This is a genomic window from Plantactinospora mayteni, from assembly GCF_016862935.1.
Lineage (GTDB): Bacteria > Actinomycetota > Actinomycetes > Mycobacteriales > Micromonosporaceae > Plantactinospora > Plantactinospora mayteni.
This window is the reverse complement of record NZ_BONX01000062.1, coordinates 1-55,435: the sequence shown is the minus strand read 5'-3', so window position 1 is coordinate 55,435 and position 55,435 is coordinate 1. Positions and strand designations below refer to the sequence as shown.

The 55,435-nt window shown below is 71.8% G+C and carries 44 protein-coding genes; 26 read left to right on the top strand and 18 right to left on the bottom strand.

The window, feature by feature from the left end; translation table 11 throughout:
* Positions 1 to 82: 82 nt before the first annotated feature.
* The 9 genes from Pma05_RS37435 to Pma05_RS37395 all read right to left on the bottom strand — a co-directional run bounded on the left by Pma05_RS37435 (position 83) and on the right by Pma05_RS37395 (position 14,797).
* A complete protein-coding gene (locus tag Pma05_RS37435; RefSeq protein ID WP_203862268.1) occupies positions 83 to 838 on the bottom strand; it encodes an ABC transporter permease in 756 nt (251 codons plus the stop codon).
* Positions 835 to 1,767: an ABC transporter ATP-binding protein gene (locus Pma05_RS37430; RefSeq protein ID WP_203862267.1), complete on the bottom strand. Its 933-nt coding sequence runs from the start codon at positions 1,765 to 1,767 to the stop codon at positions 835 to 837. Before Pma05_RS37430 ends, Pma05_RS37435 begins: the two co-directional genes overlap by 4 nt.
* Entirely contained in the window at positions 1,767 to 3,053 is a 1,287-nt protein-coding gene (locus Pma05_RS37425) for a metalloprotease (RefSeq protein WP_203862266.1), read from the bottom strand. Before Pma05_RS37425 ends, Pma05_RS37430 begins: the two co-directional genes overlap by 1 nt.
* The gene (locus tag Pma05_RS37420; protein ID WP_203862265.1) at positions 3,050 to 4,114 is read right to left on the bottom strand and encodes a lantibiotic dehydratase C-terminal domain-containing protein; all 1,065 of its coding nucleotides are present in this window, start codon (positions 4,112 to 4,114) and stop codon (positions 3,050 to 3,052) included. Before Pma05_RS37420 ends, Pma05_RS37425 begins: the two co-directional genes overlap by 4 nt.
* The gene (locus Pma05_RS37415) at positions 4,111 to 6,873 is read right to left on the bottom strand and encodes a lantibiotic dehydratase (RefSeq protein ID WP_203862264.1); all 2,763 of its coding nucleotides are present in this window, start codon (positions 6,871 to 6,873) and stop codon (positions 4,111 to 4,113) included. The genes Pma05_RS37420 and Pma05_RS37415 overlap by 4 nt, the downstream gene beginning before the upstream one ends.
* Before the next feature lie 17 nt (positions 6,874 to 6,890).
* On the bottom strand, positions 6,891 to 8,678 hold the full coding sequence (locus Pma05_RS37410; protein ID WP_203862263.1) for a SagB family peptide dehydrogenase: 1,788 nt from the start codon (positions 8,676 to 8,678) through the stop codon (positions 6,891 to 6,893).
* A 53-nt stretch (positions 8,679 to 8,731) separates the two neighbouring features.
* Positions 8,732 to 10,669 carry a TOMM precursor leader peptide-binding protein gene (locus Pma05_RS37405; RefSeq protein ID WP_239313939.1) on the bottom strand — a complete coding sequence of 646 codons (1,938 nt, stop codon included), beginning with the start codon at positions 10,667 to 10,669 and terminating at the stop codon, positions 8,732 to 8,734.
* 92 nt (positions 10,670 to 10,761) lie between these two features.
* Entirely contained in the window at positions 10,762 to 13,068 is a 2,307-nt protein-coding gene (locus tag Pma05_RS37400) for a TOMM precursor leader peptide-binding protein (protein WP_239313937.1), read from the bottom strand.
* 25 nt (positions 13,069 to 13,093) lie between these two features.
* Entirely contained in the window at positions 13,094 to 14,797 is a 1,704-nt protein-coding gene (locus Pma05_RS37395; RefSeq protein WP_203862261.1) for an AfsR/SARP family transcriptional regulator, read from the bottom strand.
* Positions 14,798 to 15,693: 896 nt separating this feature from the next.
* Between Pma05_RS37395 and Pma05_RS37390 the strand changes: the two genes are divergently transcribed.
* Positions 15,694 to 15,876: a hypothetical protein gene (locus Pma05_RS37390; RefSeq protein WP_203862260.1), complete on the top strand. Its 183-nt coding sequence runs from the start codon at positions 15,694 to 15,696 to the stop codon at positions 15,874 to 15,876.
* 92 nt (positions 15,877 to 15,968) lie between these two features.
* Here Pma05_RS37390 and wrbA read toward each other — a convergent pair whose 3' ends face one another.
* Positions 15,969 to 16,577, bottom strand: a complete 609-nt coding sequence (gene wrbA / locus Pma05_RS37385; protein WP_203862259.1) for an NAD(P)H:quinone oxidoreductase — start codon at positions 16,575 to 16,577, stop codon at positions 15,969 to 15,971.
* Between the two features lie 249 nt (positions 16,578 to 16,826).
* On the opposite strand from wrbA, the gene sigJ reads away from it, so the two are divergent.
* The 4 genes from sigJ to Pma05_RS37365 all read left to right on the top strand — a co-directional run bounded on the left by sigJ (position 16,827) and on the right by Pma05_RS37365 (position 22,872).
* The gene (sigJ, locus tag Pma05_RS37380; protein ID WP_239313935.1) at positions 16,827 to 17,762 is read left to right on the top strand and encodes an RNA polymerase sigma factor SigJ; all 936 of its coding nucleotides are present in this window, start codon (positions 16,827 to 16,829) and stop codon (positions 17,760 to 17,762) included.
* A 510-nt stretch (positions 17,763 to 18,272) separates the two neighbouring features.
* A complete protein-coding gene (locus Pma05_RS37375; protein WP_203862258.1) occupies positions 18,273 to 19,295 on the top strand; it encodes a 3-oxoacyl-ACP synthase III in 1,023 nt (340 codons plus the stop codon).
* Positions 19,292 to 21,886 (top strand): alpha/beta fold hydrolase, encoded by a 2,595-nt coding sequence (locus Pma05_RS37370; protein ID WP_203862257.1) that lies wholly within the window; start codon positions 19,292 to 19,294, stop codon positions 21,884 to 21,886. The genes Pma05_RS37375 and Pma05_RS37370 overlap by 4 nt, the downstream gene beginning before the upstream one ends.
* Entirely contained in the window at positions 21,883 to 22,872 is a 990-nt protein-coding gene (locus tag Pma05_RS37365; protein ID WP_203862256.1) for an NAD-dependent epimerase/dehydratase family protein, read from the top strand. The genes Pma05_RS37370 and Pma05_RS37365 overlap by 4 nt, the downstream gene beginning before the upstream one ends.
* A gap of 47 nt (positions 22,873 to 22,919) precedes the next feature.
* On the opposite strand, the gene Pma05_RS37360 is transcribed toward Pma05_RS37365, so the two are convergent.
* From Pma05_RS37360 to Pma05_RS37345, 4 genes are all read right to left on the bottom strand, one after another.
* Positions 22,920 to 23,990: an ABC transporter ATP-binding protein gene (locus Pma05_RS37360; protein ID WP_203862255.1), complete on the bottom strand. Its 1,071-nt coding sequence runs from the start codon at positions 23,988 to 23,990 to the stop codon at positions 22,920 to 22,922.
* Entirely contained in the window at positions 23,987 to 25,540 is a 1,554-nt protein-coding gene (locus tag Pma05_RS37355; protein ID WP_203862254.1) for an ABC transporter permease, read from the bottom strand. Before Pma05_RS37355 ends, Pma05_RS37360 begins: the two co-directional genes overlap by 4 nt.
* 28 nt (positions 25,541 to 25,568) lie before the next feature.
* Positions 25,569 to 26,603: an iron ABC transporter substrate-binding protein gene (locus tag Pma05_RS37350; protein ID WP_203862253.1), complete on the bottom strand. Its 1,035-nt coding sequence runs from the start codon at positions 26,601 to 26,603 to the stop codon at positions 25,569 to 25,571.
* Positions 26,604 to 26,836: 233 nt separating this feature from the next.
* Complete coding sequence (locus Pma05_RS37345; protein ID WP_203862252.1) at positions 26,837 to 27,244, bottom strand: BlaI/MecI/CopY family transcriptional regulator; 408 nt, start codon at positions 27,242 to 27,244, stop codon at positions 26,837 to 26,839.
* A gap of 87 nt (positions 27,245 to 27,331) precedes the next feature.
* On the opposite strand from Pma05_RS37345, the gene Pma05_RS37340 reads away from it, so the two are divergent.
* Positions 27,332 to 28,240 (top strand): M56 family metallopeptidase, encoded by a 909-nt coding sequence (locus tag Pma05_RS37340; RefSeq protein ID WP_203862251.1) that lies wholly within the window; start codon positions 27,332 to 27,334, stop codon positions 28,238 to 28,240.
* A gap of 176 nt (positions 28,241 to 28,416) precedes the next feature.
* On the opposite strand, the gene Pma05_RS37335 is transcribed toward Pma05_RS37340, so the two are convergent.
* The gene (locus Pma05_RS37335) at positions 28,417 to 29,091 is read right to left on the bottom strand and encodes a winged helix-turn-helix transcriptional regulator (RefSeq protein WP_203862250.1); all 675 of its coding nucleotides are present in this window, start codon (positions 29,089 to 29,091) and stop codon (positions 28,417 to 28,419) included.
* 67 nt (positions 29,092 to 29,158) lie between these two features.
* Between Pma05_RS37335 and Pma05_RS37330 the strand changes: the two genes are divergently transcribed.
* The 4 genes from Pma05_RS37330 to Pma05_RS37315 all read left to right on the top strand — a co-directional run bounded on the left by Pma05_RS37330 (position 29,159) and on the right by Pma05_RS37315 (position 32,925).
* A complete protein-coding gene (locus Pma05_RS37330; protein WP_203862249.1) occupies positions 29,159 to 29,887 on the top strand; it encodes a DUF899 family protein in 729 nt (242 codons plus the stop codon).
* Positions 29,888 to 30,103: 216 nt separating this feature from the next.
* On the top strand, positions 30,104 to 30,637 hold the full coding sequence (locus Pma05_RS37325; RefSeq protein WP_203862248.1) for a SigE family RNA polymerase sigma factor: 534 nt from the start codon (positions 30,104 to 30,106) through the stop codon (positions 30,635 to 30,637).
* Positions 30,627 to 32,036 carry a hypothetical protein gene (locus Pma05_RS37320; RefSeq protein ID WP_203862247.1) on the top strand — a complete coding sequence of 470 codons (1,410 nt, stop codon included), beginning with the start codon at positions 30,627 to 30,629 and terminating at the stop codon, positions 32,034 to 32,036. The genes Pma05_RS37325 and Pma05_RS37320 overlap by 11 nt, the downstream gene beginning before the upstream one ends.
* Before the next feature lie 121 nt (positions 32,037 to 32,157).
* Positions 32,158 to 32,925 carry a class I SAM-dependent methyltransferase gene (locus tag Pma05_RS37315; protein WP_203862246.1) on the top strand — a complete coding sequence of 256 codons (768 nt, stop codon included), beginning with the start codon at positions 32,158 to 32,160 and terminating at the stop codon, positions 32,923 to 32,925.
* Positions 32,926 to 33,077: 152 nt separating this feature from the next.
* Here Pma05_RS37315 and Pma05_RS37310 read toward each other — a convergent pair whose 3' ends face one another.
* Positions 33,078 to 33,431 (bottom strand): histone-like nucleoid-structuring protein Lsr2, encoded by a 354-nt coding sequence (locus Pma05_RS37310; RefSeq protein WP_203862245.1) that lies wholly within the window; start codon positions 33,429 to 33,431, stop codon positions 33,078 to 33,080.
* A 658-nt stretch (positions 33,432 to 34,089) separates the two neighbouring features.
* On the opposite strand from Pma05_RS37310, the gene Pma05_RS37305 reads away from it, so the two are divergent.
* The 5 genes from Pma05_RS37305 (at position 34,090) to Pma05_RS37285 (ending at position 38,102) form a co-directional block, all read left to right on the top strand.
* Positions 34,090 to 34,635 (top strand): AAA family ATPase, encoded by a 546-nt coding sequence (locus Pma05_RS37305; protein WP_203862244.1) that lies wholly within the window; start codon positions 34,090 to 34,092, stop codon positions 34,633 to 34,635.
* Positions 34,636 to 35,007: 372 nt separating this feature from the next.
* Positions 35,008 to 35,265: a hypothetical protein gene (locus tag Pma05_RS37300; protein ID WP_203862243.1), complete on the top strand. Its 258-nt coding sequence runs from the start codon at positions 35,008 to 35,010 to the stop codon at positions 35,263 to 35,265.
* Between the two features lie 292 nt (positions 35,266 to 35,557).
* Entirely contained in the window at positions 35,558 to 36,262 is a 705-nt protein-coding gene (locus tag Pma05_RS37295; protein WP_203862242.1) for an MFS transporter, read from the top strand.
* A gap of 280 nt (positions 36,263 to 36,542) precedes the next feature.
* Positions 36,543 to 37,409 carry a sigma 54 modulation/S30EA ribosomal C-terminal domain-containing protein gene (locus Pma05_RS37290; RefSeq protein ID WP_203862241.1) on the top strand — a complete coding sequence of 289 codons (867 nt, stop codon included), beginning with the start codon at positions 36,543 to 36,545 and terminating at the stop codon, positions 37,407 to 37,409.
* 9 nt (positions 37,410 to 37,418) lie between these two features.
* Complete coding sequence (locus Pma05_RS37285) at positions 37,419 to 38,102, top strand: HAD family hydrolase (RefSeq protein ID WP_239313933.1); 684 nt, start codon at positions 37,419 to 37,421, stop codon at positions 38,100 to 38,102.
* Between the two features lie 74 nt (positions 38,103 to 38,176).
* On the opposite strand, the gene Pma05_RS37280 is transcribed toward Pma05_RS37285, so the two are convergent.
* The gene (locus Pma05_RS37280; protein ID WP_203862240.1) at positions 38,177 to 38,584 is read right to left on the bottom strand and encodes a hypothetical protein; all 408 of its coding nucleotides are present in this window, start codon (positions 38,582 to 38,584) and stop codon (positions 38,177 to 38,179) included.
* Entirely contained in the window at positions 38,581 to 38,931 is a 351-nt protein-coding gene (locus tag Pma05_RS37275) for a hypothetical protein (RefSeq protein ID WP_203862239.1), read from the bottom strand. The genes Pma05_RS37280 and Pma05_RS37275 overlap by 4 nt, the downstream gene beginning before the upstream one ends.
* Before the next feature lie 408 nt (positions 38,932 to 39,339).
* On the opposite strand from Pma05_RS37275, the gene bla reads away from it, so the two are divergent.
* The 11 genes from bla to Pma05_RS37220 all read left to right on the top strand — a co-directional run bounded on the left by bla (position 39,340) and on the right by Pma05_RS37220 (position 55,412).
* Positions 39,340 to 40,269 carry a class A beta-lactamase gene (bla, locus tag Pma05_RS37270; protein ID WP_203862238.1) on the top strand — a complete coding sequence of 310 codons (930 nt, stop codon included), beginning with the start codon at positions 39,340 to 39,342 and terminating at the stop codon, positions 40,267 to 40,269.
* A 107-nt stretch (positions 40,270 to 40,376) separates the two neighbouring features.
* Positions 40,377 to 40,649: a hypothetical protein gene (locus Pma05_RS37265; protein ID WP_203862237.1), complete on the top strand. Its 273-nt coding sequence runs from the start codon at positions 40,377 to 40,379 to the stop codon at positions 40,647 to 40,649.
* 159 nt (positions 40,650 to 40,808) lie between these two features.
* Positions 40,809 to 41,516, top strand: coding sequence for an MBL fold metallo-hydrolase (locus Pma05_RS37260; protein ID WP_203862236.1), 708 nt, complete (start codon positions 40,809 to 40,811; stop codon positions 41,514 to 41,516).
* Between the two features lie 399 nt (positions 41,517 to 41,915).
* On the top strand, positions 41,916 to 49,193 hold the full coding sequence (locus Pma05_RS37255) for a non-ribosomal peptide synthetase/MFS transporter (RefSeq protein ID WP_203862235.1): 7,278 nt from the start codon (positions 41,916 to 41,918) through the stop codon (positions 49,191 to 49,193).
* On the top strand, positions 49,186 to 50,109 hold the full coding sequence (locus tag Pma05_RS37250) for a pyridoxal-phosphate dependent enzyme (RefSeq protein ID WP_203862234.1): 924 nt from the start codon (positions 49,186 to 49,188) through the stop codon (positions 50,107 to 50,109). The genes Pma05_RS37255 and Pma05_RS37250 overlap by 8 nt, the downstream gene beginning before the upstream one ends.
* The gene (locus Pma05_RS37245) at positions 50,106 to 50,795 is read left to right on the top strand and encodes a class I SAM-dependent methyltransferase (RefSeq protein ID WP_203862233.1); all 690 of its coding nucleotides are present in this window, start codon (positions 50,106 to 50,108) and stop codon (positions 50,793 to 50,795) included. Before Pma05_RS37250 ends, Pma05_RS37245 begins: the two co-directional genes overlap by 4 nt.
* Positions 50,792 to 51,922, top strand: a complete 1,131-nt coding sequence (locus Pma05_RS37240; RefSeq protein ID WP_203862232.1) for a pyridoxal phosphate-dependent aminotransferase — start codon at positions 50,792 to 50,794, stop codon at positions 51,920 to 51,922. The genes Pma05_RS37245 and Pma05_RS37240 overlap by 4 nt, the downstream gene beginning before the upstream one ends.
* Positions 51,919 to 52,752, top strand: a complete 834-nt coding sequence (locus Pma05_RS37235; protein ID WP_203862231.1) for a 2,3,4,5-tetrahydropyridine-2,6-dicarboxylate N-succinyltransferase — start codon at positions 51,919 to 51,921, stop codon at positions 52,750 to 52,752. The genes Pma05_RS37240 and Pma05_RS37235 overlap by 4 nt, the downstream gene beginning before the upstream one ends.
* A 24-nt stretch (positions 52,753 to 52,776) precedes the next feature.
* Positions 52,777 to 54,075, top strand: coding sequence for a diaminopimelate decarboxylase (locus Pma05_RS37230; RefSeq protein WP_203862230.1), 1,299 nt, complete (start codon positions 52,777 to 52,779; stop codon positions 54,073 to 54,075).
* A 9-nt stretch (positions 54,076 to 54,084) separates the two neighbouring features.
* Complete coding sequence (locus Pma05_RS37225; protein ID WP_203862229.1) at positions 54,085 to 54,858, top strand: MBL fold metallo-hydrolase; 774 nt, start codon at positions 54,085 to 54,087, stop codon at positions 54,856 to 54,858.
* Positions 54,855 to 55,412, top strand: coding sequence for a DedA family protein (locus Pma05_RS37220; protein ID WP_203862228.1), 558 nt, complete (start codon positions 54,855 to 54,857; stop codon positions 55,410 to 55,412). The genes Pma05_RS37225 and Pma05_RS37220 overlap by 4 nt, the downstream gene beginning before the upstream one ends.
* Positions 55,413 to 55,435 lie beyond the last annotated feature (23 nt).

Here is a 55,435-nt window from a genome sequence, read left to right as displayed (position 1 = left end):
CCCTCCCTTCTGCGATCGGCGGAGAAACAGGAACCCCCTGGGGCGACCCAGGGAATCCCCGTCCTTTAGAGCGGGGCGGAAGTCAAGACTGGTTGCTCCACCGGAAGGTCCGGGCACCGATGGCACCGAAGAGGACGGTGTAGCCGACCAGTGCCGCGCAGGCGATGCCGTAGTCGGTCATGTCGCCCCGGCCGGCGATCGCCACCCCGATGCCGTCGTTGACATACCGCAGCGGCAGCGCCTGGGAGATCCCCTGCAACCAGCCCGGCATCATGTCGAGCGGGAAGAACGACCCCGAGATGAACGCCATCGGGACGATGATGCAGTTCGCGACGGCGGCCACCGCCTCCGGCGTGTTGGTCCGGGAGCCGACGACGAGTCCGAGGGCGAGGAAGGCGGTGACGCCGAGAATCAGGATCGGCAGGGCCAGCGGCCACGGTCCGGCCAGGTCGAGGTTGAACGGCGGCACCAGCGCCACCCCGATGAAGAGCACCGCCTGGAGTACGCCGACGAGCTGCGCCACGACGTACCGGGAGCCGATCACCGACCACAACGACGCCGGGGTCATCCGGATGAGCCGGAGGATGTCGTCGTTGCGCCACTGCATCAGGGTGAACGAGATGCCGAACAGGGCGGCGTTGGCGACGCCCCAGGAGAGCACCCCCGGCGCGATGTAGTCGATGTAGTTCCAGCCGGTGTCGTCGACCTCCCGGCCCTGGAAGATCAGGCCGAAGACGAGCAGGAACACGAGCGGGAAGGCGAAGGTGAAGAAGACGGTGGTGGCATCCCGTACCGATGCCTTGTAGGCCGCCTTGGTCAGTGCCCCGTACGCGCTCATCGCGCCGCCTCCGGTCCGGTCAGTTCCAGGTAGATGTCCTCCAGGGTGACCATCCGGGTCTGCACCCCGTCCAGTTCGCCCGTCGCGCCCAGCGCGGCGAGTACCCGGCCCGGTGTCCGGGTCTCCACCACGAGGTCACCGTCGTCGAGCACGACCTGATCGGCGCCGTCGAGTTCCTTCGCCTGTTCCAGCGAGATCCGGCCGGCGGGGATGGTGACCCGGGTGGGCAGCTCGGAGCCGCCGATGAGTTCGCGCGGGCTGCCCAGGGCCCGGACCGCCCCGCCGACCAGGATGGCGACCCGGTCGCAGAGCGCCTCCGCCTCGTCCAGGTGGTGCGTCGTGTAGACGATCGTCTTCCCGGCCGCCTTCAGGTCGCGCAGCAGCCGCCACAGGTCCCGGCGGGCCTTCGGGTCGAGCGCCGCGGTCGGCTCGTCCAGGAAGAGCAGCTCCGGGTCGTGCACCAGCGCCGAGGCGATGGCCAGCCGCTGCCGCTGCCCGCCGGAGACCTCGTTCACCCGGGTGTTGGCGGCGGCGGTCAGCCCGACCAGCTCGAGGGTCCGCTCGGCCGCCTCCGGCGGGACGCCGTACAGCGCCGCGACCGTCTCCAGGTGTTCCCGGGCGGTGAGCCGGACGAAGAACGCGGAGGTCTGGGTCTGCACTCCGATCCGGGGCAGCAGGGCCGGGTTGCGCGGGGTCGGGGGGAGCCCGAGCACCGAGACGCTGCCCGACGTCGGCTCCCGCAACCCTTCCACGATCTCGATCAGGGTGGTCTTACCCGCCCCGTTCGGGCCGATCAGGCCGAAGAACTCCCCGCGCTGGACCGTCAGGGACACCCCGGCGACGGCGTGGACGTCGCCGTACCTCTTGCGGACCTCGGTCAGCACGATGGCGGGGCCGGGTTCGACGTCCGTCTGCTCGACGGCATTCATCAGACGTTGCCTTCTTTCTGGGGGTCGGGCACATCGGTGGTATCGGGGACGGCCGGTCGGCGGCGGGGTCGGGCCAGCCACCCGGCAACGGTCATCGCCACCGCCGCGATGGTGACCACGACCGCGGCGGAGCCGAGCCGGCCGGCGCCGAGCTGGCGGCCGAGCAGGACGATCGCGGTACCCGCAGCCAGCGCGAGGACGAGCAGGATCAGGCCGTACCCGAGGTAGTAGACCCTGGCCCGGAGCGGGTAGGCGGCGATGCCGGGACCGCGTCCTGCCCCCGCGCGGGCCGCCTGCCAGAGGAACTGTCGGGTTCCGGTGTAGAGGTGGGTGACGCCGAACGCGTGGCTGACGACCTTGTAGCCGTCGAGCGGTGGCAGCGGGACGAAGTTGACCAGCGCCTGCACGCTGCCGATCAGCAGGATCCCGGCCAGCGCCGGCCGGGCCGGTGCGGTGGGCGGCAGGACCAGCCAGACCACCCCGAACGGCAGCATCAGTACGCCGTTGGCGAGCCCGCCCGCCGCCGCGATCACGATCTGGGCCCGCGCCGACGGCAGGTAGAGATAGCTGTCCACCCGGCAGCGCAGCGTCACCACGCTGATCCCGGTGACGGCGCAGCCGAAGTGGCGAGCCGCGACGCCGTGCGCCAGTTCGTGCAGCGCGGCGCTGCCCCAGGCCAGTACCGCGACCGGGAGGAGCCAGAGCGGGTGCTCGCCCAGCCAGCGCAGCCCGGCCAGCGCCTCGTCGAGGCGTACCGCCACGACGACCTGGAGCGCCAGCGCGAGCCCGAGCAGCGCCAGCACGGCCGGCCGGGACAGCAGCCACCTGACCCGCCGGTGGCTCCACTCGACCACCGTCGGCGACACCCGGGACGGCGGCGGTACGCCCGGCCCGCCGCCGACATCCGCGACCGCCTCTTGACCGGCCCTCGCCGGGGTCCCCGTGCCGCCCTCGGCGCTCGCCCCGGTTCCGGTGTCCGGTGTGCCGTCTGCCGGGCCGACGTCGAGCAGCCCACGCCGGCCCAGCAGGCCGAGCAGTTGCTGCCAGTGCGGGGCCGCCAGGCGTCGCCGGAAGGCGCGGGCGTACTCGTCGCCGATCTCGGCCAGGCTGAGCCGGCCGTCCAGCCGGGTCATGATGAAGTGCTCCCGGGCGGTCACCTCGAAGGCCCGCCCGCTGCGCAGGTCCTTGACCAGGTGGATCTCCGCCGCTCCCCGGAGCATGCGGCGGCTGAGCAGCACCTCCGGATGCAGCCTGATCCGCTTGGCGAGCAGGGGTTCCACCGTCATCGCACGTCCTGGGGCTCGGTCGCCTCGCCCAGCGCCCGGCCGAGCAGGTACGCCAGGTACGCCTCGTCCCGGATCGTCACGTGGAAGCGGTTGTTCGTCATGTGCAGGTACGGCGAGAGCAGCGTCTGGACCGCCGCGTCCGGATCGGTGACCCGCCCCGGCCCACTGCCGTCCCACGAGTCGAGCGACAACTCGCCCCTGGCGGCGAGATCGCACACCCGCGAGCGCAGCTCGGCACAGTGCTCCGCCCAGCCGCGCAGGAAGCCGGGCAGCCGCTGCACCTGGCCACTGTCGAGCGCGTCGAGAGTGGCGACGAAGCGCGCGCGTAGGGCCGGCGCCATCGAGGCGTACATCTTCTCGTATTCCGCCGCGCCGATGAAGTTGGTGCCGGCGAAGGAGCGGCGCCAGAAGGCGTGGTAGCGGTCCAGATAGCCGACCAGTTCGGCCCGGTCGGGGATGAAAGTCCCGGCCATCACCATCATCAACTGCGTCGCCACCCCGAACAGGATCGGCCGCATGTGCAGGTTCATGGTGCGGATCGCGTGCAGGACGACGTCACTCGACCGCTGGAAGTGCCACTCCGCCAGGGCCACCCCGGCCGGGCCGCCGTACTTGCCGTACTCCGGCTCGTACTGCCGGAAGCTGTACGAGTTGTTCGGCTGCAACCGCATCCGGCCGTCCGGTCCCACCAGGTCGGCCGGCGGCCCGTCCGGGAACTCCAGCGCGAAGAGCGTGTTGTACAGCTCGCCGAGGAACCCGTGCCCCATCGCGTAGAGCGCGGGGCGTTGCCGCAGGAACGCCTCGATCGCCGTCGCCGCCCGGTCCCGCACCGCCTCGGTCGCCGCCGGGCTCGACGGGCGCAGCCGCAGCCGCACGTGCGGGCCCTCCAGCCAGTAGTTGATGAAGAAGTAGCCGGCGAGCAGGCCGTCGGCGGTCAGCTCCCGGACGAGCGGGTCGACGCAGTCGACCAGCAGCGGCTGCGGGTTCGCCGCGTAGAAGACGTGCACCGCCTGCCACTGCCCGGGCGGCGCGGTCGTCGGGTCGCCGGTCGGCGCGGTCATCGGGCCCTCCCCGGTTGGGTCTGCACCGCCAACTCGGCCACGTGCACACCGGGTCCGGAGTGGACGTGGAGCTGGTCCTCGGCGGGCAGCATCTCGCGCAGCACGAGCCGGGCCTGCCCGGACTTGACCAGCCCTTCGAGAGCCAGCAGCGAGAGTGCGCTGTCGAAGTCGAGATACTGCGGCTTGGCCGGCGGCCCGGCCGAGTCACCCGGGTGGTAGACGGTGGCGAAGACCCGCCGGGGCAGATCGTGCGCCAGCCGCCAGCGCCGCCAGCCGAGAAACCATTCGTGCTGCGGCACGCCCGCGGCTGCCAACGGCAGGTCGGCGGCGTACGTGTGCCAGCTCCGCCGGCTCAGCACGACGCTGCCGTACCGGACCCGTGGCCGGGTGGTGACACCCGCCTCGGCGGCCCCGTACGGCACGCCCGCCCAGACGTCGAGCCGTCCGGTCGAGGTCGGCGAGAGCAGCAGCAGCGTACGCGCGATCTCCGGCAGCGCCACCGGGATCAGGTAGCCGAAGTAGAGCGGGATCACCTCCCGACCCAGCCGCCGGGAGACCAGGGCCAGCCGGTCGGTCCCGGCGTCGTGCACGACCGCGAGGTCGTCGAGCGGGATCTGCCGGTCCACCGGCGCGCAACTGGTCTCGCCCGGATTGACGATCTCGTAGTCGACCAGCCGGCCGTGCAGGTTGAGATTGGTGCTGGCGACCCCGCCGGTCACCTCCGCCAGGACCGCGTCCGGTGGCTGGACCAGTCGGGCGTTGTGCCGCAGCCGGTCGGCGAGATCGGTGCCGCCGGCCGCCGGGTCGTCGGCGCCGAAGCAGTGGGTGAAGCGGCTGAACGGGAACGACAGCCCGCCGTACGACTGGTTGAGCACCACCAGCGGGTCCGGCTCGCGGGCGACGAGTTGGACGAAGTGGCTCTGCGCGAGGTATTGCTCCCGCAGCGGGGCCAGCCGTTCGGCCAGCTCCGCGACGATTCCGTCGTCGAGCCGCAGCTCGGTGCCGGCCGGATGCGCGGCGAGCCGGGTACGCATGTGCGCGGCGAAGAGCTGCCGGGCCTCGTCCAGCACCGTGATCCCGGGCAGCCCGAGCCAGTTCTCCTCGGGCAGATATCCGCCGTACTCGTCGAAGGGCCGCCGGTCGGCGGTGAACGAGACGTACTGCCGGTAGAGGTCCTCGTGGAAGTCCTCGACGAGTTTCAGCACGTCGTCGCTTCGTCCACCGGCACCGAACCGGGCCACGAAGAAGCCCTTGAAGAGGATCTTGTGGGCCAGTGTCGGGTCGAACGCCGGCAGGATCTTCTCCACCGCCCGCAGCCCGGGGCCGACCAGCCGCTGCCACCGGTCCAGGTCCAGCCGTGCCGGCTCGCCGTCGACCCGTACGTCCTCGTAGAGCAGCGCCTGCGGCAGCGGGGCCTCCGCCGTGCCGAGGTCCTTGGCGGTCGCGGCCAGTTCCGCGCGCAGCTCGGCGAGCAGCCGGCGGCGGGTCTCGGCGTCCCCGGCGGGATAGCGGTGCACCGTGTCGACCAGCCCGTCCAGCCGGCCGGCCAGCTCGGTCGCCCAGGGGCGCCGCAGCTCCCGCAGCGCGTCCCGGAGCGCGGCGAGCGGGTCCGGGCTGTGCACGTCGACCCGCAGGCAGCGCACCTGCAACATGCCGAGGTCGAGCAGCGCGGAGAGGTACCGCTCGCACTCGGCCCGCGTCGCGTCCTGGTCGTCGGCCAACCACCGCACCAGGTCACCGCAGCGCAGCGCCGGCTCTTCGGCGAACAACCCGATCAGCCGGTCCAGCAGGCCGCTGCGGCGCAGGAAGAAGAGCCGGTCCCGGATCGAGTCGAAACTGACCGGAGCGTCGTCGTCGCCGGAGGTGACCCAGTGCCGGACGTAGCGGATCCGCTCGTCGTCGTGCCGCCAACCGGCGGTCAGGTGGACCGGCAGGTCGGCTCGGCGTACCGGATCGGAGACGATCAGGTCGACCAGCCGGCTGACGACCACCACGTTGAGCCGGACCCGGCTCGACCAGGTCTCCGCCAGGTCGATCCGGCCCGCCCGGCCGCCGCCAGCGATGTCGGCGGTGTCGTCGTTGGTACTTGCGGTGTCGGCGCTGGCGATGTCGGCGGCGGTGGTGAACCGGCCCACGGCGACGCCGGTGAAGGTGCTGAACGGGCTGGTCTTGCAGGCGGTCCGGTACAGGTAGGACAGCAGCGTCCGTTCCAGTCGCCGCGCCCGCTTGTCCGGTACGGCGCCGCCGGGCGGCAGCTCCGGCACCTGACGGGCCAGCACGGGTGAGGCGACCAGCAGGCCGAGCCGCAGCCGTGGCTCGTCGGCCAGCCGCCGCAACTCGTCGCGGCTCCCGGCGAGTTCGGTGGCGAGCAACCCGGCACCGGAGTCGGTCAGTTCCGAGAGCCGTTGCCGGTCGCGTAGCCAGTCGGACAACTCGGCCGCCACCTGCTCGTCCAGCTTCCGGACCAGCTCGACCGCGCCCGCCGGATCGCCCGGCGGGACGTTGCGGAACACCTGCCGGCGCAGCGCCAGCAGGCGACGCCGGGACCGGTCGTCCTCGTTCGCCTTGACCAGGCCGTGCAGCAGGTCGCTCAGCCCGGCACCCCGGCCGGCGAGCTGGTCGGAGCGGCCCACCACCTCGTCGGCCCAGTCGCTGGACGCGGTGCAGCGCAACCCGTCCAGCGCGGCGACGGGCAGCCCGGCGACCCGCAGCATGAACAGCGGGCCGAGCGTCGGATCGGGCGGTGCGGTCACGGTCACTACGGTGTCCTTCCTGCTCAGACCAGCTCGTAGCGGAAGTCGGCCGGGTTCGGGCGTTCGTGACCGACCAGCATGATGAGCAGCGGATACTCCCCGGTGTCGGTCAACCCCAGTTCCTCGATGTAGGAGATGTTGTCGAAGCCGAGCGCGACCCCGCAGCCGAGCCCCAGCGCCGAGGCGGCCGTGTAGCAGTTCTGCGCCACCGCGCCGATGGTCGCGTTGACCAGGTGGTAGCCACGGTCACCGACCGCCGAGAGCACCGCCGACGTGCGTACGGTCGGCACGAGTACCACCGCCGCCTGTTCCAGGTTGTAGTTGGCCAGGAAGTAGTTGCGTTGCAGGAACTCCCCGGGCGGACCGGACCGGATCGGCCGGAGCGAGTTCGTGGCCGGCTCGAACTCGTACTCGCCGGGGGGCACGTCGCGGACGTGGTTGACGAAGGCGTACACCTTGACCAGCGGTGGTGTGCCCGGGCCGACCGCGTCGGTGTCGAACCGGGTGTCGGCGCTGGCCGCGAGCAGTGCCGCCAGCGGCCCCGGGTCGAGCGGCACCCGCGCCTCGAAGCGCCCGAAACTGCTGCGGCGGGCGCGTAGGGCGGTCCGCACGTCCACGGTCAGCGGTCGCGGATCGGGCAGCGCCAGCCGGGGGACGGGTTCGGCCGTGGGTGTCGCGGCGGCGTGCAGCGCGGCCGGGGCGGGGCGGTGCGCCGCGTACCCGAGAGTCGCCCGCCGCATCCGGCGCAGCGCGTCGAAGGTCAATACCTGGCGGGACCGCTCCCGGTCCCGGTACCGGACCGCCGGCCCGGGCCGACCGGGCAGACCGGGCAGGTCGATCGGCCCGGCGCGGCCCGCCGAGGTCTCCGGCCGGTCACCCACCTCCGGGGTACCCGCCGCCGCGTCGGCGGCCCCGGTCCGCGCCACCGCGTCGCCGCCGTCGGTATCCGCCACCACGTCGGCGCCGTCGCCACCCGGCGGTGGGTCGGCGCCGTCCCAGTGCAGCGGGACCACCGCGAAGACTCCCTCGGCCTCGGCCTCGATCCCGAGCAGCCGGTTGAGCGGCTCCTCGTCGAACCACAGCACCGGATCGACCCGCATGCCCTGGGCCTGGGCCCAGATCCGCCAGGTCTGCACCACCGTGCCGACGTCCATAGTCACGGCGTGGTACGAGAAACTGTTGTACTTGAACGCGTTCTGCCACAGCTTCACGCTGAGCAGCAGGAACTGGTCGGTCCGGCTGGCCGCCGGCAGGTCCCCGAGCGCCGCGCGGACCACGCCGGTGACATCCCCGGCCAGCAACGGCGCGAGGGCGTGGTGCGGGGTCGAGTAGTGGTAGACGCCCGGCGTCAACGGGCCGCTCGGCCCACACGCCCAGTAGACCGCGCACGGATAGAGCCCGCCGCCGGACGCCGTACCCCGGAACCAGTTGGCGGTGCGATACGACGGCAGCGCCGCCAGGTCGGTGTTGGCCTGCACGGCGAGCCGGCGCCCGATGGTGGCGCAGGAGTCGAGCAGCATGCCGGCGAGGGCCGGCAGGGTGAACCCACTGCCGGGCTCGCCGGACGGCGGGTGCATCCCGGCCTGCACGCTGGCGGTGGCCGCGACCTCGCCGGTGGGCAGCGGCAGCAGGTCCGCCCCGGGATAGCACCTGCCCTTGCGCGGCGCGTCGCCCCAGTCGGGTGTGAAGTCGACCGGCTCCATCGGGACCCGGCCGCGCCACATCACCGCGGAGCCGTATTCCTGGGCGTAGCCCACCGGTACGCCTTCCTGGGCACTGCCCACCGGTACGTCGTCCTTCCGCTCGGCCATCTGTCGACCCCTGCCGGAACCTGGCTGCGACGCGGTCATCGCCAAACCTCCGGTCACGGGAACGGGTGTGGGGCGTTGTTGAGTTCCTCCGGGCGGAGGTCGCGGTCACGCAGACCGGCCGCCCGCAGCGCGGTACGCGTCCGCGGCAGCAACGGCGCCCGTTGCCGCTGCCACCCGAAGTCGATCGGGACCAGCCCCGGCACGATCACCTTGACCGTGTGCAGGCCGAGATCGCGCTCCTCCGGCATCGTCTGGTCGACCACGATGACGTCGAAGCCGGCGGCGCCGATCTCGTCGACGCACCGTCGCAGGTCGTCGAGGAGGTCGGCGGCGGGCGGCGAGACCGTCGCGAAACGCTCCCGCAGCGGCGCCGGCCCGTCCGGGCGCGGGTCGAGCAGGAACGCGGCGTGCCGCGCCATCGGTGGGAGGCCGTAGAGCAACGGATGGTCGTGCAGGCCACGGACGAGGTCGTAGTCGTCCAGCATCGGGCGCAGCCGCGCCTCGTCCGCGCCGGCCCGGAGCCGGACCTTCACCGCGTCGGTGGCGATCTCGCAGAGGGCCGCCGCCAACGCCGCCTCCGGGTCGAGGCTCGCGCCGCCGCCGAAGCAGAGTGTGCCGAGACCGCCGTCGCGACGTACCGCCACGCCGGTGACGATCGGGATGGTGAAGGAGATCCGGGTGTCGAAGAACCGGGCCTGGTAGCCGTACATCGCCAGCCGGTCGACCATCTGGCGGGTCCCGGGACGGGTGCTGGTCGTCGGGTCGATCTCCGGCAACGCCGCCCGGCCGTACCAGGCGAGGAGGAAGGCGTCCCGCTCCACCACCTCCATCAGTCCGAAGTAGACCGCCTCGGCCAGGCTGCCGCCCGACGCGCAGCCGTTCGAGGTCTCCTGCACGAACCGGGACTCCACCGGTGGCGTGTGGTAATACGCGAGTACCTCGGGTACCAGGATCGGGCGCTCGTCCCGCAGCGAGTAGCCCCACACCCAGCTCACCTCGGTATCCGGGGTGAACCTGACCAGGTAGGGGTTCCGCTGGTAGAAGTCGTCGGCGTAGACACCACAGGTGCGCGGGTCCAGCGCCGCGTCGCCGAGGTCGTCCAGGGACGCGACCACCGACGCGGCCTTGCCCCGGGCCCGCAGCCCGGCGGCCCGCTCCAGACCCTCCAGCACCGCCACCCGGGCGCTGGCGGCGTAGCTGTCGGCGTGCCCGCCGTAGAGGGTCTCCCGAAGGTACTGCCCGGAGCGCAGGGTGAACGCGCCGATCACGGCGGCGGTGGAGGTCGAGGAGAGATCGTGGATCGCCGACGCGCTCAGCGCGCCACAGACCGGATTGACGAACGCGTCGAGATCGAGCGGGTACGCCTCGACCGGTCGGAGCCGGAACGAGTCAGGGGAGCGTTTCGGCGCCGGCCCCAGCGCCGGGGTCGCCTGCTCCCGGCTGTCCGGCACCCGCCGGCCGCAGCGCGGGCACTCCGGGTCGGGCGCCAGCGGCCATCGGCGTACCCGAAAGGTCACCAGGTCGACGTGGTGCACCGCCGGCCCGGCCGTCCCGCCGCCCGACTCGCTGTCAGGCCGGACACTGCTGGGCTCGGCGCCGGACTGGACGCCGCCGGGCTCGGCGCCGGGCCGGGCGTGGCCCGTCTCGGCCCGGATGACCGCTGCCAGCAGGTCGGCGGCGAACCGGGTCAGGTACGGGGAGGCGCCGACCGGCCGCGTCCCGCCACCGAGTTCCAGTGCGTCGCGCAGGGTGGCCGGCCGGACGGACTGCCACCGGCGGGCCAGGCAGCGGGCGCAGCCCGGCCGGTCCGGTGTGGTCCCCGGCACCGGGCCGATCACGGCGTGGTGCCCGTAGAGGAAGACCGGAACCGGCCGGCCGCCTTCCGCCGGCCCCTCCTCGACTTCCACCGTCAGCTCGTCCCGAAAGCCGAGTTCGTGCACCTCGACGTCGGGTCCCGGCCCTCCGGACGCCCGCAGCGCCTCCCGGAGCAACTCCGCGAGGACGTGGCCGGACGACTCCACCGGCCGGCCGGGCGGCGACGGGACCGCGTCGGGCTGGCGCTGCCGGGCCGGTGCCGGGGCGGTCACCGTTCGTCCCGGCGGGCGAGCAGCACCCGGGCCGTGACGATGCCACCGATCCGCAGGTCGACCGGGGTGGTCGGGACGACGAGCGGGTCGTATCCGGAGGCCCGCAGAGCGGTGGACAGCTCCGGCCAACCGTGCCGGACGTCGACTCGGGCGGCGACGACCTCGGTCGCCTCCAGGGTGTCCGGGTCGAAGTCGGCGACGAGCGGGTCACCGGCGTCGACCGGCGTACCGTCCGGAAGCTGCCGGCCGAGCTGCACCGCTCCCAGCAGGTCGCGTACGACGGCGACAGCGGCCCGGTTCCACGAGGTGTGCGCGGCGGCCCGCCACCCGCTGACCCCGCTGTACCGGTCGACGTGCCGGGCGAGCAGGACCTGCGTCCCGGCCGGACCGGTCGGGGTGAGGTCCAGCAGTTCCAGCCCGACCCCGAGGTTGTCCGCGGACTTGACCAGGAACTCCAGTTCCGGGCTGCCGCACACCGTCTCCGGCGCGACCCGCCGTGCCGGGGTCAGTCCGCGGATCGCCGCCAGCAGGGCGAGGTGGCACAGGGCGGAGCGCAGTCCCCGCCACGTCGCCGCCGCGAGTGACCCGCCGGCACCGTTCCCGCCTGATCCGGTCAGGAACGTCCGATCCCGGTTGTCCGGTCCGAGCGGCTGCACCGCGCCGGCCGGTACCTGCCAGCGCTCGCCGGTGAGCAGCGAGGTGGCCGGCCGGTACCGGACCGACCCCTCGGCAACGACCCCGCTGGCGATACTCAACGCCGCCGGCAGCACCCGAGGCAGGTCCGCCGGGACGGGGCCGTCGGGCCGGGGCGGCGCCCACGCCGCGTACGCCTCGGCCGCGACGTGCAACGCGCGACGGCGGGCTCCGGCGACGTGGTGTACGTCGAAGGCCGCGATCCGCCGCCGTGGCCCGTGGCCCAGCGAGAACTCCACCGTGCTCACCTTGAGCGGAGTCTGCGTCCATCCGTCGTCGTCGAACCCGGTGAACACGCCGGCATGCCGGCCGACCAGCACCATCCGCGCATCGAGTTCGGCGAGGATCGCGTCCGCCTCGGCCTGCGGGTCGGCCGCCTCGGCCGGGTCGCCGCCGGCCACCTCAGCGTCGAGGTCCACGAGCCCGTTCGGCACGCCCGGCACTGTGTCGCCGCCGGTCACCTGCGCTGTGTCGCCGCCGGCCACTTCTGTTCCGAGGGTCGCCGAGCCGCTCGCGGCCCGAGCCGGCCGGCGCTCGCCCGGCTCCGGGCCGAGCGCGGAGCATCGCGCGCAGCCCGGGTGCGGCAGCAACTCCTCGGCGAGCACGTCCACCGACTCCAGGTTCTGAATGATGATCTTCCCGTCGGTCTCCGCCGGCAGTACGCCGGTGGTGATCCGGAAGATCTCGTAGCCGACCAGGTTGCCCAGCATCGCCGCCACCGGTCCCACGGGCCGGCGCGGAGGGACCGGCGTGACCACCGGCAGACCGGATCCGCTCCAGAGGTCGGCCGCTGCCGCGCGGTCCCCGTTGGCGCCCAGCCGCAGCGCCGCGCAGACCCAGCACCCACGGCTGTCGGTGGTGCTCGTCGGCCCCACGATGGCTCGTTCGCCGAACGACCAGACCGGAACCAGGGTCCGGCCGACGGGTACCCCGGCGGCGAGCAGCCCCAGCGTCTGCCCGGGTGGCCCCTCGTCCGCGACCACGGCGACGACGTCGTACGGCGCCAGGTCGGACCAGGAGAGCAGGGTCGACTCGATCGGGACGATCTCGGCCGGGCAGCCGTCCCCGGTCAGCTCCCGCGCCTCCGCGACGATCTCGTCGAGCCGTGGCTCGCCCCGGTCGTCCGCCGGCTGTGCCGCGACCCGGGCGGCACCGTTGCGGAGCAGGCTGCGTACGCAGGAGCGGGCGACCGGCCCCGATCCGAGTACGGCCACCGTGGTGTCGCGGAATCGCCGGAACCGGGCTGCCGGGGTGTCCTGGTAGTGCTCGATGTAGGCGAGTTGGGCGGCGAACCGGCGGGCCACCTCGGCCGGCAGGTCGTGCCCAGGACCGGTCTCGACTGGGACGTCCCGGGCGAGATTCCGTTCGTAGAGCGCGTTCACCAGCTCGACCACCATGGTCCGCTGGTTCGGACCGAGCGGGGCGCAGATCTCCGCGACCTGATGCCGCCCGTCCAGGTACGGCACCAGCAGACTGGCGAAACGATAGGCCGACTTGGAGGTCAGGGTGAACCCGCCCTCGGCATTGTGGAACAGCACTCCCTCCGGCGTGCCGGTGAAGAGCACGTCCCGGCGGATCCGCGGCCTGGTCTGGGCGATTCGCTCGTACATTGCGGACAACTGGGCCACACCTTTCTCATGACACCGGGCGGGCGAAGCCGCGCGCGAAGATCCGGAGCAGTTCGTGCATCGTGTAGTGGCCGGATCCCTCTTCGAGAAGATGGGCGTCGACCAGCCGGTCAAGCAGCGCCTCCGCCACCACCTGGGTGACCCCGAGCGCCGCCGCGCCGTCCGTGGCGGCGAAGACCGGCGGGGCGGTGCTGCCGATCCGGGTGAAGGCGTCCACGAGTGGCGGGGCGAGCTGGTCGAGCCACCCCCGGAACCGGTGCGCCACCGACATCTGCGGGTCGTCGGGGAGCGTCAGCCGGTCGATCCGGTCGGGCGCCAGCCAGGCGACCACGTCGTCGATCCGCATCCTGGGTCGGGTCAGCAGTCGGGCCCCGGCGACCCGCAGGGCGAGCGGAAAGTGGCCGCAGGCCGTGGCGAGGGCCCGCAGCGCCGCCGGTTCGGCGTCGGCACGGGCGGCGCCGAGCAGTACCCGCAGGAGTTCGGTGGACTCGTCCGGGCTGAGTACGTCCAGCCGGTGCACTCGGGCGCCGTGCCGGGCCACCAGGCCAGCCAGGCTCATCCGACTGGTCACGATCACCGAGCGGTCCGGGTTCCACCGCAGCAGGTCCGCCGGGATCTGCTGCACGGCGCTGACGTCGTCCAGCACCACCAGCATCCGGCCGGCCGTCCCGGTGCCGGACCGCTCGTACGCGGCCCGCAGATCAGCGGCGATCTCCTCGGCGGGCCGGGGAGAGCCGTCCGGGCCGGCCGCCCGGAGCAGGCTCGGCACTCCCGCACCGCGAGGCGCGGCCAGCCGGGCGGTATGCAGGGCCAGCGCGGTCTTGCCGATCCCGGGCGGGCCGGTTACCACGACGGTGCCGCAACCGGCCCGGTCCGGGCCGAGTTCCCGGAGGATCGCCGCGCTGACCTCCGCCCGGCCGGTGAACTGGGGTACCGCCGGGAAGGGATCGCCGGTCTCGACGGCCCGGGGGCGGGTCGGGTTCTCGGCCGGCGGCTGCCCCGACCGGTCGCCGCGCAGGATGGCTATCTCGAGTTGCCCGAGCGCACGGCCCGGATCCACCCCCAACTCGTCGCGGAGATAGTCCCGGATCCGCCGGATCTCGGCCAGCGCCTCCGCCGTCCGACCGGTCCGGTACAGCGACTCGGCGAGCCGCTCGGAGATCCCTTCATGTCCCGGGTGGGCCCGGGACGCGCTCCACAGTGCGGGCAGCGCGGCGCCGGCCTGGCCGAGCGCGATCCGGAGGTCACTGGCCCGCTCGACGACCCGCAGCCGCTCCTCGACGAGCCGGGGGAGGACATCGGCCCGTAGCGACGGGGAGGGCACGTTCGCCAGCGGCGAGTCGTGCCAGAGTGCGAGCGCCTCGTCCAGCAGGCCCAGCCGCTCGGTCGGCTCCTCGACGTCAGCGGCGCGACGGACCAGCTCGCGAAAGTGTACGAGGTCGAGCCGCTCGGCGTCGGCGACCATCCGGTAGCCGCCCGGCACCGTCTCGATGACGTCGTTGGCGATTCCGTACTTGGTGAAGAGCTGGCGCAGCCGCAGTACGCAGGTCTGTAGCGCGGCGCGGGCCGCCGTGGGCTGCTCGTCACTCCAGATCGCCTTCCACAGCGCTTCCACCGTGACGATGTTGTTGGCGTAGAGTAACAGCGTGGCCAACAGGATGGTCGGCTTCGACGGTGGCAGCACCACGGAGTCGTTGCCGTACACAATCATCAGCGGACCGAGGACCTGAAACCTGGGCTGTCGGACCGCCGGTTCGCCAGGGGTCACGGCGAACACCGTGCGGACCGGCGCCCGAGCGTAGGCATGGAAGCGAACGCCGGGTGGTCAACCCACAGGCTGTCTCGAACGCACATGACTTCCCCTGACGATGACGCATTCTCCACAGCAGCCGGCCGATCCGCCGGCGGGCTGACCACCATTTCCGGTCGTCGGCAGCTGGCGGCCGGCCCGAGACCGGAGATCATGTTACGGAGACCGAAACGATCGTTCAATAGCGAGATCTAAATATTGGAGATCACGGACCGGGCCGGAAGTGCACCCGCATACCGCCCACCGTGCATCGAGTTACCGCTCAGTCGCGCATCGGTCGCTAATCAAACAAACGGTACTTATCGGGGTGATGTGGTGCTGCCGGGTAGCGCCGCGTTATCAGGGCGCGATGCCGAACCGTTGGCTGGGAGTCGTCGGCTGCTCGACCGTCCGAGCACATCGGAGTGAACGCCGAGGGTGGGCCACAGCCACCGTGATCTGCCCCTCAATTGCGCGCCGGAGGTCTTCGTCGCCTCGCCACGGCTCCTCCGCGTCCATGTCCGGCCGCGCCGGCACGACCTGTCGCCGCATCGTGTGTAGACGGCGGAATATCGGTGGCTAATTCGATTATCGCCGGCGTGCTCGCGATAAGACTTCTGACGAATCCGGCGAGGAAGCGCTCGGGCGGACTCGCCATCCCGGTGATGTCGATGGAATTAGCCGTCCTTCTCGGCGGGCGGGCGGCATTCCGCAATTCCCGTCCAGGCGGTGGCTCCGGCGTCTCTCGTTCGGACACCCGCTGCCAAGTGCGATCTTGGTACGGTGGGCGCCCTTGTGCGGAAGGTTGGCCATGGCCGATGCTGCTGTCAGAACGCCCGGCCGCGCCTCTGCGGCAGGTGTCGCAGCCGCGCCTGGTGTGGCTGGCCACTGTGCATCGTCTCCGGCGCGGGTGGCCGGCACTCCTCGTCGCCGCGATCTCCGGCGGCGTCCTCAGCGCGCTGCTGTGGCAGCTGATCCACCTTGTCGCGAACACTCTTTGAGCACCTGACGGGTAGGGGTACCGCAGCGGCGGTCCCGGCCACACGCGCCGGGGCCGCCGCTGCGAGAGTGACCCTGCTGTGGCTGGGCCGGGTCAGCCAGCGCGGCCGGTCTTGAGTGCCGCCGCGGTGTCGACGACGCGGCGGGCCTGGTAACGGGCCGCTTCGAGCACCACGTCCCCGGGCGGGCCATCGGCGGTCACGTGGGAGGTGCCGTAGGGATTTCCCGTCTGGAACTGGACAGGGTCGGTGTAGCCAGGGGGCACGATGACGCCGCCCCAGTGGTAGAACACGTTTCCCATTGCCAGGATGGTGGACTCCTGGCCTCCGTGGGCGGTGTTGGACGCGGTGAAGGCCGAGTACACCTTGTCGGCCAGTTTGCCCTGGAACCACAGCGGTCCGGTGGTGTCGATGAACGCCTTGAGCTGGCCGGCCACATTGCCGAACCGGGTTGGGGTGCCGAACAGCACCGCGTCGGCCCAGGCCAGGTCGTCGGGGCTGGCCTCGATGACGTCGGCGGTGTCCTGGATATGCTGGGCCCACTCCGGCCTGGCGTTGATCGCTTCCGGTGGGGCCAGTTCGGCGACCTTGCGCAACCGCACGTCCGCGCCGGTCTTCCCGGCGCCGTCGGCGGCGGCTCGCGCCAGGGCGTGCACGGTGCCGGTGGCGCTGTAGTAGATGATCGCGAGCTTCACGGGTTCCATGGGTCGGTTTCCTTCCTTCGCGGGTTCCGTCCGGTGCCCCCGGTGGGTGCTGCCGCAACCCGGGGCTGCGGGGCGGAGTTGGTGCGCCGCCTACCCGCGAGCGCCAGCGGGGGCGCCGGACGGGGGTTCGGCTGAGGAGTACGACGACCCAACCGCCCCGAATGTGAGGCGACGCGCCGACCTCACAGTTCGGTGCGATGTTTCGTCGGACTGGTGAGGCAGTTGTGACCAAGGGGAGTCGGCGACACCATGAGCACCCGATCAGGGCCCGGAGCGGACCGGTCCGATCCGCGGCTGGGCGCGATCATGCGCGAGCGGCGCCTGCTGATCAATCTCGCGTACCGGCTCCTCGGCTCGCTGGCCGATGCCGAGGATGTCGTCCAGGAGACGTACGCCCGCTGGTACGCCATGTCCCGGCAACAGCAGGAAGCCATCGAAGTCCCCGGCGCCTGGCTGACGAAGGTCGCCAGCCGCATCTGCCTCGATCTGCTCGGTTCGGCACGGGTTCGACGGGAGCGCTACGTGGGCGAATGGATCCCGGAGCCGCTGCCCGAACGCGCGGAGTGGATCAACGGGCGGACGGACGGCAGCTCGGTCGACCCGGCCGACCGGGTCACCCTCGACGAGTCGATCAACATGGCCTTCCTCGTCGTACTCGAATCGATGACCCCGGCCGAGCGCGTCGCGTTCATCCTGCACGATGTCTTCCGCTACTCCTTCGCCGAAGTCGCCGAGATCGTCGGCCGTACCCCGACGGCATGTCGCCAGCTCGCCTCCTCGGCCCGTCGCCGCATTCGCGCGCCGCAGGCTCCGGCGACTCCGGCGGTGCGCCGTGCCAGCATCATCAGGGACTTCAAACAGGCATGGGAGGCCAAGGACATCGACGCCCTCATCGGCCTCCTCGACCCCGACGTCACGGCGATCGGCGACAGCGGTGGCCTCGTCAGCGCCGAACTCCGCCCGGTCGAGGGCGGTGAGCAGGTCGCACGCGTGTTCGTCGAGGTCGCCGGCAGGGTACCCGAGTTGACGATCCTGGAGCGTTCGGTCAACGGTCAGCCCGGCCTGGTGGCCCAGTTGGATGGCGTCACCGTGACGGTGATCGCGTTCGATGTGGCAGGCGACCGGATCACGCGCATCTGGTCGGTCCGCAACCCCGAGAAGCTCCGGTCCTGGACGACGGGCTGACGGCCGAAGAGGGACCCGAGTCGGCGAGCACATCCGGTGACGGGCGCCGATCGCGCGGCCCGGGTCCCTCGCGGATCCGCTGAGTACGGGAGTCGGGTAGGTCGTCGAGTCGCGGACCTCGTCGTGGGCGAAGACGTGGACCGTCGCCCCGCCGGGGGTGTCGGTGGAGTACTGGCCCGGCCGGTCGTCGGCCGCGAAACCTCGTGATGGGCGATACCGTCACTCCAATGAGGACAGCGGTGGCCCGGCGGGTCCGGCGTGCTCGAGGGGTGGGGCGCCGGGGACGTCGCCGATCCGGAAATAGCCGGGAGCACGCTGAATTGTCCGAGTTCGACGGCGAGATGGAGTGCGGCTACCCATAGTTGTCGAAGTCTCACTCGGGGTCCATGGTGCGTGGTTGTGAGCCCCGGACAGCCGGTGATGCGCGCCCCTGATTCAGTGGGCCATTGGTGGCGGACGGCTGGAGTGGATAACTTCGACCCTCAGGGCGGGCCGACGGACGGGGGCTGGATGACGGACAGTAATGCTGGCTATCGCTACACCAACACGGCGATGCTGTCGGTGACGGCGCTGGAGGCGCCGGTGATCGTGACCTCCGAACAGATCGACGAGGAGTTGAGCGACACCTTCCGGCGGCTGCGGCTGCGCCGGGGGATGCTCCAGCGAATCGCCGGCATCCGGGAGCGGCGCTGGTGGCCGGAGGGCTTCAGCTTCGCCGACGCGGCGGCGATGGCCGGGGCGAAGGCGCTGTCGGAGGCGGGTGTCGACGCGCGCGATGTTGGCCTGCTGGTGAACACGTCCGTGTCCCGGGCGCACCTGGAGCCGTCGACGGCGGTGGCCATCCACCACTCGCTGGGCCTGCCGCAGTCGGCATTGAACTTCGACATCGCCAACGCCTGCCTCGGGTTCGTCAACGGGATCCAGGTCGCCGCCAACATGATCGACGCCGGGCAGATCCGGTACGCGCTGGTCGTGGCGGGGGAGAGTTCCCGACAGGCGCAACAGGCGACCATCGACCGGCTGCGCCGCCCGGAGACCACCCGGGAGGACGTTCGGGACCAGTTCGCCACGTTGACGCTCGGCTCGGGCGCGGCGGCGATGGTGCTGGCCGCCGCGGACGAGCACACGGATGGGCACCGGTTGGTCGGCGGGGTGAGTCGGGCCGCGACCCAACACCACCAGTTGTGTGTCGGGGACGACACGACGATGCGTACCGACGCGAAGGGTCTGCTCGACGCGGGTCTGGAGTTGGCCGAGGCGACCTGGGCGCACGTCGGCCCGTGGGACTGGCAGAACATGGACCTGTACGTGATGCACCAGGTCTCGGTGGCACACACGCAGGGCGTCGTCGACCGACTCGGCCTCGACCCGGCCCGGGTCCCGGTGACGTTTCCGCTGCTCGGCAACATCGGACCGGCGTCGCTGCCGCTGACCCTGGCGCATCACGCCGATTCGCTGAACTCCGGTGACCGGGTGCTGTGCATGGGCGTCGGTTCCGGCCTGAACACGTGCGCGCTGGAGATCGTGTGGTGAGCGGTCGGCAGGAGTTGCTCCCGGCGGTACTGCCCGGGGTGGATCGCGCCTGGTCCCGGTCGGTCAGCGCGGTGGACAGCCAGGGCGTGCGGCGTACCTGGCACGTGCTGGACAGCGGTGGGGCGGAGACCGCCGGTGAGCGGCGTTACGTCGGCACGTTGCTGTGCGTGCACGGCAACCCCACCTGGTCGTACCTGTGGCGGCACCTGCTGGCCCGGTTCAGTCAGCCCGACGCGCCGAGGTGGCGGGTGGTCGCCGTCGACCATCTGGACATGGGATTCTCGGAACGCACCGGTACGACACGTGGCCTGGCGCAGCGGATCGCCGACCTCGGTACGGTCACCGACGCGCTGGGCCTGACCGGTCCGGTCGTCACCGTTGGGCACGACTGGGGCGGCGCCATCTCGTTGGGCTGGGCGCTGCGCCACCGTGCCCAGTTGCGCGGCGTGGTGCTGACGAACACGGCGGTACACCAGCCGAACGGATCGCCGGCACCCGCGCTGATCCGACTGGCCCGGCTGCCCGGCATCCTGCCGGCGGTGACCGTGTCGACCCCGACCTTCCTGCGGGCCACCCTCGCGTTGGCGAACCCGTCGCTACCGGCGCCGGTACGCGACGGCTACCTCGCCCCGTACCTGACGCCGGACCGGCGGGCGGCGATCGGCGGGTTCGTGGCGGACATCCCGCTCACCCCGGAGCACCCGAGCTGGTCCGCCCTGGCCGACGTCGCACAGCACCTGGAGACGCTGGCCGAGGTGCCGGCACTGCTGCTGTGGGGGCCGCGTGACCCGGTCTTCGGCGACGCACACCTACGCGACCTGCGGACCCGACTGCCGCACGCCCAGTTGCACCGGTTCGAGGGGGCGGGACACCTGCTCGCCGAGGACGCCGACGTCGCCGATGCGGTCGTACGCTGGCTGACCGACCTGGACCGGCCGACCCCGGCGGACCGGCCGACCCCGGCTCCGGAGCCGAGCCGGGAACCCGCCGTGAGCTGGCGTCCACTGTGGGCGGCGCTGGAGGAGCGTGCCGACGACCGGCGCGTCGCGTTGGTCGAGCTGGCCCAGGGCGGCCGACAGGTGAGCTGGTCGCTGCTGTGGCGGCGGATCCGGGAGATCGCCGCCGGGCTCTCCACCTCCGGGGTGCGCCGCGGTGACCGGGTGGCCCTGCTGGTACCGCCCGGCGCCGACCTGACCGCCGCCGTCTACGCCTGCCTGCGTATCGGCGCGGTGATCGTGGTCGCCGATCCGGGGCTGGGACTGGCCGGCATGAACCGGGCACTGCGGAGCGCGGCTCCGGCGTACATCATCGCGATCGGCCCCGGGCTCGCTGCCGCCCGGGTGCTGCGCTGGCCGGGGCGGAGGCTGGGGGCCGGACGCGGCGCCGCCGTCCTCGGGTCGTTGACCCTGGGCAAGCTCGCCCGGCTCGGCGCGGGTGATCAGGAGCTGCCTCCCGCGCCGGAGCCGGACGATGACGCGGCAGTGCTGTTCACCTCCGGCTCCACGGGTCCGGCGAAGGGCGCGGTCTACACCCACCGCCAGCTCGCCGCGATGCGTGACGTGCTCTCCGACCTCGGCCTCGACCCCGGGGCCGGGATCGTGGCGGCGTTCGCGCCGTTCGCGCTCTTCGGGCCGGCCCTCGGCGCCCCCTCGGCGATCCCGGACATGAGGGTGACCGCACCCCGGACACTGACCGCCGCCGCCCTTGCCGAAGCGGCGGCTGCGGTCGACGCCTCGGCGGTGTTCGCCTCACCGGCCGCGTTGCGCAACGTGGTGGACACCGGCGGGGCGCTGGACAGCCGGCAGCGCGCCGCGCTGGAGAAGGTCGGGTTGCTGTTCAGCGCCGGAGCACCGGTACCCGCCACGCTGCTCGCGCAGGCCCGGGCGCTGATGCCCGGTGCGCAGCCGCACACCCCGTACGGGATGACCGAGGTGCTGCCGGTCACCGACATCACCCTGGACGAGATCGTCGACGTCGGAGCGGGGGACGGGGTCTGCGTCGGCCGGCCACTGCCCGGCGTGCAGGTGGCGATCGCCGCGCTGGATCCGAGCGGCGAGCCCGCCGGCCAGCCGGGCTGCGCCCCGGGGCTGACCGGCGAGATCATGGTCAGGGCCGCACATACCAAGGACCGCTACGACGCTCTCTGGCTCACCGAGCGGGTCAGCTCCCGCAACCCGGGCTGGCACCGCACCGGCGACGTCGGCCACCTCGACCCGGACGGGCGGCTCTGGGTGCAGGGTCGGTTGGCGCACGTCCTGGTCACCTCGGACGGCGTGCTCACGCCGGTCGGGATCGAACAGCAGGTGGAGTCGTTGGCCCAGATCGCCCGGGCCGCGGTGGTCGGGGTGGGGCCGCGTGGGCTGGCGCAGGTCGTGGTCGTCGCCGAGACCCGGCCACCGGTACCCCGGCCCCGGCCGGCGGACCGGGAACTCGCCGACGCGGTACGCGCGGTGGTCGCACCGCCGGTCGTGGCCGTACTGCTCGTTCCGGCGCTACCCACCGACATCCGGCACAACTCCAAGATCGACCGTTCCCGGCTGAGTCGATGGGCCGAACGGGTGCTAGCCGGCGGGAGGCTCAACGGATTGTGAAGGTCCTGGTCACCGGCGCCAGCGGCATGCTCGGCCGCGCCGTCGCCACTGCCCTGATCCTCCGGGGCGACAACGTCCGAGTCCTGCAACGCCGGTCCGCAGCCCTGCCCGGGGCGGACGAGCGGCGTGGCGACATCACCGACCCGGACGCCGTACGCCCGGCCGTCAGCGGAGTCGACGCGGTCATCCACCTGGCCGCGAAGGTGTCGATGGCCGGACCCTGGTCACAGTTCGCACGCGCCAACATCGGTGGCACGGCCGCCATGCTCGACGCTGCCCGGGCGGCCGGCGTTACGCGGTTCGTGCAGGTTTCCTCGCCGTCGGTCGCCCACCACGGCGCCGGCCTGGTCGGGGTGGGCGCCGACCAGGCCGATCCCCGAGGGGCCCGGGGCAACTACGCCCGCAGCAAGGCCGCGGCCGAGCTGCTCGCGTTGGCCGCCGACTCGCCCGACCTCGCCGTCGTGGCCGTCCGACCACACCTGGTCTGGGGACCCGGCGACACCCAGTTGGTCGCCCGGATCGTCGCACGAGCCCGGTCCGGCCGGCTGGCCCTGGTCGGCCGGGGTACCGCCCTGATCGACACGACGTACGTCGACAACGCCGCCGACGCCATCGTCGCCGCGCTCGACCGGGCACCCGACGACATCGTGCACGGGCAGGCGTTCGTCGTCTCCAACGGCGAGCCTCGAATGGTGGCCGAGCTGATCGACCGGATCTGCGCCGCCGCCGGGGCGCCGTCGCCGCGGCTTCGGGTGCCGGTGGTCGCGGCCAAGACCGGCGGCGCCGTACTCGAGCGTCTCTGGTCGGTGCTGCCGCGCACCGAAGAGCCGCCGATGACCCGGTTCCTGGCCGAGCAGTTGTCCACCGCGCACTGGTTCGACCAACGGCGGACCCGGGAGGCGCTGTGCTGGTCACCGCAGGTCACCCTGCGGGAGGGATTCGCCCGGCTGGCCGCCGCCCACCGGCACGACGCCGGCACCTCCTGAGCCGGGGTCGGAAAGCGGCAGCGCGGGGACCGCTCGGCGTCCGAAGATCAGGTCGAGTGCGCGCCGGCCGGCCGGAGGTGTTCGACCCGTGACGGGTAGGCGGTGGCGGTGCCGTGCACGGTCACGCCGGTTTCGGTGCCGACCTCCGGGGCCTGGTGGCTCGGTACCCGGGCGGTGATGGTGGTGGTTCCGGGGAGTTTGAGGTCGACGACGGCGTCGGGTCCGTAGAAGGTGACCGCGGTGACGTGCGCCGCCGGGGCGCCGGGCTCCGGCGGGGCCAGCGCGAGCTGTTCGGGCCGGATCATGACGCTGTCGCTGCCGCCCGGGCACGGTCGGCGGACCGGGACGGCACCCAGCACGGTCTGCGCGATCGTGTCGGTGATGGTGGCGGGCAGGATCACGGTGCTGCCGAGGAATCCGGCGAGTTCGAGGTCTGCGGGTCGACGGTAGAGGTCGGTGGGCGTACCCGTCTGGATGAGCTGTCCGTGGCGCATCACGGCGACCTGGTTGGCGAGGGAGAGCGCCTCGGCCTGGTCGTGGGTGACCAGGATGGTGGTGGTGCCGGTCGCGGTCAGCGCCGCGACCACGGCCCGGCGGGTCCCTTCGCGTAGCGCGGTGTCGAGGGCGGAGAACGGCTCGTCGAGCAGGACCACCCGGGGCTTCGGCGCCAGCGCGCGGGCGAGGGCGACCCGCTGTTGCTGCCCGCCGGAGAGTTGGTGCGGGTAGCGGGTCCGGAGCGCCGGGTCGAGTCCGACGAGGTCGAGGAGTTCGGCGAGACGGATTTGGTTGCGGCGCTCGCGCCGGGGCAGCCCGAAGCTGATGTTGGCGGCGACGGTCAGGTGTGGGAAGAGCGAGCCCTCCTGCGCGACGTAGCCGATCTGCCGCCGGTGCGCCGGGATCCAGCTGCCGTCGCCGGTCACAGTGCTGGGCCCGATGGTGATGGTGCCGGAGTCCGGGCGGTCGAAGCCGGCGACGAGGCGGAGCAGGGTGGTCTTGCCGCAGCCGGACGGCCCGAGGACGGCGGTGAGGGTGCTGGCCGGTACCTCCAGGTCGACGCCGTCGAGCACGTTCTGGTCTGGGTACGACTTGGCAAGTGCGGTGATGGTGAGGTCGGTCATCGGATCCTGCCTGTGGTCTGGGTGAGGAGGTAGGCCATCGGGGCCGAGAGGATCACCATGAGCGCGGCGTAGGGTGCGGCGCCGCCGTAGGCGACCGCGTCGCTGTTGGCCCAGAACTGGGTGGCCAGCGTCGCGGTGCCGATCGGGGCGAGCAGCAGTGTGCTGGTGAGTTCGGTGGTGATGGCCAGGAAGACCAGGGCCGCGCCGGCGCCGATCCCGGGGGCGATCAGTGGCAGGGTCACCCGGACCGCGACCGTGAGTGGTCCGCTGCCGAGCGCGCGGGCGGCGTCGTCGAGGTGCGGGGGCGCGTGCGCGAGAGCCGCCCGGAGACTGACGACGGCGCGGGGCATGAACAGGATCGCGTACGCGGCCAGCAGCATCGCCGTGGTCTGGTAGAGCGCGGGGACGTGCCGGATGCAGACGGTGATCAGGGCGAGGGCGACGATGATGCCGGGCAGCGCGCTGCCGAAGTAGCTGGCCCGCTCGATCGCGGTGCTGGTCCGTCCGGGGCGGCGGGCGGTCAACCAGGCGACCGGGAGCGCGAGCGTGACGGTGACCGCTGCCCCGGCGACACCGAGCCCGAGCGTCGTCACCGTGGCGGCGGTCAGGTCGGCGACCGGGAACCGGGTGGAGGTACCCGTGACGAGCCAGTACGCCAGGCTGGCGAGCGGTACCCCGAGCGCCAGTACGACGATGCCGGCGACGGCCGTCAGCGCGACCGGTGCCCGCCGGCCGAGGCGTACCGGTGTCGCGCGGCGGGCGGAGCCCGGTCCGAGTCGGGCGTGCCGGACCCGCCCACGCAGCCGTAGCTCCGCCACGAGCAACAGCAGGCAGGCGACGACCAGGACGCTGCCGAGCATCGTGGCGGTGGGACCGTTGAAGGTGGCCTGGTACTGGTCGTAGATGGCGGTGGTGAAGGTGGGGAACCGCAGCATCTGGAGGGCCCCGAACTCGGCCAGCAGGTGCAGCCCGACCAGGAGGGTGCCGCCGAGGATGGCCGGACGCAGTTGGGGCACGACAACCCGCAGGAACACGCGCGTCGGCGAGAGGCCGAGGGCGCGGGCGGTGTCCTCGAGGGCCGGGTCGAGACCACGCAGGGTCGCGGCGGCGGGCAGGTAGACCAGCGGATAGTAGGACAGGGTGACGACGAGAACGGCACCCCCGTAGCCCTCGACCGCCGGGCTCAGCGAGACCCAGCCGAAACTGTTGACGAATGCCGGTACGGCCAGCGGCACCGCGAGCAGGACGTGCCAGACCCGACGGCCGGGCAGGTCGGTGCGTTCGGTCAGCCAGGCGGCGGCGGTACCGAGAACCGCGCTGGCGGTCATCGCGGCGACCGCCAGCCGGGCGGTGTTCCACAGCAGCTCACCGACGCGTGGTCGCACCAACTGCTGGTACGCGGCGTGCCAGCCCTCGCCGACGGCGAACCAGGCGACATAGCCGAGCGGGATCAACGTCAGGGCGGCCACGGCGGCGGCGGTCACGGCAACGGCGACGGGGTACCCGGACGTCCGGGCACCCCACCGCCGCGCCAGCGATGTCACCGTCACCGGCGGCACCACCTCGGCCGGGTACGGGTCACAGCAGGCCCGCCTTCTGCATCAGGGCGATCACCTCGGGACCGTTGAGCCTGGACAGGTCCACGTCCGGCGGGCTCAACTCCGACAGCGGCTTGAGCTTGGCGTTCGCCGGCACGTCGCTGGCGATGGAGTATTCCAGGGCGGTGCTGTCGGAGAGGATCTGCTGCCCCTTGGCCCCGGTCAGGTACGCGACGAGCTGCTGGGCTTCCTTCGGGTGTTTGCTGGACTTGAGGACGCCTGCGCCGGAGACGCTCAGGAACGCGCCCGGGTCCTTGGCGTCGAACAGGTGCAGTTCCGTCTTGCTGCTGTTCGCGCCGGACTCGGCCCGGTCCTTGTACCAGTAGTAGTGGTAGATGACTCCGGCCGGGATCTCGCCGGCGTTGACCGCCTTGAGGATCGCTCCGTTGCCGGGGTAGATCTTCGCGTTGGTCTTCAGCCCGGTCAGCCAGGCGGAGGTCTGCTCGGGGCCCTGGAGGGCGAGGACGGCGCTGACGATGGCCTGGAAGTCGGCGCCGGCGGCGGCGATGCCGTACCGGCCCTTCCACTCGGGCTTCGCCAGGTCGAGTAGGGACGTGGGCAGTTGCGCCGCGGGCAGCAGCGACGGGTTGTAGACGAAGACGGTCTGCCGGGCGGCGAATCCGACCCAGGACTTGTCTGGCGGGGTGAACCGGGCCGGTACCTGCCGCTGGGTGTCCGGGTCGACGGTGGCGAAGCCGCTCTTGGCCGCGACCAGGCTCATCGCCGGAGAGTTCTCGGTGATGAACACGTCGGCCGGGGACGCGGCGCCCTCGGCGACGATCTGGTTGGCCAGCTCGAAGTCCTTGCCGTTGCGTAGCTGGACCTTGATCCCGGTCTGCGCCGTGAAGTCCTTGACCATCGCCTCGGCCAGGTCGACGTGCTGGGCGTTGTAGAGGGTCAGGGTCACGTCCGACGGGTCGGTGCCGGCCTCCGTCGTCGGTTCCGACGTCGAACAACCGGTGGTGGCGAGCAGCGTGATGGCTGCGATGCCGGCCAGGGCGCGGGCGCCGCGCATCTAGGTCCTCCGAGGGGTACGGGTCAGCCGGACCCTGTGGCCGGGCGGTCTGGTCGACACGACCGCCATCGATGGCAACAGGGAAGGCTAACCTCAATTAGGTTTGCCTTACCTGAGCGATCCTGCATCTACAGACTGTAGAAGTCAACTCCCGATGGGCATGCCGGACGAGTGAGGTGTACCGGGCCGGGGCTGATCCGCTCGGCGCGACCTGCGCGGATCGTCGGGTGACGTCAGGTGTCCGGGTGCTCGCCCAGCAGGGTGCGGAGGATCTGCTCGTCCCGCTCGTCGAGGGTGCCGACGAACCGGCGCAGCACCGAGGTGTGATCGGCCTCCGCGGCCAGTAGCCGGCTCATCCGCTCCGCGACCAGCGCGGCGGCGTCGCGTACCGCGCCGTACCGATAGGCCCGACCGTCCCGTTGGCGGCTGACGGCGCCCTTGTCGAACAGCCGGGTCAGGGTGGTCACCACCGTGCTGTAGGAGAGCCCGCCGGTGGGATCGAGCCGGTCGCGGACCTCGCCCGGGGTCAGCGGGCCGGCGGCCTCGACCAGGATGGTCACCACCTGGGTCTCCAACTGGCCGGGGCGCCGACGCTTGGGATCGGATGAATCGGCCTCGGATGCGGGCTGCGTCGTGCTCATCACCGCCGACTGTATCGGCTGCCCGGGTCGCCACGGTCCGGCCCGGCGCCCGCCCGTGGCAGACTCGACTGGCCTGGACGGAGGGGTATGTTCGATCATTTCGTGTGGTCCGTGGTCGTGGTACCGCCGCTGATGGTGGTGGCGACCCGGCTGCTGGTCGACCGTCTCGCGCCGTCGCTCGCGGCGGTCATCCTGGTGTGGTCGGCCGTGACGGCCGCGGTGGCGAGCGTGGTCAACCTCGTGGTGTTCGCGCTGAAGGCGGTCGCCGAGCTGCCGGCGGTCGGCCGGGCGCTCGGCTGGTCGTCCCGGCTGGTCGCCGACGACACCGCACACGTGCCATGGGTGTCCTGGCTCAGCGTGGGGCTGCTGCTGGTCGTCACGGTCGCGGTCGCCCGCCGGTGGCGTCGCCACCGACGGGCGCTGGACCTGGCCCACGCCGTGCCGCCGGACACCGGCCGGCTCGTGATGCTGCCCGACCAGGCGGCCCAGGCGTACGCCGTGCCGGGCCGGCCCGGTCACGTCGTGGTGACCACCGGCATGCGTGAACTGCTCACCAGCCCCCAGTTCGACGCGTTGCTCGCCCACGAGCACGCGCACCTGACCTCGGGACACCACCGGCTCGTCCGGCTGGCCGAACTCGCCGCCGCGACCCACCCGGCGCTCTGGTGGGTCGCCCGGCACGTCGACTACCTGGTGGAACGAGCCGCCGATGAGCAGGCCGCCGCAGCGGTGGGCAGCCGCCGTACGGTCGCGCACGCGATCGGGGTGGCCGCGCTGGCCGCCCGTGACGGGCGAAACGACCCACCCGGTCTGTACGCGGCATCCCCCGGCGGAGTCGTACCCCGCAGGGTGGCCCAACTCCTGCGGCCCCGTGCCACCCTCCGGTCACCCGCACTGCGCGTGCTGCCGGTCTCGCTGGCACTGGCGTCGCTGGTCTGGACCGGCGAGGCGGTCTACGACCTCGTCGAACTGCTCGGCTCGGCTCGACCGGGCTGACGGCTGACGGCTGACGGCGTCGTCCCGGAACCCCGGCTTTCCGCGCGCTCGACGGATCTCCATCCCACCGAGCGGCTGCCCGGCCCGGACAACTCGGGAAGCGACGTCGCGGGAACGGGGTGCGCGAGCACTCGCCGGCGGCGAAGGTCGATCGACCGGCGTGCCTCCGTTGCGCGTCAGGGCCGGGCGTAGAGACGCACGACCCGGAGGACGGCGCTTCGGTCGCCCTCGACCCGCACGGTTCCGTCGCGCTCGGCATGCGAGAGCGGCAGGTCGTCGAAGAGAACCCTGCCCCAGACCGTCGACTCGGCGGTCACGGTCGCCGCCGGCTCCGGGGCGACACCGCTCCGGACGTCCAGACTCCCGTCGATCGCGGCCACGCGGTAGTCGCGTACCGGTGGGTCGGGGGGTGGGCCGTCGTGCAGGCGGAGGGCGATGGGCGGCACCTCGCCGGAGGAGGCCGGCGCCATCGTCCGCATCGCGAGGACGGTCGCGTCGGGAGTCATCCGGCCCGATGTGCCGGGGTCGGGTCCGGCCGAATACCAGAGCCCCAGCGACCGCAGGACCGACTCCAACCCGCGACCCCACTCCGTCGCGACGTACGCGCGGGTCCGGGCGAGGTCCGGCAGCACGACCTGGTCGATGATCCCGGATTCCCGCAACGATCGTAGTCGCGCGGTGAGGACGGCCGCGGTGATGCCGCGAACCGACTCCTGTAGGTCGGTGAACCGCTTGGGCCCGAGGATCAACTCACGCATCACGATCAGGGTCCACCGGTCACCCACGAGGTCGAGCGCGTTCGCGGCGCGGCAGGCGTCACCGAAGTCGCCATAGGTCCGTTTGGTCGGCAACGGTCGCCTCACTAACCCGGGCCAGAGCTATGGTCAAGAAAGTACTAGCTATGCTTAGGATAGCCGCATGGCAACCATCTATACCAGTACCCCTGCCCCGCAGGTCGTCGACCGCGAGACCTGGCTCCGCGAGCGGGCGGCGCTGCTTGGCCGCGAGAAGGCGCACACGCGCGAGGGCGACGCGATAGCCGCGGCCCGGCGCCGCCTGCCGATGACCGAGGTCACCCCGATCTCGCTCGTCGGAGCGCACGGTTCGACGCCGCTGTCGGAGATCTTCGACGGACGTGACCAGCTCGTCGTCTACAAGCACATGTGGCACCCCGGGAAGCCGTTCGAGGACCAGTGCGAAGGCTGCACCGCCTCCGTCTGGGACTTCCAGAACGCGGCCTACCTCGAAGAACGCGGCATCTCCTTCGCTGTCTTCGGCGAGGGGCCGTACGAGGAGATGGCGCCGTTCCGGGAGTTCATGGGCTACACCCACCCGTGGTTCTCCAGCCATGGCGTCGAGGATCCCGCCTACGCCGGCGGCGGCATCATCGCGTGCTTCCTGCGCCAGGGCGACCGATTCTTCCTCACGTACGAGACGACCGGCCGAGGCGTCGAGGCGATCATGTCGTCGCACAAGCTGCTCGACATGACCGCCTACGGCCGGCAGGAGGCGTGGGAGGACTCGCCCGAGGGCTGGCCGCAGGACCCCACCTACACGAGATGGCGCAGGGACGGCCGCCCCGTACCGCAGTGGACCCGGCCGGGGGTCGGGCCGGTCGGCGCAGAGCACGAACAGCACTGCCACTGACAACGGTAGGACCGCTCTCGCCGGGACGTTCAAACCAGAAAGGAATCGCGTAACCCGGCTCTCCGGACGGCTCGGCCGCCGGTCGAGCCCACCGCGCTGCCCGGCTGACTCCACCGCCGCCGGTCGCCGCAGGCAAGCCGGAAAATCCGCCGTCGGCCATCAACGTTTCTGCCCCGCTCAGGGTCGTGTTGGGTAGCGGACAGAAGTGGAGAGCAGATGGCATCGGACGACGACGGCGGCTTCAAGGAGTTCGTCGACGCGCGCTACCCGGACCTGTTGCGGGTGGCCTATCACCTGACCGGGTCGGCGGGCGATGCGGAGGACCTCGTCCAGGGCGCCCTGGTGAAGGCGATGCGCCGGTGGCGGCGGGTCGACGAGCCGATGGCGTACCTGCGGCGGGTCATGGTCAACCATCACATCACCATGTGGCGCCGGTACCGGGCCCGGGAGGTGGTGACCGCCCTGTTGCCGGACCGGCCGGTCCGCGACGTGGCGGACCGGGTCACCGAGCGGCAGGCGCTCTGGCAGGCGATGCGGGCGCTGGCGCCGCGAACCAGGGCGGTGATCGTACTCCGGTACGTCGCCGACCTGCCGGAGACGGAGGTCGCCGAGACGCTGGGCTGCTCGGTCGGCTCGGTGAAGAGCCGCGCCTCCCGGGGACTGGCCCGACTGCGGGCGGCCCTGGAACCACAACCACGAACGGCCACGTCCGGCATGGCGGCACCGGCAAGGGAGAATCATGGGTTCTGACGAGCGAATCGGCCTTATCCTGACCGAGCTGACCGAGGACCTGCGACCGCAGCCGGACCCATACGGCCGGGTGCTCGCCCGGCACCGGCGGGGCCGGCGGCGGGCACTCACCGCGACCCTCTGCGCGGTCGCCCTGCTGGCCACCGTCGGGATCGTCGTCACCACCCTCCGGCCGGGCGGCGGGGCCGCTCCGGAACCGGCGGCCAGCCAGTCGGCGGGCGCACGGATGCTGGCCTGGGCTGACCGGCTGGCCCGGTCCGAGCCGCGCGGCCGGATCGGCACTGATCAGGGGTACCGGACGTCCCTGGCCGAGACCCTGCTGGCCGACGCGCGGGCCGGCCGGCTGCCGAGGCTGACCACGCCGGTCCGGGAGGTGCGGGTGTTGTTCGTCGACGACGTGGGCCCGCACCGGGTCGCGTTCGCCGCTTTCGTGTTCACCGGACCCGACTCCCGGGGCTGGCCGAATGCCATGGCCTGGATGGTGGCGGACCAGGGGGCCGGCCCTCAGGAACTGGCCCGTACCGCCGCCGAGCGGTTCGGCGACGGGTTGGAGCCGTACGAGAGCCTGACCCTCGGGAGCCTCGACGAGCCGGACCAGGTCGGCTATGTCGGCATCGCCCCGGAAGGCTGCGACTTCGCCACGGCTGGGATGCCCGCCCCGCAGAACTGGACGCCGGAGCCGACCGGTTCCTACCTGGTCCGCCCGCCAGGCAGCCTCCGGCCGGAATGGTTCCAGGTAAGCTGCGCGGGCGAGGTACGGAAACGGCTGCCCGGCCCCGGTTCGTGGGCACCTGAGGGCGTCACGGAAGACCAGTTCGCCGCCGCGGTGTCGCAGGTCCGGGGGCGGCTGCACCCGACCGAGTCCCGTGCCGCGATGAGCACCGCGACCGGCGGCTGGGGATACACCGTGACCGAGCTGCCGACCGTGGTCTGGAGCGGCGAGACGACCGGTACCGGCATCGGATTCGACGGACTGGCCACGGTGGTCAGCGCACCGGCGGTCGACGGCGGATGGCTGGGCGAGGTGGCGATAACCTACCGCCAGGAACACGCCGACGAAACCATCGGAACGGGCAGCCAGTTCGCGACCCGGACCGACCCGGCGGCACCCGACCGGCTGCTGGCGATCCCGCTCGGCCCGGACGACGGCGCATCCGGCCCACCGGACCGTACCCTGCTGGTGATCGCACCCACCGGCGCCACCGAGGTACGCGCGCTGCTCGGTGACCGGGCGGTGGCCCAGGGACAGGTGGAGAACTCCGCTCTCGTGCTGAGGGTGCCGAGTACCGAGAATCTGCGCCTGCAAGCCCTCGACGGGACCGGCGCGGTGCTCGGGACCGAGCGGGTCGTCGAGAGTTTCGGACCCGGTTATCAGCTCGACGCCTGGGACGCGGACTGACGAGCGGTGTCCCGGTCCGGCCGGCGCGGCTCAGCCTCGCCGGCCGGATCCAGCCGGCACGCACGGCGGGGGAGCGGAAAGACCGCGCATGGCCGGCGTAGATCGTGTCAGGATCCTCGGCATGGCTGGTCGCGCACTGAGCTTCGGACAGGTGGCCGAAGTGTACGAACGGTTCCGGCCGGGGTATCCCGGGGAGCTTGTCGACCGGGTGCTGACGTACGCGGGCGGACCTGTGCGGACTGCCCTCGAGATCGGGGCTGGGACGGGCAAGGCAACCCGGCTCTTCGCTCGACAGGGGATCCGGGTCACCGCGACCGAGCCGGACGGAGCCATGCTGGCCGAGCTGCGCAAGCACGTGCCAGCACACGTCCGGACAGTGCAAGCCTCCTTCGAGGACCTGCGACCGGGTGAGAGATATGAGCTGGTCTATGCGGCAGCCGCGCTGCACTGGACGGACTCGGTGGACCGGTGGTCGCGGATGGCCGCGTTACTGGAGCCGGGTGGCGTGTTCGCCTCGTGCGGTGGACCAATCCAGCCGGCCGACCCTGCCGTACGGGAGGCTGTTCGCGCGGCTCGGGCAGCGTATCTGGAGAGCGACGAGATCCCGTCTCCCGATGGGACGCCACCGGAACATGACATGCAGTGGCCGGGTACGGAACTTCAACGGTCCGAGTGGTTCGTGGACGTACGGCAGTCAGTGCTCAAGCGTCGCCTGACGATGAGCGCTGACCACTACGTCGGTTATCTCGCGACCGTCTCGGCCTACCTCGAACTGTCGACCGCGCAGCAGGCACAGGTGTTCCGCCGGATCAGGCAGGTCCTGCCGGAGACAGTCGAGATCGCCGCCGACATCACCGTCCACCTCGCGCGCAGGTGCCGCGAGCGGTAGTGCGTCGATTGCCGGACGGTGCCGTGGCGGCCGGCCCGGCGGTTCGGGTTTGTTCGGTAGGGATGGCGCTCTCGTGCCGTGCCGGCGGCGGTGCGCCGACGCTGGGTCGAGGGGATTGCTCGACGGCGTTCAGCGCACCGTGGCTGGTGCGGCTATGACTTGCCGGCCTTGGCGTGGTATTCGTCGGTGATCTCTTGGGGGATGCGGCCACGGTCGGAAATCTCCCGACCTTCCTTCTTGGCCCATGCGCGTATCGCCTTGTTCTGCTCTCGGTCGGCCGTGGCGCTGCCCCGGCTTCGTGCGACGCGGCCACCGACGACCACGGCGCTGCGGCCGATCTTCTGACCCGACGCGGTGTAGGGGGCGAACGCGTTCCGGAGCTTGTCGGCGTTTGAACTGGACAGGTCGATTTCGTACTGGACGCCGTCGAGGGCGAACTTGACCGTCTCGTCGGCCTCGCCGCCGTCCAGGTCGTCGACCAACTTGTGAATGATTTGCCTGGCCACGGAGGAGTCTCCTTCGAGAGTTGTCTTGGTATCCGTTGCACATTAGCGTGTCGACGCTCAGAACGCTAAGGCGATGCGATTGCGGGCTTGGGTCCGGGCATAGTCCGCGCCATGGAGTGCACCATGGTTTCGGGCTGCTGCCTGATCCGCAGCGGTGAACAACCGGTCCGCCCATCGCTTCGCGTCATCGGCCCGCGACTGCTTGTGTCCACTGCGGTATTGCGCGTGTTAGCCGGTGGCTCGCGCCAATTCCGGCGAGGGAGGCGGAGACGAGGGCGAGACCGAGCCACCGGATGCCGGGGCTGGGCGAACCGGCCGCCGTACCCGATTGGGTGTGGTGGTGTGCGTGATCCGGCGTCGGCGGCTCCGGGGGCCGATGCGGGCGGAGGCGGCGCCTCCTCTTGCGGTCCGTCGTCCCGCAGGTGAAAGACGGGGCGAACGCGCCGCGCTGCCCCGGTTGAATAGGTTCAGTGGTAGATCAGGTTTACGGTCGGTCCGGTGGGACGTGACGTGCTGGGCTGTGACCTGAAGCACAAACCTGCGGTTTCCCGGATCGGCACCGCCTTACCGGCGCGCAGGCTCGGGGCGTGTGTGGCCGGCGGCGGAAGCCAACCGAGAAGACAAGACTGTTTCCCGCGAGGTCGGCAGATTAACGTCGGTGACCGTGAGTGGTGAAGCGATCATCTTGACCGGGCCGCCCGGTGCGGGAAAGACGACGGTGGCCGAGCTTTTTGCCAGCGATGCGAGCGTCCCGACGGTACATCTCACGACCGACCTGTTCTATCGATCGATCCGGACGGGTTTCGTCCTGCCGTTCCTGCCCGGCGCGCAGCGGCAGAATGAGGTGGTCGTCGAGGCGATCGTCGGGACCGTCGCGACGTTCGCCCGTGGCGGTTATGACGTCGTGGTCGACGGAATAGTCGGGCCGTGGTTCCTGCCGCCGTTTCGCGCGATGGCGGAGCGGGACGACCTGAGGGTGTACTACGTGGTGCTCAGACCTGACCTCGGCACCACGCTGTCCCGCGCGAAGGGACGCGCCGGCAGCGAACTGAAGGATGTCGAGGCGATCATCGGCCTTTACGGCGCATTCGCGCAGCTCGAAGAGTTCGAAGACCACGTGATCGACACTGGGGACCTCGACGCGGTGCGGACAGCCGCCGAAGTCCGGCGTGCCGTCGCTTCGGAGCGGTTCCGACTCGTCTGAGTCGGGACGACGATGCGGGCCGCGACGCATGCCACGGCGGCGCGCCTCCTGGGTGGCGGTGCCCGGCGTACCCCGGGCTCCAGTGTGACGGGGTGACGGGGTGACGACGACAGCGGACTCCGAGGGCGCGGCCACGCGCGGCCTGTCGGGTCGCCGGACGCGCAGGGTCGGCCGGAGCCGACCTCGCCGCTGTCAGGGCGGATGCCCGTTCGACGGAGACTCCGTTGGCGGATCGTCGGGGTAGTAACGCCCGTTGTCCGGAGCCGGACGGCGCGCCCCCGTGTGAGCCTTACTTTCACATACTTCGATGTCCCGGGTTCCGGCTCGACGGGGAGCCGCTGTGCACTGTGGACGGTATCGGGAGGAGGCTTCATGCGCGGACGCAGATGGGCGACCCTGGTAGTGGCGGTGACGCTCGCACTGGGCGGGCTGGTCGGGATCGGCGCCACTCCGGCCGCCGCGGACCCGCCGGGCGGTACGCTGCGCGGCGTCTACTACGACGGCCAGTTCTGCAACAGCTACGGCAACGAGGGTGTCCAGACCGGCCTGTGGAGCTGGTACTACTGCGAGTACCGCCAGTACGGCCCCACCGGCCCCGCTTACTACTTCCTTTGGACCTTCACCTATTAGCGCTGGGGCCAACCCTTCGCGTCCGGCACCCCGGAAGTGCGGCGGATGTGGCCGTGTACCTGATCCCGCCACTCCCGGACGACTTCTTCAGCCAGCTCATCTTCCTGACCGGGTGCACCTGCTCGGACAGGCGCTTCCGAGCCCGTTCGGTCACCGCCGGGTCGGCCAGCCCGGCGGTGGCCACCGTCTCTCCTGCGACGGTCCCCGCTCTGCGCGCCGATGCTGACGAGGTCGGCACCATCGTCACCGCGGGGTCGTCCCCGCCAAGCCCCGCGCCCGTACACTGCCCCAGGTGACCCCGCCCTCTCCCGGCGCCGCCGGCCAGGTTCCCCCGTACGGCCCACTCCCCGGCGTCCGCCCGGTCTGGCTGCTGATCGGGCCGGCACTCGCCGCCTCGCTGGGTGCCTTCCTGCTCACCCTCACCGTCGGGCCGGAGGGGGCCGCGATCCAACGGGCCTTGCATCTGCCGAGCTTGGGGATCCTCTGGATGTTCGTCGCCTTCCTGCTGCCGGCGGCACTGGCGGTTCCGGTCGGCGCCCTGGTCGGCCGACGGTGGCCGACCGCTGTCGCGTTGCCCGCGATCGTGCTGCTGGTTCCCGGATCGCTGCTGATCGCCCTGGCCTCGGGGAGCGGTTCGCTGCTGCTCGGCCGCGCGTTGACCGGGTTCGGGGCCGGTCTGGCCTGGGGCGTCACGGCCGTGCTGGTCGTGCAGTCGCGGGCCCGGCGCGGGTGGGTGGCGCCACTCGTCGCCGGTGCGGTGGTGCTGGGGCTGGTTCTCGGACCCGTGATCGGGGCGCTTCTGGCGCGGTTGGTCGGTTGGCGGTTGCCTTTCATGCTGGCCGTGCCGTTCGGGGTGGTGGCGTTGCTGGCCACCGCGGTGAGCGGGATCATCGTCCTGACACGGCGGGCGTCCCCACCGGCTCAGCCTCCGGCGTCCCCACCGGCTCAGCCTCCGGCGTCCCCGCCGGCTCAGCCTCCGGCCGCCCCGTCGGCGTGACGGGAACAGGCGGCGCAGGGCGACCCAGCCGTACCCGACGACGAGCACCGGTACCGGCCACGGTGTCGCAGGAATTCGTGGGCTGCGACTGATCTTCCGACGGGCAGGATCACTTTCCGCGTGGTGGCCGGCGGTGGCCCGTTCCTGGTCAACGGTGTCCGTACCGCCGGAGGCGGGCAGGTGGTCCTGACGGAGTCGGGACCTTTGACCCTGTCGACAGTGACGCCGGGTGAGCGACCGTAATCGGGATTGGTTCCGGGGTCCAGAGGGAGATGTCCAGTTGCTCGCGCCCGATGCCGACATCAGCCTGTCATCGGCGTCTGCCGGTGGCCTGGTGCAGGTGCACACCCGAGGTCTGGTCGGCGCCGACGAGCGGGACTGCGCCCAGGCGATGATCGGTGCGGTACTGGCCCACCACAAGGTCCCCGCCGCAGGTGCCCGAGTACGACTCTCCGGCGGGAACTGCCCCGGTGGCCCGATCCTGGTCCAGGTGAACCTGCGGGTCTGCGGGGCACCGGCCCGGATGCAGGTGCCGGGCAGGCCGGTAGCCACCGCGATAGCGGCCGGTGCGGCTCGGCTGGAGCGCCAGATCCGGCGGCTGACCACCGCGTGGCAGCCGTGGCCGTGGCCCGATCCCGAACGCCGGGCGCTGTCCGTACCCGGCCACGGGCAGATCGCCCGGCTGAAGACCTATCGACTGCACTCCGGCGTGCCGTGCCAGGCCGCCGCGTTCCTGAACGCGATGGACTACGACGTACACCTGTTCACCGACGCCGAGACCAGCGAGGACGCCGTCATCTATCGCGCCGGGCCGACCGGGCTGCGGCTGGCCCGCCAGCGCAGCATGCGGCCACCGTCGATGCCGGTCACCCTGCCGCTCACGGTCAACCCGCGCAAGACCCCCATCCTCACCCCGGCACAGGCCGCCGACCGACTCGCCGAGGGCTGGCTGCCGTTCGTCTTCTACACCGACCGCGACAGCGGGCGCGGCAACCTGCTCTACCGCCGCTACGACGGCAACCTCGGCTTGATCAGCCCCACCATTACCGGAACGGACCCGCCGTCCTGGATCGGCCGGACCAACCTGAGCATGGCGCCCGGCCCACCCGGATCGCCAGCGGCCGTCGCACCTCGCCGGGCCCACTAGACTGGGCCGGTGATCCGGGCCGTGATCGTGGACGTCGACGACACCCTGTGCCTCACCCAGGCAGCCGCGTTCGCGTTGGAGAACGAGGTCCTGGCGCAGATGGGCCGGCCGACGATGCCTCGGGCCCTGCATCTGGCCACCTGGGGCGAGCCGCTGTTGGACGCGATGCCCAAACGGTCTCCCGGCCTCGACCTGGCCAGGTTCGCGGCGCTGCATCAACGGGCGCTGAGACAGCACGTCGCCGACGGTCGCCTGGACGTGATCCCGCCGGAGAACCTGCGCGCGCTCGACGAGTTCGTGCTGGCCGGCCGGGCGGTGTTCCTGTTGACGTCCCGCGCCGAGGACGAGGTCCGCCACATGTTGGAACCGGATCACGTACTGGCCGAGCGGGTCAACGGCATCTACCACGCCGGCAACACCCGATTTCGTAAGCCGGACCCGCGTGCCTTCGACGAGTTGCTCGCGACGACCGGGATACCGCCGCAGCAGTGCGTGTACGTGGGGGATTCTCCGGGCGACGCCGTGGCAGCCGGCGGTGCGGGCATGTACTTCGTCGGCTGCCTCCAGAGCGGGGTGCGGAAGCCAGCGGACTTCGACCGCCGGTACGTCGACGCCTTCGTCGACACCTTTCCCGACATCGTCGACGTGGTCCACCGACTCGACCAGGACTCACTGTCGACCTCTGGCCGGTAGCCGGCGACCGGACGCCGCACAGCCCAGAACAGGAGTCACGCCGCCAGCCAATTCCGCCGTGTCGTACGCCGGGATCAGCCGCCGGGGCAGCCACGGCCGCCGCTGGTCGGGATGCACTGCGTCACGCGGGGTGCTGGCTCCTGGTCGTCCGGCGTCCAGCCGATCAACGGTGCCGTCGCCGCGCTCTGCGCGATCGAGACGGCGACGTAGATCAGTACCGTGCCCACCAGTGACCAACCGAAGTGGCGAGTCCAGTACCGATGGCGGACGAGCCGGGCGAGCAGCACCCCGGTCACCGGAAGTGCCAGGTTGAGCACCAGTGCCGTGGTCAGGAGGGTGTCCGTGGTCGCGCCGAAGGCCTGTGCCGCCGAGCGGGTCGCCAGGTAGGGCGACGACGTACGTCGAATCAACCCGACGATGAGCAGGAACGGAACGCCGTAGAGCCAGGCGACGAAGAGTACGCCGAGTCCGGCGCGCCTCACCGGAGACCCTGCCAGACCGCACCGGCCACCGCCACCACGACGACGCTGCCGAGCGCCGACAGGGTGCCGGTGAGGATCGAGGAGGGGACCCGGCGCGCGAGCAGCCCGGTGACCACCAGCGTGCTGAACAGCAGACCCGCGAGGATCGGGCCGCCGAGGATCACCAGCAGGCCGAGTTCCTCTTGCGGTGTCATGCAGCTGAACACCGCCGCACAGTCCCGGTTCGGTGTGGCCGGTATCCCTGCATGCCCGACGAAAACCGCGGCAAGCACGGTGGTGTACCAGCCCAGCGCGACGAGAAGGCTCAGCCCGAACGACGCTCGGCGCGGCGCAGCCACATCATCCATGCCCGAGAATCTGGCACGGCCTCCGGTCCTGGCGTATCCGTTCTCGTACTCATGTCAGGCCGGCGACCCGGGCCAGGGGCCGGCGTGGCCCGGTCCGCCACCCCGCGACGGGACCGCTCCGCCGCCCGGCCCGCCCCTCGGCCGACGGCCCGCCGCCACCGTCGGGACGACGCGCCAGAACCGGCTACGGCAACCTTCGAACGCGGTACCGGGAACTCGGCAAGCTGGTCCAGACGTCATGCCGGCACGCCGCGTCCGCCATGATCCTGCCTTGATGATTCGGCCGCCTCAGCCAGCGCCGGATCGGCATTTCCACACTTTTCTGTCTTCGATGGCAGTCTGGTGCGGCACGCGGGTCTCGACGTCCGGCCGCCGGCCCGGGCGTGGACCGACGAAAGGAACCAAGCGATGATTTCCGCGCCCCGTCGGGCCGCCGTGACGGTCGCCGCCGCGCTCGTGCTCGCGCCGCTCGCCGCCTGCTCGGCGACCGGCCCGCCGAGCACATTCCCGTCGTACTCCCCGACGAGCCCGGTCGCCACCTCCTCGCCGCCGTCCGCAGCGCCGCCCGATTTCGCCCGACTCGAAGCGGAGTTCGACGCCCGGCTGGGCGTCTACGCCATCGACACCGGCACCGGCCGCGCGGTGGAGCATCGCGCCGACGAGCGGTTCGGCTACGCCTCGACCTTCAAGGCGCTCGCCGCCGCGGCGATGCTGGGCGCGACCTCCACCGCTGAGCTGGACCAGGTGGTCCGCTATTCGAGGGCAGACCTGGTGACGCACTCGCCGGTCACCGAGCGGCACGTGGGAAAGGGGATGACCCTGCGTGAGCTGGGCGACGCCGCAGTGCGGTACAGCGACAACACTGCCGCCAACCTGCTGCTGAAGCGGCTCGGCGGCCCGGCCGGCTTCGAGCGGGCGCTGCGCGACCTCGGCGACCAGGTCACCGATCCGGAGCGGATCGAGACGGACCTCAACGAGGCGGCCCCCGGTGACCAGCGCGACACGAGCACTCCCCGGGCCCTCGCCACCGACCTGCGGGCCTACGTCCTCGGTGACGCGCTGTCCGCCGAGGACCGCGCGGTCCTGACCGGGTGGCTCAAGGGGAACACGACCGGTGACGCGCTCGTCCGGGCCGGCGTCCCGGCCGGCTGGCAGGTCGGCGACAAGACCGGCTCCGGCGGGTACGGCACCCGCAACGACATCGCCGTGATCTGGCCCCCCGACGGTGTGCCCATCGTGCTCGCGATCCTCTCCCGCCGCGCCGGGAAGAACGCCGAGTACGACGACAGGCTGATCGCCCAGGCGGCGAAGCTGACGGTCGAGGCTCTGCGCCGGTAGGTCGTACCCGGTCGGATCGCTCGGTTACCGGTGCGGTGGCACGATGACGCGGAATCACCAACAACCTGCAAGGCAGCATCGTGAGACGTCAGGGCTAGGACGGGAAAGTGCTCGGATACTGGATCATCTTCCTGATCCTCGGACTGTTCGCCGTCGTGTCGGCCGGGGTGGCCGCTCTGCCGTTGCGATCGGCGCGGCTCCGGGTGGCAGTACTCGCCGGTCACGTAGTTGTCTCGACGGTGTTGATCGCCGCACCGGACGGTACGCGGCCGTTGTGGGTGATGGTGTTCGGTCCAGGTCTCCTCGTCGCGCTGGTCCGGCTCTCTTTGACGGCGTACCGCGGGTTGGGGTCGCCCAAGGCGTCAGCGGGCGACGACTGACCTGACTGCTCGACCGGCTCGAGCCGAGCGTGCACCGGCTCGTCTGGACGCAATCCTCGGGCTGCTCGTTCGTCGCGCCCTGCTCACACCGGAAAGGGTGGATGTCGGGCGATGACGAGGCCGGGGAACGGGTCAGGACCGAATGATAGGTTGAGGCCCATGGGCGTCACACAATTGCATCCCCAGCTCTACCTGCTGACCCTCGGCACCTATCAGTCCTACCTCTGGGACGATGACGGATCGGCAACCCTTATCGATACGGGAGCACCGGGATCCGGCCCAGCCATTGCCGATGCCCTGCGTCAGGTCGGACTCGATACCACCGCCGTCGACCGGCTCGTGCTGACGCATTTTCACGACGACCACATGGGCTCGGCCGCAGAGGTGGTCCGATGGGGCGGCATGACGGTCGTCGCCCATGCTTCCGACGCTCCTGTGATCCGTGGCGAGCAGGCGGGTCAGCCGCCACACTTCACCGAAGCGGAGCGGGTCCTGCACGAACAGGTGGCCGCCGGTCTGGAGAGCGCACCGCCCGTACGTGTCGACGTGACGGTCGTGGACGGCGACATCCTGGAGTTCGGGGGAGGGGCCACAGTTGTTTCCACGCCCGGCCACACCGATGGAAGCATCGCTCTCTATCTGAAACGGCATCGCATCCTGTTCACCGGTGATGTGGCGGCGCACCATGAGGGCAGCGTGATTCCCGGTGTGTTCAATACGGACCGGGATCGGGTCTTCGCGTCCTTTCGCCGATTGTCGGAGCTCGACGCCGACGTCGTCTGTTTCGGACATGGAGCGCCGTTGCTGAACGAGGGCCAGCTCCGGATGCGGGATGTCGCTGCCCGTCTCGACCTGCCCACAGGTTAGGCGTCACGTCCGTACCTCGACTCGGCCCCGCACAGAAAGGACAGCTCCCGAGTTGGTCCCTGGCAAAGGTACCCCGGCGTTCCCGTCGGCACACCTATCCGGGCTGCCCCACGGTGTGCCGACGTCGCTCGTACCGCTCGCCGACGGACGTGTCGCGGCCGTCCGCTGGAGCGCCCCTCTTCCTCCGTCGTGCGCCGCAGCCGCTTCCGTCTGCCAGTTGAGCCCCTGCGGCGACGGATTCCCGGAGGTCAGACGTGGGTAGCCCGACCCAGCCACCAGATCCCGCCGGGTTGATTCGCGGACGTCAACAGATGTACCCCGCAAAGCTTTAGGCACCGGTGGAGAGGTGTTACCTGATCGGCCACCCGCAATTCGTGCTGACCACCTTCGCTGCAAGCCATGCCGAGTTCGCCAGATCTGCGCAGCTTTGCGCTCCAACCGATCAGCGCGCCCCCGCTCTCCTCGTCGAGAAACGCCCGGGTCGACGGACCCGAGGACGTCGCGGAGGTCCACGAGCTGATCGAGAGCATCGCCGCGCGCTTCCCGGATGTGGCGGCCGTTGTCGAGGGTGGCCGGTCCCTGACCTATGCCGCCCTCCTGGAGGGTGCCGCCCAGGTGGGGGCTGCCCTGCGGGCACACGGTGTCCGGCGCGGTGACGTCGTGGCGGTCAGCCTGCCTCGTGGTGCGGCGGCGATCACCGCGATCCTCGGCATCCTGCGCGCTGGAGCCGCCTGGCTCCCGCTCGACCGCGATCACCCGGCGGCCCGGCGTACCCGCATCCTCGACCAGGTGGCTCCGGTGCTGGAACTGGTGGAAGGGGAGACCAGCCAGCCCACCACCGTTCCACAGTCGACGGTCGAGGCGCTGACCGCGAACCAGTCGACGGTCGGGGCGCTGCTGGCCACGAACCGTCCCGATCCACCGGCCGGCGGTCGTGGCGAGGATCCCGCCTATGTGATCGTGACCTCGGGCTCCACCGGGGAACCGAAGGCCGTCGTGGTGCCGCGACGGGCGCTGGTGCACTACTGCCGGGCCGCGTCCGGGGTCTACGGGCTCGGGCCCGGTGACCGGATGCTCCAGTTCGCCTCGCTGAGCTTCGACGCCTCGGTCGAGGAGATCTTCCTGCCGCTGTGCACCGGGGCGACCATTGTCGTCCGCGACGAAGAGATGATCGGGCGACCGGACCTCTTCCTGCGAGTCTGTGGGTCCTGGGGAATATCGGTCCTGGGGCTGCCCACCGCGTACTGGCTCGAATTGCTGGTGGCCCTGGAACAGGGCGAGGCGAGCCTGCCGCCCGAGCTGCGGATGGTGGTGATCGGCGGGGAGGCGGTACGTGCGGACGCGGTACGCCGTTGGCGGCGGCACGCGGCCCCGGGGATGCGGCTGGTCAACAGCTACGGCCCCACCGAGACCACTGTCGTGGCGACCACCGCCGAACTGTCGACCTGGGACGGCGACGACCCGGTCCCGATCGGACGGCCACTGCCGGGCGTCACCTGCCGGGTGATCGATACCGAGACCGGTGCCGAGGTCGAGGACGGCGTGGGTGAACTGTGGATCGGCGGGCCGGCCGTGGCCACCGGGTACCTCGGCGATGCCGACCTGACCGCTGGCCGGTTCGTCGCGTACGCCGGTCACGGTCGGGAGTACCGCACCGGTGACCGGGTCCGGCGGCGTCCGGACGGGAACCTGGAGTACCTCGGGCGGCTCGACCGCCAGGTCAAACTCCGTGGTTTCCGGGTCGAGCCGGCCGAGGTGGAGGCGACCCTGGCCCGTACGCCGGGCGTGCTGGAGGCAGCCGTGCAGGTCGACGAGGTGGATGGTCGACCGATCCTGCGGGCCCACCTGCTCGCCGCCGGCGGAGACGACCAGCCGGCCGATCCGGCCGTCGTGTGGGACCACGTCGCCAGAGAGCTGCCGGCCTTCCTGCGCCCGCACTCGATCACCGTGCACGCACGCTTCCCGAGGACGGTTTCCGGCAAGATCGACCGCCCGGCACTCGCCACGGCCGGCGTCGACCTGCGCCTCCACGGCCCTGCCGCACCGGTCGCCGGTCCGGAGACAACCGACGGCAACGGCTCCGGCACGTCGTCCGCGGTACGCCGGATCTGGTCCGAACTGCTCGGTGTCGACAGTGTCACCGACGACGACCATTTCTTCGCGCAGGGCGGCGACTCGCTCGCGGCGATCCGGCTGGTCACCCGGCTGTACCGGGAACACGACCTGGAGATCGACATATCCCAGGTCCTCGCCCGGCCCCGGTTCCGCGACGTGGTGACCACGGTGCACGCCTCCTCCCGGGTGCACGCCTCGTCCCGGGTGCACGCCGCCGAGATGCCGACGCCGCCGACCGACCCGGACAGCCCGGACTCCGGCGACCTGACACCGCTCCAGCGTGACTTCGTGGTGACCGAGCATCTGGTGGAACTGCCGGTACACACGCTCGGTATTCGTTACCGCCTGCCGCAGCGGGTCGAGACCGACCGGCTGCGCCACCTCCTGCGCCGGTTGGCGCGGCGGCACCCCGCGTTACGGCAGCGGGTCCAGTTCGACGGCGATCGGCCTCGCCGCGTCATCGCCGCCGACGACAACGTCCCGCTCGACACGATCGACCTGCGTGCCGAACCGACCGGCGACGTGGACCGGCGGGCGCGGCAGGTCCGACGTGCCGCCACCCGCGTCGCGTTCGACCTCTCCGCGGCGCTGCCGGTCCGGGCGCTGCTGTTACGGCTGCCGACCGGAGACGAGCTGCTCCTCGTCGTCCACCACCTCGGCTTCGACGGATGGTCGGTGGCGACGCTCGGCGACGACCTCGGTCGGCTGCTCACCGAAGCCGGATCCACAGCGGAGACCGACGCCGAGGTCGGGCGGCAGGCGGCGTCCGCGCTGGCCGGGCTGGCCGCGCGGGACGCCACGGCCGCGCAGAGCGCTGAGTTGGTCGGGTACTGGCGGCAGCGGCTCGTCGGTGTCGACACCTCCTGGGCCCTGCCCACCGACTGGCCCCGGTCCCCGCAGCGAACCTTCGCGGTGGAACGGGTTGCCCGGCTCCTCGACGACGATCACGTTCGTCGCTGGCACGACCAGGCACGCCGTCACCACACCAGTCTGTTCGTCGTGGCGCTGGCTGCGGTGCACACCCTGGTGCATCGTTACACCGGCGTCACGGACGTCACCGTTCTCGCCCCGACAGCCCGCCGTGGAAGCCATCCCGACACCGTCGATCTCGTCGGCCCGGTCGTCAACGTCCTGCCCTTCCGGGGCGATCTCGGCGGCGACCCGAACACCACCCAACTGGTGAACCGGCTCGCCACCTCGGTCGTCGAGGACCTCGCGCACCAGGACCTCCCGACGCCGGGCATCGTCGGCGCGGCGGAGATACCCGTGGGCCGTGGCCGGAATCGCCTCAGCACCGTCTCGCTGAGCGTGCACAACCTGCCGGAGCCGACGGCCGGCGGGATCGGGTACGCCGGTGACGAGCCGCCCGCCGCCTCGATGCTCGACCTCGCGGTGGCGATCGACACCGTCGACGGCCACACCTTGTTGACGATGGACTACGCGACCGAACTGTTCGACGAGCAGACCGTCGCGGCGATGGGCGACCATCTGGTCGCGCTGCTCGACGCCGGCTGTCGGAGCCCGGAGCTGCCGATCAGCCGGCTGACCATGCTCTCGGACTCCGAGCGGCATGGCATCCTCGACGGGCACCAGGGCACCGACCTGGCCGACATCGAGGTCCCGCCACTGCACGGGGTGCACGAGTTCGTCGAGCGGTGGGCCCGGGACACCCCGGACGCCCCCGCGCTGCTCGTCGACGACACCACCGTCAGCTACGGCGAACTCGACGCCGCCGCGACCCGGCTCGCACACCGGCTGGTCGGGTTCGGGGCCGGGCCGGGCGTCCTCGTCGGCGTCTGCCTGGAACGCGACCGCGACCTGTTCGTCGCCCTCTGGGCGGTACTCAAGACCGGTGCCGCGTACCTGCCGCTCGACCCGGCGTACCCGGGCGAACGGCTGGCGATGATGCTCTCCGACAGCGAAGCGGGGATGCTGCTGACCCGAAGTGACGTGGTCGTCCCCGAGCCGGCCCACGGTGTCGAGGTCGTCCAGCTCGATCGGATTCCGGACGACGGGCGGGACGTGCCGCCGCTGCCCCGGGTGTCGGCCGGTACGCCCGCGTACATGATCTACACGTCGGGCTCGACCGGCAGGCCCAAGGGTGTCGTCATCACCCACGACCGGCTGGTCGCCATGGTCGCCGGCTGGCAGCACACCTACGGCCTGCGTCCGGAGTGGAGCTATCTCCAGGTGGCCAGCTTCTCGTTCGACATGTTCGTGGCGGAGACCCTGCGCGGGCTGTGCACCGGTGGACGGCTCGTGGTGGCGCCCCGTGAGGTACTGCTGCGTCCGGAGAGCCTCGCCGAGCTGATCCGAGCCGAGAAGGTCGGGTTCTTCGAGTTGGTACCCGCGGTGCTGCGCCGACTGCTGGATCACCTCGACGCGACGGGTGGCGGGCTGCCCTCGATGCGGGTGCTGATCGGCGGCGGGGAGAAGTGGCACGTCGGGGAGTACAGGCTGGCCCGGCGGATCGTCGGCGCCCATGCCCGGGTCGCGAACGCGTACGGTGTCACCGAGGTCACCGTCGACAACACGGTCTTCGAGGGCGAGGTCGACGACCTTCCCGACGACGCCCCGCTGCCGATCGGGCGCCCGTTTCCCGGGCATCGGATGCACGTCCTCGACGGCCACGGCGGGCCGGTGCCGCACGGCGTGGTCGGGGAGCTGTACCTGGGCGGTTTCGGGGTCGCCGACGGCTACCACCGAAGGCCCGACCTGACCGCCCAGCGGTTCGTGCCGGACCCGACCCGACCGGGCGGGAAGCTCTACCGCACCGGCGACAGCGCCCGGCGGCGCCGCGACGGCGTGGTCGAGTTCCTGGGCCGCCTCGACGACCAGGTCAAGCTCAACGGACACCGGATCGAACTCGGCGAGATCGAGGCCGCCCTCACCGCACTCCCCGGCGTACAGGCGGCAGCGGTGTCGGTGCAGACCACCGCGCGCGGTACCAGCCAACTCGTCGGGCACGTCGTGCTGCGCGACGCGGAGCAGGGCTGGGCGGAGGACCAGATTCGGGCGCACCTTGCCACCCGGCTGCCCGGCCATCTGGTCCCAGCCCAGATCATGACGCTCGCGTCGTTGCCCACGACGCCGAACGGCAAGCTCGATCGCCGCGCCCTGCCCGCGCCGGCCGACCGCCGGGGGTCAGGCCGCCCGGCGGACCGGACGCCGCTGAATCCGATGGAGCGGCGCGTGGCCCGAGCCTGGGCCGAGGTGCTCGACCTGGGCGACCCGGACGCGCTGGAACCCGAGGACGACTTCTTCGCCCTCGGCGGAGACTCGTTCGCCGCCCTGCGCGTGGTGCGGCGTCTCGACGCCGAGGTGACCCTGATCGAGCTGTACCAGAACCCGACCGTGCGCGGTCTGGCCACGGTGCTCGACGCGCGGGCGCCGCGCAGCTCCCGCCTGTTGCACCGCCTCACCCCACGGGACGCCGACGCCGACGGCGTCACGGTCGTCGCCATCCCCTACTCCGGGGGAAACGCGATCGCGTACCGCCCGCTCGCGCTCGCCCTTCCCGACACCTGGGCCCTGCACGCCGTCGAACTGCCCGGGCACGACCCCACCAGGCCGGACGAGCCGCTGCGACCCGCCGAGGAGGTCGCGGGCCGAGTTGTCGACGAGATGGCCACGCTGCGCGGTCCGCTGCTGCTCTACGGGCACTGCCTCGGCGTCGCGGTCACGGTGGAGATCGCGCGTCAGGCCGAGGAACGGGGCCTGAACCTGATCGGGGTCGGACTCGGGGCGGGCTTCCCGACCGCCCGGCTCCCCGGCCGGTTGCTCGACCGGATCTACCGGCTGGTGCCGACCGACCGGTTCACCTCCGACCGTGAGCTGATGGCCTACCTGCGGGGTCGGGGCGGCTTCACCGACCTCAGCGATCCGCAGGACGTCGAGTTCGCCCTGCGCAACGTACGCCACGACGCCCGGGACGCCGAACGCTACTTCACCGACCTCTACCGGGATCCCACGGTGACGCCGCTGCGCGCACCGGTACGCAGCATCGTCGGAAGCCGGGACCGGGTCACCGAGCACCACACCGAGCGGGTACGCGAGTGGTCGCACGTCGCGTCTGACGTCGACCAGGCCGTACTTCCCGACGCCGGGCACTTCTTCATCGGTACCCACGCCGAGGAACTCGCCGGCGCGCTGACCGAGCTGGCGACGCCGGATCGGCACCGTCCTGTGCCCGTGGTGGCGCCACCTCCGGGCCCGGAACCACGCCTCGGACTCTTCGCCCTGGTCACCACCGGTCAGCTCGTGTCGATGATCGGCAGCGGTCTGAGCTCGTTCGTACTGTCTATCTGGGTGTTCGCCCAGACCGGTTCGGTGGGTGCGTTCGCGGTGCTGAGCGCCGTCGCGGTGCTGCCCGGGGTCCTGCTCGGGCCGATCGGGGGTGCCGTCGCCGACCGCTGGGACCGGCGCCTGGTGATGATCGCCAGTGACGTCGGCTCCGCCGTCGCCGTCGTCGGGGTGGCGCTACTCGTCCTGCTCGACGGGCTCTCGCTCTGGCACGTGTTCCTCGCCGTGACGATCACGTCGGTGGCCGGGGCCTTCCAACGTCCGGCATACCTCGCCGCCGTCGCCCAGATGGTGCCGAAACGCTATCTCGGGCACGCCAACGGGATCAGCCAGGTCGGCGTGGGGATCAGCGCGGTCTTCGGCCCGCTGCTCGGCGCGGCCCTCTACGCACTGATCGGTGTCGGAGGGGTACTGCTGCTGGACCTCGCGACCTTCCTGGTCGGGGTCGCCACCCTGCTCTGGGCGCGGATCCCGGACCTCGCGTTCCGCCGCCGTGAGGAGAACTTCCGGACCGAGATCGCCCGGGGGTGGGCCTACATCGTCCGCCGTCCCGGCCTCCGCGCCGCCATGTGGTTCTTCACCGTCGACCAACTGCTGTTCGCCCTCGGCTTCGCGGTGGTCACCCCGATGCTCCTGATCGAACACTCGCCCGCGGCGGCCGGGTTCGCCCTCTCCGCAGGCGGGGTCGGCGGGCTGGTCGGCGCACTCGTGATGGGTCTCTGGGGCGGCACCACCCGTCGGATGCACGGCGTCCTGCTCGCCATGGCGGGCGCGAGCGCGGCGATGGCGCTGGCCGGACTGTTCCCGGCGGCATGGTGCGCCACGGTCGGGATGTTCGGCCTGGCCCTCGGGGTCGCGGTGGCCGAGGCCCACTTCATCGCCATGATCCAGACCAAGGTCGGGTTCGAGTTGCAGGGCCGGGTCCTGGCGCTCTACCTCTCCGTCATGATGCTGGCCACGCCGCTCGGTTACCTCGTCGTCGCCCCGTTGGCCGACACCTGGGTACGTCCGCTGCTCGAACCGGACGGGGTACTCGCCTCGTCGGTGGGCGCGGTGCTCGGCACCGGGCCCGGCCGCGGCCTCGCGTTCCTGGTGGTGCTCAGCGGGCTCGCCCAGCTCGGCTGGGCGTACTGGGGGTGGCGCAACCCGGTGCTCCGCGACCTCGAGGAAGACCTGCCGGACGCCCTGCCACCGGCCCGCCTCGGCGACAAGGACGAGTTGCAGCGCCTGGCCGACGAGCAGTTGGCCGCTCATGCCTAGCCCCCGGGTGCCCGCCGCGACCGTCGACGTCTCCGCGCTGGTGCCCGGCGCGCGGGTACTGGTCCGCGACGAGAGCCGGTATGTCTCGGGCAGTCACAAGCAGCCTTCCGCGCACGCCGTGGTCGCCCGCGCGCGTGCGCTCGGATACGACCACGTCGTGATCACCAGTTGCGGCAACTACGGCCGGGCGATGGCGGTGGCGGCCCGGGCGGGCGGCCTGCATTGCACGGTGCTGATGCCCTCGGTCGGCAACGACGGCGGCGCGGGCATCCGCCGGCTGGGCGCGAAGACGGTACTCGTCGACGGCACCTACGAGGAGGTCCACGACGAGACCCCCCGGTACGCGGCCCGACTGGGTGCCGCCGACGGCAACGTCGACGGACCCTTCGCCGAGGCGGTGCTCGCCGGCGCGGGCGACGTCGTCGAGGAGCTGGACCGCGAGCTGGCCGCACCTCCGGCGACGTTGTGGGTACCGGTCGGCAACGGCACCACCCTGGCCGGAATCGGCCGCCGGGTACAGGCACTCGGGTGGCCGACCGTCCTGCACGGCGTCTCGTGCCTCGGCCACAACCCCGTCGTCACGAGCTGGCCCGGCGAATACACCCCACTCACCCCGGAACGCCTGGTGACGACCACCGTCAACATGCCGCTGGCCAGTTGGCACTCGCTGCACGGCCCGGCGGCGATGGCGGTGCTGCGCGAGACGGGCGGACAGGCCCATGGCGTCGACGACGACGCGATGGTCAAGGCGGCGGCCATCCTCGGCGACCACGACCTGCGTCCCACCCCGGGCGGTGCGGTCGCCTTCGCCGGCCTGCTCGCCCACGCCGCCGGCAAGCCCCTCGGACCCGGGAGCCACGTCGTGCTTCTCGGCGGGCGAGAAGCCCATGACGACCTCCAGGAGGATCCACGATGAAGACCACCGCAGGCCAGGACCAACTCGATGATCTCGTCGCCTTCTACATGCGCGAACTCGGCGACCGGGAGAGCATCTTCGACGTCTGGGAGCGCGGCGAGGCGTACGGCGACTCGGTCACCCCGGCGACGTGGTCACCCGAGTACCGGCGGTGGATCGGACAGATCCTCGTCGAGGCGCTCGACGGTGATCCGGCCGGCCTGCTCAGCCTCGGCAGCGGCAACGCGGCGGTGGAGGCGGACCTGGTCGCGGCCGGTCACCGGGTGCTCGCCGTCGACGCGCTACCCAGGGCGGTCGAACTCGCCACCGCCAAGGGCGTGCCGGCGGTCTGCGCCGACCTGACCCGCTGGGTACCCGAGGACGACTTCGCCGCCGTCTACCTGGACGGGGTCCTGGGCCACCTGCACGCCTCGGACGCGGTCGCGCCGGTCCTGGCCCGGGTACACGACTGGCTCGACCGCACCGGGCAGCCGGGTACCCTCGTCGTCTCCAACGACAGCCCAGCATCGGGCACGGCGACCTGCCCCGCTCCGGGCGTCAACGGGTTCCACTGGCTCTCGCTGGACTACCTGGTCGACGCGGCGTACGCGGCAGGTTTCGCCTCGGTCACCGGCCTGACCTACCGCTACCACCGCCCCATCTCCGGTGAGCGCACCCGCTCGGTCGCCGTGGCCCGGGCCCGGTGACCGAGCCGGCACAGGGCTCGTGGAACCGCGCGGCGGCGCTGGCCCTCGCGGCCACCTCGGGGCACCCTGTTCTCGACCTCTCCCTCGGGATACCGCCCGACCCGCCGCCAGCGCTGGCGATGACCGGACCGGAACCGTCGGATCTCACGGACTATCCACCGACCGCGGGGTTGCCGGAGTTCCGCGCCGCCGGCCGCGACTACCTCGTCCGTCGGTTCGGTGTCGCCGTGCCCGCCGACGCCGTGGCGCCCTGCGTCGGGGCCAAGGAGTGCGTCGGCACGCTACCGGCGCTGCTGCGCGACCGCACGGCCGCACACCGCGACACCGTCCTCGTACCCTCGCTGAGCTACTCGCCCTACCGGGCGGGCGCGGCACTCGCCGGGCTGCGGGTGCGGCGCGTACCAACTGACGAGCAGGGGCGGATGGACCTGGCGGCCCTCCCGTCCGAGGTGACCGAGCGGGCACTGTGCCTCTTCGTCACCAGTCCGAGCAACCCCACCGGCGGGTTGGAGCCGCTGCCGGAGATCGCCGAATGGGGTCGCCGGCACGACGTCCCGGTGATCAGCGACGAGGCGTACGCGGAGCTGACCTGGGTCGGGCCGCCGCGCACCGTACTCTCCACCGGGCTCGCCGGCGTCCTTGCCGTGCACAGTCTCTCGAAGCGCTCGCACGTCCCCGGCCTGCGAGTAGGGCTGTTCGCGGGCGACCCCGAGCTGGTCGCCGCGGTGGTCCGGCGGCGCCGGGAGGTGGGTCTGCTCACCCCCGGCCCGGCCCAGCGCGTGGCGGTCGGCCTCCTCGCCGACGACGCCCACGTCGACCGGCAGCGGGAACGCCACCGCCACCGCGTGCACGGGCTCGTCGCGCTGCTGCGGGAGGTCGGCGTCGACGTCCGGCCGCCCGAGGGCGGCATGTTCGCCTGGGCCCGGGCGCCCGAGGGGTCCGGGCACCGGTGGGCCGAGCGCCTCGCCGCCGAGTACGGGATCGTGACGACCCCCGGCGAGGTCTACGGACCCACCGGGACCGGACACGTACGCCTCGCCGCGGTCGTCGACCCCGACCTGCTCCGAGAACGGCTCGCCCCGGTCCGACGCAGCACCCCTGCCAGCAAGGAGAAGACCCACCGGTGACCGATCCGACCAGTCCGATCCCCGCCGAGATCGACCGGCTGTGGGAACGGCGTGACACCCTCACCCCGGACGACGGCCACGCCCGCGACGTCGTCGTCGCCGCCGTCGACCTCCTCGACCGCGGCGAGGCCCGGGTCTTCCAGCTCGACCCTGACACCGGTGCCGTGCGGGCCGACGAGCGGGCCCGACGCGCGATCATCCTCTGCTTCCGGGTCCTGGACCTGCGGCCGACGGAAGCGGGTCCGTTCCACCACCACGACCGCCTACCGCTCAAGGCCGACTTTCCCGGGGTCCGCGTCGTGCCAGGGGCGATCGCCCGTTGGGGCAGCCACCTCGAACCCGGGGTCGTGCTCATGCCGTGCTTCGTCAACATCGGCGCACACGTCGGCGCCCGGACGATGGTCGACACCTGGGCCACGGTCGGCTCCTGCGCGCAGATCGGTCGAGACGTCCACCTGTCCGGTGGGGTCGGGGTCGGAGGTGTGCTGGAGCCCGCCGGCGCGGTTCCGGTGGTCGTCGAGGACCACGCGTTCGTCGGCTCCCGGGCCATGCTCGTCGAGGGCGCCCGGGTGCGGACCGGCGCCAAGCTCGGCGCCGGTGTCCTGCTGACGGGCCGGACCCGGGTCTTCGACGGTCTCACCGGCGACGAGCTGCCCCGTGGGGAGGCGCCGGCCTGGTCGGTATGCGTAGGCGCCAGCTACCCCCGTCGTTACCCCGGCGGCGAGTTCGGTGCTCCCTGCCTGCTGGTGGTGCGACGCCTGGAACCCGGGGAGACCCCGGACGCGCTCGCCCTCCAGGACGTCTTCCGCGCGCACGACACCGCCGGCTGAGCAACCGAGCACCAGGAGAACCCCATGCCGATGAGCCCATCGTTCGCCGCGCGGTTCGAGCCGATCGCGCGGGACGTCACCGAGCATTTCGGAACCCCTTTCCATCTGTACGACGAGCGCGGCATCGAGGAGACCTGCGCGGCGTTCAACGACGCCTTCGTCGACACCGACTACCGCGAGTTCTTCGCCGTCAAGGCGCTACCGAATCCGGCGGTACTCGGCATCGTGGCCCGGCACGGCTTCGGGTTCGACGCGAGTTCCCCGGCCGAACTCGCCGCCGCTGCCGCCGCCGGTGCCACCGGCGCGGACATCTGCTTCACCTCCAACAACACCCCGGAGGACGAACTGGTGGCAGCCCTCGACGTCGGTGCCCTGGTCACCATCGACGACGAGGCCGTGCTGGACCGGCTACTCGGGCTCGGCGCACCCCCGAAGCGGCTCGCCTTCCGGCTGCACCCGTCGGCAGCCGACGGCACCGTGCCCACCGGGATGCTCGGCGACACCGAGTCCGCCAAGTTCGGCATCCCCGCCGACCGCCTCGTACCCGCGGTGACGGCGGCCCTCGCCCACGGCGTCGAGGACGTCGGTCTGCACCTCATGCGCGGCTCCCAGTTGATGCACGCCGAGCCGTTCTCCCGGACGCTCGATACGCTCCTCGACCTCGCGGTCCGGTTGCGTGACCGGACCGGCGTGGCCGTGTCGTCGGTCAACCTCGGCGGCGGCATCGGAATCCCCTACCGGCCCGCCGAGACACCGTTCGACCTGAAGGGTTTCGGCGCCACGATCACCGCGCGGCTACGGCGGTGGGAACGCGACGCCGGACAGCGGCGACCGCGGCTGCACCTGGAGAGCGGCCGGGCGGTCACCGGCCCGCACGGGATCCTGGTGACCAAGGTGATCAACCGGATGCGCAAGGCGCGCACGATGATCGGCGTGGACGCCGGGATGAGCGCACTGATGCGTCCCGCGCTGTACGGCGCGTACCATCACCTGACCGTCCTCGGTGGACAGTCCCGCGCGACCGAACTCGTGGACGTGGTCGGCTCACTCTGCGAGAACAACGACAAGCTCGCGGTGCAGCGCGAACTTCCCCGTACGGACGTCGGCGACCTGGTGATCGTCCACGACACCGGGGCCCACGGCTGGTCGATGGGCTTCACGTACAACGGTCGACTGCGTCCGCAGGAACTCCTGCTGCACGCTGACGGCAGCGTCAGTCGGATCCGGCGGGCCGAAACCGTCGCCGACCAGCAGGCGACCCTGCGGTTCCCCGCGTCCGTCCTGCCCAGCCGGCGGAACCGGTCGACCGTCCGGCACCCGTAGGCTGGGGCGGTGACGTCCGCGGTCCAGGTCACCTGGTGGGGGCACAGTACGGTCTGGATCGAGGATTCCGGGGTCCGGCTGTTGACCGATCCTGTCCTGGGCGGTCGGATCGCGCACCTGCGCCGAATGCGGGGGCCGGCGCCGCGGCTGCCCGCCGCGCCGGACGCGGTACTCGTGTCGCACCTGCACCCCGACCACCTCGACATCGCGTCGTTGCGTCGCCTGCCGGACCGGGTCGTCCTGGTGGTGCCGGCCGGGGCGCGCGCGTTCCTGCGTCGGCGGCTGGGGGCGGACGCGGCACAGCGGGCCGTGGAGCTGGCGCCCGGCGAGGAGACCCGGGTCGGCGCGGTCAGCGTGCGGGCCGTCCTGGCGGTACACGACGGTGGCCGTGGTCCGTGGTCGCGGCACCGGGCCGCCGCGCTCGGCTACACGGTGCACGGTGCGGCCCGCACCTGGTTCGCCGGCGACACCGGGCTGTCCGACGGGATGGCCGAACTCGCTCCGCTCGACCTCGCGCTGGTACCGGTCGGCGGGTGGGGCCCGACGCTGGGTTCCGGCCACCTCGATCCGGCGCAGGCCGCCGAGGCGGTACGTCGGGCCGCGCCCCGGCACGCGGTACCCGTGCATTTCGGCACGTTCTGGCCCGCAGGTCTGCCGTTTCGTCGCGGAATGTTCCACGAGCCGGGCCAGCGGTTCGCCGACCACGTCGCCGGCACCGCACCCGGTACCCGGGTCACGGAACTTCTGCCGGGGGAGACCCTCACGGTGGACGCGGCGCGGTGAGCGACGTCCTCGGGGCACTGGCCTCGCTGTTCGTGCTGGTGGCCTTCGGCGCCGTCGTACCCGTCGTGCCGACCGGTGCCGCCGTCAGCGCGGCGGCGGCGCTCGCCTTCCACCAGCATTCGCTCACGATCGGCGCGGTCGTCCTGGCCGGGGCGGTGGGTGCCTACCTCGGCGATGCCATCACCTACCTCGGCTGTCGGTTCGGCGGTGAGCAGTTGGCCCGCCGGCTGCGCTGGCTACGCAACGGGCAACGGCTCGACGGGCTCGCCGAGCGGTTACGCGAGCGGGAGGTGACGGTCCTGCTGGTCTCCCGACTGTTGCCGGGGGGCCGGATTCCGGTGCTGCTCACCATCGCGCTGGCCGGTCTGGACTGGCGGCGTTTCGCGTGGGCGAACGCGCCGGCGTGCGTGCTGTGGTCGGTGGTCTACGCCGGTATCGGCGTCGTCGGCGGCTCCGTCTTTCCCGAGCCCTGGCAGAGCGTCCTGGTCGCGGTCGCCCTGGTACTGGCCGTCACACAGCTCGTCGGCCTGCTCCGGCGCCGCTCCCGGGTCTGACCGGCCGCCCTTCGCCGCCCGCG

Coding starts and splice junctions, on each gene's coding strand:
- Pma05_RS37435 (WP_203862268.1), bottom strand. CDS start 838: ATGAGCGCGTACGGGGCACTGACCAAGGCGGCCTACAAGGCATCGGTA.
- Pma05_RS37430 (WP_203862267.1), bottom strand. CDS start 1,767: ATGAATGCCGTCGAGCAGACGGACGTCGAACCCGGCCCCGCCATCGTG.
- Pma05_RS37425 (WP_203862266.1), bottom strand. CDS start 3,053: ATGACGGTGGAACCCCTGCTCGCCAAGCGGATCAGGCTGCATCCGGAG.
- Pma05_RS37420 (WP_203862265.1), bottom strand. CDS start 4,114: ATGACCGCGCCGACCGGCGACCCGACGACCGCGCCGCCCGGGCAGTGG.
- Pma05_RS37410 (WP_203862263.1), bottom strand. CDS start 8,678: ATGGCCGAGCGGAAGGACGACGTACCGGTGGGCAGTGCCCAGGAAGGC.
- Pma05_RS37400 (WP_239313937.1), bottom strand. CDS start 13,068: ATGTACGAGCGAATCGCCCAGACCAGGCCGCGGATCCGCCGGGACGTG.
- Pma05_RS37395 (WP_203862261.1), bottom strand. CDS start 14,797: ATGATTGTGTACGGCAACGACTCCGTGGTGCTGCCACCGTCGAAGCCG.
- Pma05_RS37390 (WP_203862260.1), top strand. CDS start 15,694: ATGCTGCTGTCAGAACGCCCGGCCGCGCCTCTGCGGCAGGTGTCGCAG.
- wrbA (WP_203862259.1), bottom strand. CDS start 16,577: ATGGAACCCGTGAAGCTCGCGATCATCTACTACAGCGCCACCGGCACC.
- sigJ (WP_239313935.1), top strand. CDS start 16,827: ATGAGCACCCGATCAGGGCCCGGAGCGGACCGGTCCGATCCGCGGCTG.
- Pma05_RS37375 (WP_203862258.1), top strand. CDS start 18,273: ATGACGGACAGTAATGCTGGCTATCGCTACACCAACACGGCGATGCTG.
- Pma05_RS37360 (WP_203862255.1), bottom strand. CDS start 23,990: ATGACCGACCTCACCATCACCGCACTTGCCAAGTCGTACCCAGACCAG.
- Pma05_RS37350 (WP_203862253.1), bottom strand. CDS start 26,603: ATGCGCGGCGCCCGCGCCCTGGCCGGCATCGCAGCCATCACGCTGCTC.
- Pma05_RS37345 (WP_203862252.1), bottom strand. CDS start 27,244: ATGAGCACGACGCAGCCCGCATCCGAGGCCGATTCATCCGATCCCAAG.
- Pma05_RS37340 (WP_203862251.1), top strand. CDS start 27,332: ATGTTCGATCATTTCGTGTGGTCCGTGGTCGTGGTACCGCCGCTGATG.
- Pma05_RS37330 (WP_203862249.1), top strand. CDS start 29,159: ATGGCAACCATCTATACCAGTACCCCTGCCCCGCAGGTCGTCGACCGC.
- Pma05_RS37325 (WP_203862248.1), top strand. CDS start 30,104: ATGGCATCGGACGACGACGGCGGCTTCAAGGAGTTCGTCGACGCGCGC.
- Pma05_RS37320 (WP_203862247.1), top strand. CDS start 30,627: ATGGGTTCTGACGAGCGAATCGGCCTTATCCTGACCGAGCTGACCGAG.
- Pma05_RS37315 (WP_203862246.1), top strand. CDS start 32,158: ATGGCTGGTCGCGCACTGAGCTTCGGACAGGTGGCCGAAGTGTACGAA.
- Pma05_RS37300 (WP_203862243.1), top strand. CDS start 35,008: ATGCGCGGACGCAGATGGGCGACCCTGGTAGTGGCGGTGACGCTCGCA.
- Pma05_RS37275 (WP_203862239.1), bottom strand. CDS start 38,931: ATGGATGATGTGGCTGCGCCGCGCCGAGCGTCGTTCGGGCTGAGCCTT.
- bla (WP_203862238.1), top strand. CDS start 39,340: ATGATTTCCGCGCCCCGTCGGGCCGCCGTGACGGTCGCCGCCGCGCTC.
- Pma05_RS37260 (WP_203862236.1), top strand. CDS start 40,809: ATGGGCGTCACACAATTGCATCCCCAGCTCTACCTGCTGACCCTCGGC.
- Pma05_RS37255 (WP_203862235.1), top strand. CDS start 41,916: ATGCCGAGTTCGCCAGATCTGCGCAGCTTTGCGCTCCAACCGATCAGC.
- Pma05_RS37250 (WP_203862234.1), top strand. CDS start 49,186: ATGCCTAGCCCCCGGGTGCCCGCCGCGACCGTCGACGTCTCCGCGCTG.
- Pma05_RS37245 (WP_203862233.1), top strand. CDS start 50,106: ATGAAGACCACCGCAGGCCAGGACCAACTCGATGATCTCGTCGCCTTC.
- Pma05_RS37230 (WP_203862230.1), top strand. CDS start 52,777: ATGCCGATGAGCCCATCGTTCGCCGCGCGGTTCGAGCCGATCGCGCGG.